Here is a 57,671-nt window from a genome sequence, read left to right as displayed (position 1 = left end):
AGCTGCGAAACGTAGCATGTCGGTGGTAAAAGTGAGCCATCTCGTGGGAGAGCACAAAAGCCAGAGCCGTTCCGGCATCGCTGACTCCTTTTTTGTCAATGGCTGCGCAGAGGTCGAAGAGCGCTTCATCCATAATCAGGCGACTCCGGTAAAGACTATAATCAGGCTGCCTGAGCCAGGCTTCGATCATCTGTAAGTGAGCAATATGCCGATTATTTGCTCTTTTTGGATAAACGACCAGTTTAGGTAACCCGAGTACATCAAATCCATAGGCGGCTCCTATACGCTCAAGGACCTGATTGGCGAACGCCTCCTTCTCGTGGAAAGTTAGCGTCTGTGCCTGAAGTGGTTGCCCTAACCAAGTCCCCAGAAGTAGAATGACCAGTAAACGCATCGCTTGTTAGTGATAGTAAGGTGTTGGGTTTTTATTGACCTACTAAGACAAATGCACCCCAATAATAGGGGTTGGGGTGCTGTTTGCGTAGGTTTAACTGAGCTTTGTGCAGAGCCTGCGATTTTGATGCACCAGTCAGCCAATAGCGATAAAAATCAGTCATCAGCTGCTGGGTCAACTGGTCGTTTACCCGCCAGAGGCTTACCAGTACCGACCGGGCGCCAGCCAGCAGAAAAGCCCGCTGAAGGCCATTGATGCCTTCTCCTTCGCTATACGCACCGACGCCTGATTCACAGGCACTGAGTACGACCAACTCCGTATCGTGTAGGTTTAGCAGACTAGCTTCATATCCGGTCAATATACCATCTGTCTGGTTTTTTAGCCGGACCGTATCGGCAGCGCCAGCCAGGACCAGGCCGCAGGTCAGCAACTGATTCGATGCCAGCTGAGTTGATGGATCCCGGAGATAGCCATGTGTAGCTACGTGGAGGAGTCGGGGTGATTTCATTTGCTGAAAAGCTGACTCAGAAGCGGCTTCATCGGTTCGTAACCGTGGTTGAAGGTTAAAGGAGGTAAAGAGCCCGCTGAGTTGCTGAACCTCTACTTTGGAGTAGGGTAATTCCTCGAATGTCAGGCCGTTGCGCGTAGTAACCTGCCTCCTTTGTCTGGTTGGCTGTCCTGGTTTCTTTGCTGCTGAATGGACAAGAGAATAGGCTGGATGGCCAACCAGCTCAGCAGTCCGGTTCGATGACCGGCTCGGTGGCTCGAGTATATCCTGTGTGGAATTCAGCACCACAATGTCCATGTCGTCGGTAAGGTAGCGGCCAGTGACTGGGTTTTGTATGGTTGGCAGGCTCAGTTGCTGGTATTGGCCATCTAAGGCGATATAGAGTCGCTTAACGGGCCCAAGGGCTGTGGCAATAGGTTGCCAGAACTGGGTAAAGCGCTTTTTCTGGTTAGTGCGCGAAAAGATAACGCTGGTGTAATAGGTCGGTTCCCGTGAGGCAGCCAGCTTTTCGCCTGTAAAGTCGTTTGTCTGGTCGTCGGGCGTGACAAGCTGGATCACTTTTGGTGTCGCCCATTCGGGTCGGATCAGGAAAGCTGAATAAGCGCCTGAGTCGGCTGTCTGACCATTCCGCGAGAAGGTGGTATACCAGATCAGTTCAACAGCTGCTTCACCTGGCTTCAATCTGTTGCGTATATCCTGCCAGTGGACCGTTTTGAGTGTATTATCCAGCGTTATGGCATCCTTACCCATCAGTCGCTCCAGCGAGTCGGCCGTTTGTTGCAACTGACGGTGTGCAGCAGATTGAGTTGCCATACGCTGGTCTGCCAGCTGCATCCGCACATTCATGAGCTGACGGACAGTGGTCATACTGGAATCAGACTGGTTTCGGGTATGGGTAAAACGGTTGATTGTACGGTTCATCTTGAGCCGAACCCCCTGCTGAAGCAGCTTGTAATCAAACGCCAGACCTATTTCATTTGGCTCTGGATCGGATCGTCGTAGCAGGTGCCAGAAAAGTCCGCTGATCACCGTCGTCTGCAGGTAATTATCGCGTTCAGCGTCACTCATCAGCCATAGGTTCGTGCGAATATCCCTGTCAAACGCTGATACAAGCTGGCTAAAAGATGTATAGGCGTCTGATCGTTGCCCTGCCTGTGCCTGGCAGACAGCCAGCCTGTTGACGAGTGAATAGTTAACCAGCGTAGCACCCATGTTCAGTGAGTCCAGACGGGCTTCTTCTTTCAGGCATCGTACAGCTTCAGTGTAGTTGCCTTTATACTGATAGTAGCGCCCAAGCAGGCTATACAGGAAGGACGGATTTAGCTGTTTATGATCGTTAAGAGTAAGCAGTTGCTGTGCTTTCTGTGCTATCTGATCCAGGTTGCCATCTTGTTTTGCCTCAATGTACGACCGGGTGATCTGCGACAGAAGCAGATCAGATCCGGACAAAGACATCAGTTCGTCGAGTGAATGACGCTGCATGATCGAATCAGCCAGCAGGACAGCTTCCGGATTACGACCCAGTACACGAAGCAATCCAATCTCATTGTTGAGCAGCCGGCAATAGTAGGGGTGTTTTCTGGAGGTGGACTGACGGTTCAGCAGCTTTCGGGCTGTCCGCGTTGCTTCAAGCGCTTTCTCATCGTTTACATCACCCATGATCTGTGCATACATGAAGGCGATGCCTGTCAGAAGCGGATTGTCAGGCATGATCGATTTAGCCGACGTATAGCTTTCGTCTATCTCTTGAATTGCCGTTGTTAAATCACCCGACACGGCGGCAACCTGGGCCAGCACTCCGTGGATAAGTGGGTAGTACTGGCTCTTTTGGTAATTGGGTATCTGCTGGAGCGTTGCCATGCCTTGCCGGACCATAATCAGAGAAGAATCGGGCCGGGTTCCAACGTATAACGATGCCAGTCCAATAAGAGCGTCGACCTGACAATCCATACATACCCTGGCGAGTGTGTCTCTGAGCACCCATCTGTACAGGGATTTGGCTTTGTCAACGTCCTGTTTCCTGATAGCGACTCTGGCTGCTATAAGCCGCGCCTGTAGCTGGTACTGTGGTAGGTGGAGACTATCACTCTTTTGGAGAGATCGCTGTATATAGGTAAGCGCCCGATCGTATTCATACTGAGCGACGTAGTACTGTCCTGCCTTTAGTGCTGTTGTTACCGCCGCTGAGTCAGGCAACCGCCGGGCGAGGAGGCTTACGGCTAGCCAGACTGAGTCAGCCTGTTGAACCGGCTTCTCCAGCAGAGCCGCCTGGAGGCCTTTCCGGTAGGCATTGGTGTAGTCACCGTCTGCCAGAAAACGGGCTGAACTATCGGCTGCTGTTTGCCAGGATGACTGGGCGTATGCAGGCGTCATAATCCAACCTGCCAGAACACAGATGCCCCACAGCGTTTGTCGGAGCGTGGTACCACAATGACAGGAAAGAGACAGCTTAAAATGGCTGACTACCTGCTTGGTTAGCTGATGGTTATGCGGTATTGACATGTGAAGGGTGGATAGAGGGTATGGTTAACTGAAAAATAATTTAACCAATTATTTACTTCCACCAGCTAAACGGGTATTCATTAGTCAGAAGCCTATTCAGAGGGACGAAGTGCAGAGATTGACGGTGATTGTTAGTCGTTCTCACTGAAATGTAGGCAAAAAACAACCGGATACGAAAACGCCTAAACTCATAGGGTAGCGCCTGGTAATACTGGTATCTACGTCCCGGTAAAAAAATAGGTGCACCGTCCATGTGATAGTCGTGCTGCACCCGACAGTATGAATATGGACACAGGTTTGACAACACGGGTCGCTAACTGGACAGGTAGTCTGCCTGCCAGTCAGCTTCCTGCTTTTTCTGGAAAGTAGTGGATCTTGATTTTACTCTGCTCAAGCAATGACGCCTCAATACGTTGATGTCTCTACTGTAAAAAGTCACTCGGCTCGGCTTGCTGATCGGTTGTATGTGCCTGATCACAAGCAGTATGTCTGCGTTTTGCAGTCGGATATAAAGCTGGTTAAGGGAGCCCGTTCATCGGTTGAACTGCGCCTGACGGGTGGGGTCAGACAGGTGGTTTCAACGCATCTAAGTCAGTTCCAGACGTACCTCAACGAGACACTGTTTGTGCAGGTGTCGCGCTCGTATATCGTTAATCTGCTTTACATCGATGCTATCCAGCCCGGCAGCGTCGAGGTCGATGGATTGAAGGTGCCGCTCTCTCCAAAGTACCGGGAAGCCCTGCATCGGCGTCTGACGCTGGTGCGCCTTCGCCGGGAAAGCCAACGGGCCGATTCGCCGTAGCAGTCTGGCGGTTGGGAAGTTAAACCGGCATTACCAGCATGATTCCCATGCGTAGTCTATAAGTTTACTCGTGTTCAAGTTCGTGAAACGCTAGCCCTTGCCTCTCTCTGCATCTGATTTTACCCGTTTCCTGTCTGTCTGCAATGAAAAGAACCGTCTACTTTTTTGTTTACTTCTGTCTGTTTTGTCGCTTGTGCAATGCGCAGGAAGTTCTTAAAAACCAGAATATCATCACGCTGGTGAAGGCTAAAATAGATCGGGGCCTCATTCTGGACAAGATAAAGGCCAGCCCATCGCAGTTTAATATGTCGACCAACGGTCTGGTCGAGCTCCGACAGGCGGTTGTACCTGATGCGATCGTGGATGCTATGCTGCTTGCGTCGTCGCCGTTGCCGACGCTGCGGAATCAGGATATCATCGACATGTATCAGGGTGGCGTTTCCCGGGATGTAATCACCAAAAAAATCCAGTACAGCGAAACCAGTTTCAGCCTCTCGACCGATGACATCGTAGCGCTGAAAACAGCCAGAGTACCCGATCAACTGGTGAAAGTGATGATGATTCCCAAGCGGGCTCAGCAGCAAAGTACAAACCCTAATCTGATTGCTGGTGCGCTGCCCGAGCATCCTGAAACGCTGCCCATCGCAGCCAGAAGCCGTTTTGCTGAGCCGGGTATTTATTATGAAGAGTATAAAACGCCTAAACCGCAATATGTGCAGCTGGAGCCAACTACCACCAACCAGACCAAAACGGGCAGTGTAGGCGAGTCGGTTGCCGGTCAGCTGACTGGCGGTATTACAGGAACATCGCGGCGGGTAGGACTGGCCAATAAATCGGCCAATATGGTGGTGGAAGACAACCGTCCCGTGTTTTATCTGGTGTTTAGCGGTGGTCGAAAAGTCATGAATGAGGTAGCTGAATCGGTGTTCGACGGAGTGGCCAGCCCCAACGATTTTGTGCTTTTACGCACTAAAGTAAGCGGCCGTGGGCGGGAATTCTCTGTTGGCAACCAGTCGGCTTATACCAGCGAAACGGGGTTTGCCGCTGGATCTGTACCCTTTCGGTTCAAAAAGATCAGTGCTCAGCTCTATAAAGTCTATTTCGAGCAGGATGTTGCGGCGGGTGAATACGCCTTCCTATACAACAAAGGCAGCGAGTTTACGTCTTCGCTGAAGATTTACGACTTCTCCTTACGCAATAACACCAAGTAACGTACCTGACCGTCTCAGATCGGTCGCCGCAGTCCGCTTTCCACGTCTATCCAAACCGCAATTTCTTATGAGAAAGTACCTCCTGTTCATACTGGGGCTGGCCTGCTACGCCCCTATGATGGCCCAGCAGCGATGGCGCATCGCCCCGACGCTAGGCGTAAACACGTCTTCTGTTTCGCTGTCCAATGCCTATAAAGCCGATCTGAACAGTGGTACGGCTAAAACAGATATTGGCCTGGCCTTCAAATGGCAGATCGGAGCCTTTGCAGAGTATCCGTTTACGGAACGTTTAGCTTTCCGCACGGGTCTATTTTACACGCCAAAAGGCTTCAACTTAACCGTAAAAAGCACTCAGGCAAACGTTCCTACAATCACCGGTAGCCAAAAGAGTTATTATCTGGAAATCCCGCTACTGGTCAATGTGGCCGTTGGGCAAAAGGGTTTTCGGATTGTAGGCGGGCCGGTGTTCGGACTGGCGCTAGGTGGTACGTCCACGATAGATCCAGTCAGGTATCTGGGCAATACTATTTTCGAAGGTCAGACTGCCAGTCTCACTGTTGGCAGCAGCATCACGGACGATCTGTTGCCTACCGACACGGGAATCATCATAGGCCTGGTACGAGAGCGTGACCGCCTCGGTTTACCGATTGAGCTGGGCGTATACAGTCAGATTGGTTTATCCAATTATAACCCCAGTCTCACCCGGCAGCCTTCCCACTCCGTGCGCAATACTTTATTTGGCCTTAAGGCTTCATATTTCTTCGAAGTAGGTCGCTGACAGGATTTTCCGTCGGCACCTGCTTTTTGATTCTATCCACACCCTTTTTATGAAAACAAGTTCTATTCTCCGCTACTGGATAGCCGGTTGGCTGGCCCTGTTGCTCATAGCGAGCCAATTGTCCTGCGGTAAGAAAACCGCCGTCGCCCCCAGTACGGACCAGCTTAAAAAAGTTTGGTCAGCGCAAAGCGTGAAGGAAAACAGTGCTACTGTGTATACGAAAGGTGGGGCAGCTAACAGCCGCAACTACACCGCGTTCCGCCTCGACCTGAGCAATCCGCCCGCTGTCAGCTTCAGCGACTGGGACGGCGTGACGGCCACCGGCCAGTACGAAGTTACCGGCGGCACGCGGCTGGTCCTGAAAAACCTGACGCTGCCACCAAGCAGTACGAATGGAACCATCGAATTCACCATCAATTCGGTGAACGACACCCAGCTCGACCTGACCCGGATCACGGTCAGCCCAAAAACGGGGAACAGCACCAATCAGTACGTATTGACCAATCCATAAAACCACATCGATACCATGAAAAGCACTTTCTACTTCTTAGGTCTATTGCTACTACTCAGCACCGGGTCTGTGTCGGCCACTGTCTTCCGGGTTAACAATGGGTTGACCCAGAATACCTCTCTAGGTTTGTTTAATCAGATTCAGACGGCTCTTGATGATTTTAAGTTCAAAAATGGGGATACATTGATGGTAGAAAGTTCAGCCATTGATTATCGCTACTTTACTTGCAATAAACGGGTAGTCATTATTGGCCCTGGCTATTTTCTGGGTGATAATATAGGAGTGAACAGCGTGGCAGCCAGTGCCAGACTAGACTTCACCACGTCTACGTTCTCGCCAGGATCTGAGGGGTCCTATTTCATCGGCATGGAATTGAATGTCCCGCTGTCTATCGGCGCAAGTAACGTTTATATTCTCCGGTGTAAAGGCGGTTTTAATTTCAGCTACTCCAGCGCCACGCCTACGTCTAACTGCAAACTGATCGATTCATACTGTACCGAGATTGGTGGCTCGGCTACGTACAATTCCAATATTTCCGTTACAAACTGTATAATAGGCAGGGATAACCTGGGCTCAAGTTATCTGAGCTATGACAATAATATTCTGGTTGGCAAAGACTACACCTGGCAAATTACCGCCGGAACGTTCAGGAATAATATTCTGATTGAACGTGATGCAAAAGTCGATATCAGATCGCCGAACTTTCAGAACAACCTTGCTCAGAATCAGCAGTTTGGTACCAGTAATGGCAACATTACCTACGACCCCGCCAATCTCTTTGTAGGAGGTACCAGCAGCGATGGCAAATACCGGATTAAGTCAACTTCACCCTACATCACGGCGGGGTATGGCGGCACTCAACCGGGTATTTTTGGTGGGTCGGAGCCCTATATGCTGTCGGGAGTGCCGCCGATCCCGATCATCTATGAACTGAATGTACCCGGCACTGGTTCAGCCGCAGCGGGCCTGCAGATCAACGTGAAAATAAGGGGAGCGAACTAAGATGAAAACGCTGCTTCTCTCCCTGGTGCTGGCCGGCCTTAGCCTGAACCTGCACGCCCAGATCCGTCAGCTCGAATATGGCTGGGATACCGACAAAGGCCATGGCCTCAATACCGTCGTACCTGTATCGGGTGCCGGAACGGTGGCTGACCTGAACCTGACGGTGCCGATGACGGGCCTGACCAACGGCTACCATTTGCTGTTTGTCCGCACCCGTGACGCCAACACTCGCTGGAGCCATACCTACCTGCGCCTGGTGAACGTGCTGGCAGGGGCTGTGCCGGCCAAAATCGTCCGGCTCGACTATTTCTACGCCCGGTCAGGAACAGTGATAGGCCAGTACAGCTATCAGCTGCCCACCCCGGCTACGTCGGTTCAAGTAGCCGTACCGGGTGATATCTCCCAGCTCGTGGTAGGGCAGACCTATACGGTGAGCCTGTGGGCCACTGACGAAAATGGAACCCGAAGCGAGGTGTATTCGCAGACGTTCACCTACCGGAGTGTTGACTGCAAAGGATTGGCGGTGGCCATTAGTGGGGCCGATAAATTCTGTAAGGGTGGTAACACCGTCCTGGCGGCAGGGGTAACGGGAGGCAACCTGCCGGTGACCCTAAGCTGGACACGGGCAGGGACGGAGCTGGCCAAAACGACCAGTCTAACGGCCGCACAGGGGGGGACGTATTCTGTGAAGGCTACCGACGCGCAGGGGTGCGTTGCCACGGCCTCGCTGGCCGTGACCGAAAACACCAGCCTGCCCACCCTCAGCCTGAGTGGTGCCACCAGCTTCTGCACCGGTCAGTCGACCACACTGACGGCTACAGCCACGGGTGGCACCGGGCCTTATGTGTATAGCTGGAAACAGGGCACGACCGCCGTGGGTACGTCGGCCGGTACGTTGCCGGTCAATACGGGCGGGGCCTATACCGTGACGGTAACCGATGCCAGCGGCTGTGCCAGCGCTTCGGCCACGACGACGGTGACCCAGCGGCCCGCCCCCAGCGCTACCATCACAGCGTCGGCACCGGGCATCATCGGTGGAACCAGTGTGACCCTTACGGCTAACGGAGGTTCAGGGCTGACCTACCAGTGGACGCGTGACGGGCAGCCTGTCAGCGGCGCTATGCAGGTGACCTACACCACGCAGCAGCCGGGTTCGTATGCCGTCGTTGTCGCGCAGGATGGTTGCTCAACCACGGCTCAGCCTACTGTCATCGGCCTGATCACGGCGACGGAAGAACCCCTGACCGGGCCTGACTTTTCGCTGTCGGCTTCGCCTAATCCGACGCCTGGCGCGGTCCAGGTACGTATCGTCACCCAGCCAGGCCGCACCGTGCCGGTTACGCTGACAGTGCGAGACCTGACCGGGCGGGCTGTCTGGCAACAGACGGTCAGCGTATCGGGGCAGCATACGGAACACCTCGACCTGGGCCAGCACCCTGCCGCGCTGTACCTGCTCAGTGCCACCTCCGATGCCCAGAAAAGCAGCCTTCGGCTGGTACGTCAGTAAACGTTAGTCCACAAACCAGTTTAACCAATCCAGTGATGAACACATCAACTGCGCCTGCCGTGCTGCAGGTCAACGGAAAAACGATCCGTTTTATGGCCAATACCGGCCTGGTCGACAAAGTATCGAAACGGGTAGAAACCAAATTCAACGCCTCGGCATCGGGCGGAGGCACGCAGCAGTATGGGCGCACGGTCGTGTCGACGCCGACGACCCTGAACGTAAGCAGTACGAACACGACCGTGACGGAGCTGTGGATGAGGGATGGCGACAAAGAATTGGACCACACCCTGAGCAGCGATCTGAGTGTGCGGGAGAACCAGAAGGTGAGCATCCTGATGGTGTCGGGTGAGCACGGCGAAAACAGGCAATATGTGGGCGTTCTTAACTACAACACGGGCACCTGGCAAACGCTGAATACCCTGGACCATATGGTACGAAGCCTGGTGATGCCACCCCTGGGGACGATCATCTATTTTCTGCTGTGTGCCGGTGCCGTCCTGCTGTGTGCGGTGCACTGGCTGGTTACCCTGCTGGCCTTCGGGGGGATTATCTATCTGGCGACAACCCGCAGCACGAAGATGAAAGAAGCCAGAGAGGAGGTCAACCGTCAGGTGGCCGAGATGAAACAGTGGCTCATAGACACGAACGGCGTATAACCCTATCCGTTCAAGGGCGGCAAGTGCTCCTCCTGCTTCGCTGGCTGGCTACGTATGGCTGAGGAGGCGCAACTGATGATGCGTCGGTGCAGAGCCGTCCTGCTGACAGACGCTAGATAAACCAGATGGTATACGCCACATGAAAGCTTCTATGCCCCTGATACATGTCACCCGGATCCTACTGCTCCTTTTTGTTGGGCAGCTACCGGCAAACGTGTATGCGCAAGACTCCGATGAATCCATTCCTTTACGAACCTCGTTTGGTATCAGCGGAAACATCGGCGTTCGTCTGTCGGCGCCTGAGCCGGTGGTCCACAATACCGGCCGGGTAGTTATTGCCTATAAAGGTAAGCCGGAACGTAGTGGCTGGTGTGGCTGCACGTACTATGCGTTAAACGATCAGGGAACGATAGAAGAGGTAAAGTTTGACGAGTACAACGCCGATGTGCAGCTCCGGTATGGGCTGTTCAGGCGAAACGGCAACGGTTGGCTCATCAACGGAGGCTATCACTTCAGCCGCTACAGCTATTCGTATAAGAATATTCCCTTTATGTTCAAAGGATATAGGCTGGAATCCAGAAACAGTGATCTGGAGTCGCACGGTATACTGCTTGGCCTGGCCAAATACTGGAATCCTGGTTTGTTTGTCCGCCTGAATGGGCTCTATCATACCGGCTATACGACAGGTGCGTTTAACAAACCGGTTGACAGTGCGTATAAGTTGAATTTTACGGAGAATGGCACCGGATTTCTCGTTACCGCCGCTGATCAGGCCAGCAGCCGTTTTTCGATTGTTCCGGAGGTTGGGCTGACGTCGAAAAAGTATCCCATGGAGTTTTCCATTGCGGTTGAACTACCCGTGAGTCGATACGCCATGACGGAACAATACGCTTACTATACAAATCAGCGGTTAACGGGTGTGGCCACGGCGTCTTATTCAACCATGAACGTCGTGCTCAACCTAAGGCTGGTTGGCTTTACGCTGTTTGAAACGCGTCATCGGGGCCGTCCTGTCCGGCAGCGTGCCAAACCAGCGCAGCGCGCTACGGATCCCGCTTCACCCAGGACATATTCAGATCCTTCCTATCCTCAGCCTCTACCCACGCCAACAAATCCCCAACCATCAGCCCACCAGCACGAGCCAGCTACCCAGGTCCCCTACAGTGGCCGGAGTCGGTTTGACAACGTCGCCGTGCGCAAACCAATTCGGCTGCAGGTCAACTTCGACCAGTCGGCCGATGAGCTGCTGGCAGATTCCTTCGCCGACCTCGATGCGCTGGCGCAGTGGTTGAACGCAAACCCAACTGCGGAAATACGACTCGAAGGGCATACGGACCTGATCGGCGAAGCCAAAGAAAACCTGGAGCTGTCGCGTCGGCGGGTGGTAGCCGTCAAAGACTATCTGTCGCGGAAAGGGATTGCTTCTTACCGGGTCGAAGCGGCCTGGTTCGGGGCGTCACGGCCACTGAGCCGAAACTGCCCGCCACCTGCCTACTGCCCGGAGAACCGACGCGTGGAGATGGTCATCCGGAAACGATAAACTGCCCTACCCGTGAGGCACATACCTTGATTCGTTTATGAAAATTCTTGTGAGCACGCTGCTCTTTTTCCTGCTTTGTGGAAACCGTACCAACGCTCAGAACCAGCACCTGGTCACGGTAGCCGAGTTGAAGGAGCTGGTTCAGTGCCCTGATCAGAACTGCTTTCTGGCGCTGGTCAACCCCTGGGGGTTCAAGTACAAAAGCAACAAGAAAGGAAAGCTGAACAAACAGGAGGGGACGCACTACCGCTATGTACGGCCGTATCCGAATCCACTCTTCGCCGAGGCAACGGCGAGCTACTGGATCATGGTCGACAATACCCGGCAGGTGGTGTTCTCGTCGGACAATAAAGACTGGATCGCCAGCCTGGACAACGCCATCAGGGCGGGCGGCTTCGTCTCGGTGGAGTCGAAAAGTACGCTGACGACGACGGAGGAGCAGTATCAGTTCAACGAGAACGGGCGTGTCTGGCAGCTGCACCGGAGTAAGCTGGATCTCATGGCTGACTCCGGCACGACCACGCTGACGATCCGCTATGACGGTACACCTGTAAACGCATCGTCTGTTCCCGGTACCGGCATCCAGTCGGCCGGCCAGACGGTTCCTCCCCGCAGTGCGGGATCTGCCGTTCCGCGCCTGGGTGGCGATTGGGACAGGAACTATCCCCAGCAGAACGCAGGGGAGCTGCTCAACGCCGAGCGGTCGTACGCCGCGGACTATGATCGGAAACATGGAAAAACGGGTCAGACGTTTTTCCGGGTCGAGAAAGTCAGCCTTCAGGCCACGGTCACCAATCAGTACCGGCCGCTGACGGATGATCGGTGGGCCAGGAGCTTTGACCTGCCCATTCGCAGGACGGGTTTTGACGCCGTTGCCAACGATCGTGTCCGGCTCTTCCGGCAGGAGGCACTGTTTGAGGTGGCGGGTGAACGGATCTGGATGCCCGTTCAGGAAGTGCTGCTGCAGACTTTACCCAAAGAAACGAAGCCCGGCCAGCTGGTTACCCTGTATGCGCTGCTGGTCAGTTATCATGACTTCGGTGGTACGCTACACCTGTCGTTTCTGGTGAATGAGTTTGCTGCGGCTGCAGCGGCTCAGGTGGTAGCGGAAGAGTCCCCTTACGCTCACTTAATCAAAGAAAGCCCATCAATCACCAATTCAACGGGCAGTCGTCTACCTGGTACCACCGACTGTGGGTTCAATTGGAAACCCTGGAGTAGTGTATCAGCCGTGGAGAAAGGGCAGATGAAGCGCGTGATGGTCTCCAAGTATGAAGAGCCGAACATGAGTTTACTGCAGTACATCACGGATGAGCTGACGAAAGGCCATAAAATTCAGCTGGCCCGTCACAACTTCTTTCGGGACGCCGAGTCCGGCTATGTGGTGTATATTGAGTACAAGGTACCCGAGAACGGGAACAAGGGACGGGTTGAGGTCTATGAAAACCTGGGTGGCTCCAGGCTCTGGCCCGCCGCCACTGTGAAGAATCGGCTGTGCGACGTCCGCCCGGTTGATATTCAAAAGCCTGTCAGACACCCGGGCGTTACGGGCGACGACGGGCAGACCCTGGAGTTTCTGGGAAATACATTCTTTGCAATGGAATATGCCGAGTTTCTTAAAAAGACCGGGCAGACCAACCCGGCCAGATCAGCAGCGGTAAAACCGGCCCCAGTTTCGTCGGGTATTGGAAAGACTGCTGGCGGTGACACCCTGGAAGAGTTGAGCCTACTGTTGCTGAAAGCGCTGAAAACAAACGACAAAGCGCTCTGGATGCGCTGCATGCATCCAGATGACAGCGTGGAAGATGACGCCCGCTCAGCGCTGCGGTTTGATCAGTATAGAGAGTGCCTCGATCAAAATGGCGTGACGGAGTGGTCATCCGTCAGCTATAGCCGAATGACGCACCTGGCGCGGCCCAATGGCGGAGACAAAGTGGACCTTACGGTGATTCGCTCCCGGGTGACGATCGAGTTTACCTACAGGAACGGCGAGTTTGTAGGCGGCTTGAGCTTTGGCTCTTTTTCGAAGTACAACGGCAGATGGCTTGTCTGGGCAGCAGGATTTGGTGGGGATAACTGTACTGTACACCGAAATTTTGGACGATAGGTTTTCACAGCTGATTGATGACCTAATGCGATGCGCTACCTTCCGGCACTTCCCGGGCTGCTTCCTTATCTGGTAGTTGGTCTGATCGGTACGTCTGAGGCGACCGTCAGGCTGAAGTCGCGGTCAGTGCTGGCGGGGCAGGGGTCGCTGCTGGCCACGTCGATGAGCTGTTTCGTAGGGAGGTTGAAGCGGCACAGGCTGAAGAAATCGAGAGCGGTAATAGCCAGTTCACTCTCTTTACGGCGGAATTCACTGACAGCCCGTTCGTATTCATAACTGACCTGCAGATGATCTTGTGGGGATAGCTGCTGTTTGTTGAACGCCTCGTCATTGATCCGCTGGATGGCGAGCAGTTTGGCCAGCAGCCTGCGCTCCCGGTCAAGCTGCTCTGACCGGACTACCAGTTTCCGGTACTCTGTGCTGATCCGGGCCAGCGTTTCTGTGTACTCGACCTGGTAGCGGGCATCGAGTGCCTCCAGCCTGGCTGCCAGGGTCAGTTTATCACGGTCGATCTGGGCGATGACACCGGTGTTGAGGCTAATAGAGGGGCTACGAAATGACCAGCCTGGGCTTGGGAGGTAATACCACCATTTTTTCCGGGTGGTGATGGTGAATTCCTTTCGATCGGCCTTCCATTTCTGGACCATAAACGTGCGGTAGGAAGCCTCGTAGGTGCCGAGCGAATCAAGCGTAATCGATTGGGCCTGTAGAGTTGCACTTAGTGGCATAATGGCAAGGGCTACGGTCACGATGACTTTTAGCCAGCGGGGGATAGGGGAGGTAGACAATCTAGCCATTCTGAGTAGACGCATAATCGGAGAAAGTTAACGAGTGAGAAATTGTATAATATGAAGTCAAGGCGGGGTTAGTATTCTGCAAATGCGCTTGGAATTGTACAGTCAACTGGGGAAAGTCGAGCGGGGCCGTATGTAAGTAATCAGTCTGGCTAATCCTCGCTATCGACGTAATATTCGCCGCTGGCTTTATGCGCTGGCAGTGAGGCTTGCAGGCGCTTATACATTTCCTGAATGTCCCAGGTTTCGAGTGGTTTTGTTTGGTATTGCTCGGCCATTGCCTGGGCTATGGTTTCAGAAACTGGATTGATTGCATAAATCGCTGATGGGTTTACCATTCTGGAATAGGCGGGTTGTCGGGTAGTTGCTGGAACGTCGATACGGATGAAGTTGCCAGCGAGCACGTGTTCAGAGATTTTCCCGGCCATTTTCTGATGGCCGAAAAGTTCGATGATGGCCCATAGTTCAACGGGCTGAGATTGGTTCTGCATGGTGGAGTTTTTTGGTGGTGAATTGTTATTTGGCCTGCTGATCACGGTGCGATCGTAGCTTGATTAGCAGATCAATAAACCAGTTGGGCGGGTACGTACCGATTTCCTTGTTTCTGTTTGTCCTGCTGCGTAGATCGAGCAGTTTGTCAACGGTAGGCAGGTGTCTGTTTGCGCGGAAAAATTCGATAGTAGCCGTGTTGAACAGTTCGGGCGGGATCAGCATGGTTATAGTGAAATTTTGAAGTGCCTGGCTGCGGCTTCCATTGCTTCGACATACTTGTTCCGGGTCGTCTGGCTTATTTCTCCGGAAGTCAGCTCTCGGTAACGAATGCGGCATTTGGTCCACGAAAGCTTAGTAGCATTGTCTAACCCGAGTACACGTTGCCAGTCAGGAATAGCGAACTTAGTTACTGGTTTGTGTGCTGGCTTCTTCGCCTTTGGTTGGCTGGGTTTGGCTACGGGAGCTGGCGTGTTTGTCAGCTTTTTTCCGATCAGCTTGAAGTTAATCGGGATCGGCTTCTTGTTATGGACGCGCGGTTCTCCGTAGCTGAAGTACTTGGGATCGTCGGCGTATTTTGGGTTTCCTCCGAGTCGGGCGGCTGTAAATCGCATGTCTGGAAATAGCGACTCGAATAAACTAGTTACGTCCTCTATCTCGTGGGGATCTTCAGAGCAGATACGAATCTTTACCATGCTGTTTGTTGGTTAAGGTAGAATGCTGTAGGCTGCCTGCGAATCATCAGTCAATGGTGGTGTGGAGTCGTTTTGTATATAGAATTGACTACCTGCATGTTGATCGCCGTTAGTTTGAACATGCGAGTATGAATCGTCTGGATTTTTGCGCCATTGCCGGCCCTTGTTGATCTCCAGTTTCTTGGCGAACGCTTCGGTTATCTGGTCGACAGAAATACCGTGACGGCCTGCACTGTCAAACAGGCACATAAGCGCGTCGGCGTATTCAGTTGTAGGATCGTTGCCTTTCAAAATGTCAGCTTCGATTTCCTTGATCTCGCTTTCCAGCTTGCGGAGTGAGCTGATGGCCGTTGCTTCGGTGAATGTTTCGCGGCTCCAGGCGAAACGTTCTGCTTCGAGTTCGGTAATGCTTTTGGCTACTGGCACAAGCTTATAGCCATGTTTCCAGAGCGAATAGCAGAAATCACGCTTATCCGATTCCAGCGAGATGTACCCAAGTTTATCAAAGCAAGTGTGTAATGATTGCAGGAATTCGGAGGTAGCCAAGTTCATGTAATGGCTATCCATCGCTACAAATTGTGGGTCTGCGTTGGGGTGATACTTGTTCATGGTGGTAAATGAGTGAGCCCCTTCGGTTAGTGAGCGTCGGGGGCTGGTGAGTTGATTATGCTTTTACAGGTTTCTTGCCGTTCTTCCTCATAGGCTGGCCGTTGATTACTGCGGCTGTAGTTGCTTCCGGCTTCATCGTCGAATCACCTGGCTCCGTAGTCGTTCCTGGCTGCTGCGGATCTACATACATGGAGTCTAATTCGGCCGGGTCAAACGTTTCGGTTTCCTGCAGGGTAGATGCTTCTGGCTGCTCGGTACCGTTGGTCAGTACGTCGCTGTCGGTTTCGTCTACGTCGGCCGACTCGTCGTCAAAAGCAATGTTGTGTTTCAGGTTGTCGGCGGCAAAGAATGGAGTGAACAGACCGGCGTTCCAATCCTGTTCAACTTCTTCTCTTGTTGTGTAGTCGTACTCCAAGCCGCAACTGTATTTCTGGCCGTGGATATCGTTCAGACTGATAAATAGTATCGCTCCTGAGTCAGTGATAACCTCGGCTATATTCTCGCCATCGGTTGAAATTGTCAGTACGATAAAACGTTGTGAATCGGGTGTTTCTGACAGATCGCCAACCGCCCACTCTTGCGGTTCAAATTCGCTGTCTTTTGCGTTAGCCTCGAAGGCATCAACGAAAGACTGATAATTAGTACTGCCTAACTCGGCAAGATCGTTAGCGGTGAATGGTGTTGATGCATCATTTGGCGTGGCCGGCTCCTCACCAAACATCGACATTTGGCGTTTTGCGGCCTCATTGCGTTTTTCCTGCTTACTGGTAGGATGCCGAAGCGGTACAACCTCGTTTCCTTCACGGTCGTAATATTCGGTATTGCCTGACATTTCGTTAACGACCGCGTGAACCTCAACGCCTTCAAGGAATGTACCGGCTTCCAGGTGAATTCGTAGATCATCTTCACGATCTACAAGGCTTGATATTTCGGCCTTGAATTCAGCGGCCTTTGTTTTGGCTTCTGCCTTTTTTGTTTCGATAGCAGTCATTGTAGAAAGCAGGTTGATTACCTGTTCGCTACGTTCTTCTTCTGTTGCTAGGCGCGTGTATTTGCGCATCTCGAATTTGATTGAATCGCTCATGGTAGTAAGTGGTGGTGAATTGGTGAGAATTATTTCTGTGAAAAGTGGTTGCAGGATGAATTGAGCGTGCAAAAGCTGTAGCCATTTTCCTGCGTGCTGCGGTCGGTGGTTCCTATAAAATCAGCTACAGCTTTGCTAATTGCGCCATCATCGAGTAAGGCTAGTGTCAGCGCCTCATCACCTAGACATGTAGGCGCTTCATCGAATGTGTACTTGGTGCATTGCTGACAATTGCGTCTGTGCCAGGTGTCGAACTCACTTCCGTTGCTGAACGGGTGGTACTTCACATCGTCGTTGGTCTGCATGAGATTAGGATTTCTTATAGGGTGAAACTTCCACACCTTCATGCCTCAACAGCTTATACAGGGACCCTTTTGAAATGGATAGTTGCTTGGCGATATCGTCGACAGAAACTGTCTTAGCATTATAGAGCGCAACGGCTGACTTGGCTTTCTGTAACAGTTCTGGTGTGATGCCTGGGCGGCGACCTCCTGTGATACCTCTAGCTCGGGAGGCTGCCAGTCCAGCGTTGGTACGTTCGCGCAACATATCGCGCTCAAATTCGGCGAAGCTGCCAAAGATGTTGAAGATTAGATTACCGGTTGCCGTGCTGGTATCGATCGACTCTTTCAGGGAGCGGAACTCAACACCCTTACTTTTTAGGAGATTGACCGTTTCGATCAGATGTTTCAGTGATCTACCCAAGCGGTCGAGTTTCCAGACAGTAACGGTATCACCTTCGCGTACCTGGTCGAGAAGTTTATTGAGTTCGGGCCGGTCGGTCTTAGCACCCGAAACCTTCTCTTTGAAAATCTTCTCACACCCTGCGGCTTTAAGCGCGTCGAGTTGTAAGCTTAGATTTTGATCTTCTGTGCTGACCCTTGCATAGGCAAAGTGCATTTGTTCGCGTTACCCGTTGTGTGTCGTGATAACTGTACAAAGGTAGTAGAACGGCAATAGATTACGTAATTAATTACGTATATCGGCGTTTATCGTGCTTAATAAATTTTGTTCCCAAAATCTTCTTATACGACCGTTTGAATGAACATTATAGTTTTCCATATATTGTTATCAGTTTACACGTTAGGCTACTATCCTCATCATCATTTAATTTCTATGTTCACGACTACAAAGTTGACAGGTTTTCAATCCGTGAGAACCCAGTCAGAATTCAGAGACAAGGTATGGTTAATTACATTAACTAGCCCGGCTAATGGTTACGACTTTAAAAAAGTAAGGCTACACAAAGCACAGCTCATGCTGTGGGGTATCAATATTACCCATACCTCGATAGTCACGTAGCGAAATCTCCCATTTAAATACAGTTATCCCTAAAAATATTCAGCTCGACTCAGACAACTTCATGAGCCGTAATTGACCATTATTTGCATTTTTTAGCAAATACTAGAATAAGCGTAGATTATATTTCCTTTGTCTATTCATTTTTACCAAGTGAATAGACAAAGCAATTTCCTTTTATAGGTACCTGTTCTTTTTAAACTTTCTCCTAATCCTAAACTTTGCTATGGCACACCTTTCAGCTTGGAATGTAGATGCGAATGACATCACACTTGGCGACTTAGACAATGTTGATCTTGATTCTTTCATCGTTAAAACAGATGAGATAAATGAGTTCTTAAGTCACAATGGTAAGTCTAATAAAAATTTCATTGTAGGTCCAAAAGGACTTGGAAAAACATTATTACTTAAAGTAAAAAGTTCACAATTAAGAGAAGGAAAAAACGGAAAAGGATTTGCATTTATTCCTAAAAAAACATTATGCGAGAGGGTTAGTAGACCAGGTGTAACTTTTTCTATAGAAGACCTTAACAAGTTTTTGACTAAAGACATCTGGATTAAAGTTTGGGAAGTCTGTTTATACACACTGATATTACGCAGGTTTGAAATTGCTTTACCTAGTGAAATATCTGCTATAATTGGAAATGCAACTGAGCTATCTGAAATCTTTGCAAATCTTTTATTAGACAGAAAATCTATTGAAAAAATATATCCACTTATAAATTCAAATTTAAAACCCAAAGTTCGCGATTTGGAAGAATATGCAGAAGGCGTTAACCAAGTTGCAATATTTATAGATAATATAGATGAAGCTTTTGATGATCAAATTGGAATTGATGAACAAATTTGGGTTAACGCTCAAATATCAATTTTAACAGCCGTTAAAAATATATGTAGTAACAACCCACATATAAAAATATACGTTTCTATCAGGAGCGAAGCGTATTACAAAAATCAGGACCCAACACGACTTCAATTGGATTCAAGAACTATCTTTTTAAAATACAATAAAACCCAATTAAGGAAAATTTTCTATAGAAACGTTGCAATGCTTCCTAAGGAAACCCTAGATAAAATTTCAAGCAACGATCCAATTACAATGCTAGTTGGCTTTAATACTATAGATCATCCATTTGTGATTGATGTGAACGGTAATCCAGTGCAAGAAAATCTTTTTGATTATATTTATCGCCACACTTTTGGAAGACCCAGAGAAATAATCATAATGGGAGAAGCTATAACAAAATTAGAAAATAAAACTCCAGATACAGTTAGGCGAGTAGTAAATGACATAAGCTATGACCTCTTCAATCAATTAAGAAGGGAAATTATTCCTTATTTCAATGAGATAGAATTTGTTGAATTTTGCAAACTAATCAAAAAAAATGTATTTACAAATTCTACAGAAAATAAAGTTTCAAAAGAAATTCAGAAAAAATTTAATTTTGAAGACTTTTGCTCAAAATTATATAGCCTAGGAATATTAGGATACGTAGACAGTAACGATGGTAAACTTGTACAGAAATTTTTACCAGTTGGGCAATATACTCTGGTTAACGAAAAAATTCCTGATGTTGAATCCTTCGTTACACATCCAGCGACATATGGTGTTTTAAATAGAGTTCATGGCAACCTCAGAGCATTTATGGATAGGAATAATATAGTTGGCTATGATTATCCTTTTCATATTAGGACTGACAATAGAACTTTAAATCATATGCATGTAGGCTTAGATAGAGATAGTCTTACTATTATGATTCCAGAACTTTACAAAACTAAATCATTAGCAATTGTTCTTGAACCATCACAAGAGTGGAACGAGTTACAAACAGTGAATAAATTTATTTTGACTTTTAACCAACGTGATGAACTTGGCTTTTCAATTTATCGTGATAATTTATTGAGCAGTCAAAAAGATGCCCTTATCTATGATTGGATACACAATCAACAGCATGTTATTATATACTCAAACAACAGAAAAGTGATAAATGACATTTTCAATAACGCCCACACTATAAGCTTTTGTATACCAAATGAAAATATTCTTAAAATAATAAACCATAGTAATGATAGCAATAAGATATGCTATTATTGCCAGAAAGTTGTTAACCCATCAGATTTTATTAAAATTAAACATACCTTAAAAAAGTTCAATCCAAACTACAATTTAGAAAAAGTTTTGATAGATAGATTTTTCTATAGTCGAAACTCAATCATTAAAGACAATGCTTTAAAATATAATTTACAGGCAGAGGAATATGGGCAGCTTATTTGTTCTGATCGTGAAGATTCAATAATGAAGCCTTCCCAAATAGTGATCAGGACCAAATCTCCTTATGAGTTAAGATTTTTTGAACTTAGAAATCAGCTACTATCTGAAGGGTTATACCAGTTTTATAAATATCTAAAGCAAAACACTTCAATTACGAAGTATAATGAGCAAGGAGAATTATTTGATTTGTTTATTAGTATTCAGATCAATAGAATATTTAATGAAATAGAATTGAATCGTATTAGATCTATTTACCAAGTAGATTCAAAAACTGAACTTTACGATAAACTAAAAAAATACTCAATCAATGTGTTGAATCGAATAGATGAGTTGTCCAAGAATTATTCAACAACTGGCACTACAGCAATAGTGGACATATTAAAAGAAAAAAGAATATTTCCTAGTGACAATGACTATTACAGTTTTATTGAAAAAAATCATTCTCGGTATTTGAATTCTGAGTTATTACAGCAACTTATGAATCATTTACAAATAAAGCCAAAACCTGAATTTGCGACCGTATTCATTTCATACAGCTTCATCGACGCCAAATTTGCCGAAAAAATTGCAGACAGATTAGGAATATTTGGCATAAAAAGATTTTTGTTTGGACAAGACGATCCGCATCGTCTGCTTAAAAAGATCATGTCTGAAGAAATAGACAAGCATGACAAAGTCTTATTCATATGTTCTGAGAATTCTTTAAAAAGTGTAGGATGTAGGTTTGAACTGAGCAAATGTAGACTAAAATACATGAGTAGTTGGAACCACATTCTTGTCCCAATTAGAATAGACAATTTTATTTTTCAAATAAACAAATACGATCTTCCTAAAAACGAACAAGAAGAAATATGGGCAAATATCGAACATATAAAAGATAGTAATGTGGTCGATTACGAAAGCTATCTGCATACAAGTGTCAACTCTTTATTTGACTCAAAGCTTTTAAAGTTAATCAAAGATTCATTTTTAAAGTAGATGCGACAGCATTTAATCGACTTTCTACAAAGTAATTCTTTCCTCATCAAATAACATACATTGTTTGTAAAGTTAAATATTCATGATCTCTCTAAAAATTTATGCTCTGCTTTAGTATACCCGTGAAGTTGCCGGATGCATGAGCAACCCACTCGCAACGGTTGGCCGGTACGCGAAAGATGCACCTAGCCCGGTGGGTGCAATTGGCCATGTAGGTGATTTACCTCCAACGATAGAAGGTCGAAACGTTGACAGAGGAGGCGCAGCTCGAGGCACTCAAACTCAATCATGAGTACAATATGGTCCGTTTTCTTCACCAATAAATGGGGTGTACTAACCCCCCTTACAATCCCCCGAAAATTGCGTATATTTATAGGGCACGATAGGTTAAACCCCGCACCCATGATTTACGCGTATATTCGAGTATCCACCGACCGGCAAACGGCCGAAAACCAGAAGTACGAAATCCTGAAGAAAGTCGCGGCTGACCGGGTACACGTGGACCAGTGGTTGGAAGAAACCGTCAGCGGAACCAAGTCGGCCGATGCCCGAAAGTTAGGTCCATTGCTGGCGTCGATGAAGGCATGTGATATTTTGTACGTGACGGAGTTGTCACGCCTTGGCCGGTCACTGATGGAAATCATGGCCATCCTTCATCAATGCATGGAAAAGGACGCCCGGGTCTACGCCATCAAAGAAGGCTACGAACTCGGGAATAACATCAATAGCAAGGTCCTGGCCTTTGCCTTTGGGCTGTCGGCTGAAATCGAACGGCAACTGATAAGCCAGCGGACACGGGAAGCCCTGGAACGAAAGAAGGCGGAAGGGATGAAGCTTGGACGGCCAGAAGGAAGCCAGAATAAAGAAGTGAAGCTGACAGGAAAGGAAGATACTATTCGGGAATTGCTGAAGTCAAAAGTGTCTCATTCAGCTATTGCCCGTATATTAGGCGTAGATCGCCAAACAGTATCTAGTTTCGTTAAAACGAGGCAAATAATCTGAGAGTTTTTCTATGATAGACTTTATTGTGCTATTCTTAACACTGATAGGTGTTATTTTTGCTGCTCCCCCGTTCTTTTCTTGGATAAACCAAAATTATCCAACTATGTATCTCATAATAGATAGTAGTATAAATCTATTAGAAGATGTTTCTAAGAATTCTGACAGGTTGAGAATTACTTATGATGACATGCCTGTGAATGAGCATTTTTTTTTGTTAAAGGCTTTTATATATTATGATGGAAAAGATGATTTAACAAAGAGAATTATCGTCAAGTATCCGAGTGTCCTACTGGCGAAAGATACTGTTATACATAACTGTTTAATTGTCGATAATATATATAACATAGTTGTAACTCCTAATATCAATCAGCATAGTATTGTGTTTGATATGGATTTAATGAAGAGTAAAGAGTTTTTTTCGTTCGAAACTCTTATCGAAGCAAAAGATATAACTAATAGCAATACGTATGAATTGATATCAAGAATTGAAAACGTTAAAAATTATAAGACTCTAGATTTAAAATCGTTAGGAAGCGCGCCAGCTATTGGCAACTTGTTCTTGACTATAATTGCTGCTGCTTTTTCAATAATTGTTTCTTTTATTGCCACCGATAGCACCAATATAATTGGCAACAGTCATTACAAGAAAACCTTGCTATACAAAGGCAGCGTCGTGGTGTTTGGTGATGAATTAGAGGGGAAACAAGACATGGCAGACTCTTCAGTATCGACTATGCTCAATAGGTATGCAGTAAAAACCAATAGTAAGAATTTGCTGAATGATTTTAAAAATCAGAGTGATTTTATAATTAAAGGCTTTTATGCTAACATAGAGGCAGATTCGATAATTTCTGTAGCCAGTGACAATCTATCTGTTTTGCAGTTATCTAATTTAATCGATACTATGAATGGAAAAGTTTACAGCTATAAACTTAAAAATAATTTTTCTGTTGAGTTTACATATTCAGAATTGTGGGAGATAAGAATAATGTTACTATTGGCTTTCGTAATAGGTCTATCATTGATATATGTATTATATGAAATCAAAAAAACTTCTCAAATTAGAGACGCAATAAATACTGTGAGTAAGTTTAAAGGTTCTAAGGTTACTAAAAACAAATCTTAATATTTTACATTAGATTAATTGTCTTTGAAAAGTTTGTCAAATACGTTGATCTTTTCCTTCTTCCGCTTCTCGCTGATATGAATGTACTTCATAGTGGTTTCCAGCTTTGAATGGCCCATGTAATCCTTCAGCGTGACCACGTCCCCGCCTAATTCAATAAACAGCGTTCCAAAGGTATGCCTGGCTGTATGGGTGGTCATCTTGAAGGGAATGTTCAGGTGGCTTCCAATCTTCTTCAGAATCCGGTTGGTATAGGGTTCTGAAAATGTGTCGAACAGTTGCCCTTCCGCTGACGTAATGAAGCTTTGACAAATCGAGTGCAACGGAATCCGGACTACCTTACCAAACCGCCGGGTTTTAAACGGCGTCAGCACCAACCAGCCAGGTTCAGACAAGTTACTATGGTTCATTAGTACGATGTCTGAAATACGAAGGCCAGTGAAGCAACTATACAGGTAGTATTGCAGAACCTTCCGCCAATGCTCGGGCGCTTGGCCTTGGTTATACAGATCAAGTAACGCCACCAGTTCCGCTTCTGTGTGGGCGTGTGGCAACGATTCGGTGAACTTGAATTTGAAGTTCTTGAATGGATTTTCAAAGACGTACTTATCCACCACGGCCCGGTTGATGTATGTCTTAATGTCACGTAAGTTTTTGGCAATCGTTACCGGGTCATTTTCGTGGACGGTCTTACAATAGGCTGTGAAGTTTTCCAGCAACTTACCCGTCAGTTGAGTAAACGGAAGCGGATACGGAAACCGATCTTCAGACGTGGCCGCTGGCGCTGGCTTCTTCTTCAGCTTCTTTTCTACTTCCCGTATCCAGAAGGCGTTGAACTTGTTCAATGACGCCTGGTGGCAATTATAGGTAGCCCGTTCGATCTTCTTCCGCTTCACCCGTTCGGCCGACTCTTTGGCCCAATACCTCAGGAAGCAAAGCCGGTTGTTGAATTCGTAGAAGTCTTTTTCCAGTTGCTGAATGGTCAGCGCCCGTTCCTGAAGTCTGTAGGTTTTGAATATTTCGTTGACCTTGGCGGCTTCTGCGTTGATAATCAATGTGTAATCAACCTGGTCTTTGTCTTTGGGTTGGCGTGGCTTCAGCTTCCCGGCGGCCTTATCAAAGAACGCCGGCGGCCAGGCCAACTTCATCGGAATCCGTATCCATTCCCCATCAATCGAGACATATAAATACAGCGGTGATGTGCCATCTTTTTTGACGAAGTCATCCTTAATAATGACACGCACATTGAAATTATGGGTGAATACCATTCGGAAAGCTTTAGGAAACGTTGGGTGGTATTTTGCAATTCGGAAACGCATTAGGAAACAAAAAACCCCCTAAATAGCGTGTTTAGGGGGTTTTTGGGGTGTTTCGTGGGCCAGGCTGGCCCACAGTACTCAATAGAATCCCCCTATACGCAGTGTATAGGGGGATTCTTGCGTTTACGGCCGGTCCTAATTTTTCCCTAATGCCCGCGTAAGCTATCTGAGCAGCTCATTTTACCCTAATTTGACCCTAGCTGTATTTTGCCATGAAATCATCTATTAAGCTGATAATCAAGGACGATCATATTAAAAAGGACGGCACGTCTGCCCTGTGTCTGGAGGCCCGACTCGACGGGAAAAAAGTGCGGTTTCCGCTTAATATCAGCTGGCCGGCAGACCACTTTGATAAGCCAAAAGGGCAGCTAAAAGCCCGTCAGAAAGGGGATGTGCTCTTCGACGATTATAAACTTATTATTCAGGGGAAAATGGCTGATCTGACGGCCATCTTCACCCACTATCGACTGGCCAAAAAGGAGCTAAGCGTTGAGCAGCTGAAGAAAGAATACTACAGCTGGCATAGCCGGGCTGATTTCTACGCCTATTGGTGGGCTGAACTATCCGATCGGAACCGGCGCGGTAAGATTGAGCACCCTACCTATATGTGTCACAAGGCGAGCTATAATAAAATGAAGCAGTTCAAATCAAGCTGCACGTTTGCCGAACTGACCCCGAAGCTGATGGAAAACTTCCGGGCCTGGATGCGGAAGAAGCTGGGCAACCGGCCCGCCACCAGTGAGAAAACCCTGAAGGATGTACGTACCTACGTCAACCTAGCTATTCAGGACAAGCATATGATCGACAATCCTTTTAAGATCATTAAAGTCCGAAATGTCGAAGTGATCAAAGAGGTATTGACGCTGGATCAGGTAAAGCAGCTAATTGATCTGTATGAGCAGCCCGATCTGGCTTCCTCGTGGTACTGCGTACTCCAGCATTTTCTCTTCAGCTGCTTCACTGGTCTGCGTATCTCTGACATCCAGCGCGTGAAAACGGAACACATTGTCGATGGTGCCCTGGTCTTCAAAGCCCATAAGACCCGCAACGCCAAGCACAAAACCATTTCCATCCCCCTGCATCCAATTGCCCTGCGCTTTGTGACTACCACCGCAGGCCGTCTCTTTGCCACTTATACCGAGCAGTACACCAACCGGGTGCTGCGGAAGATTTCGGAACACCTGGAGTGGACCACTAAAGTCAGCACGCACACCGCCCGGCATACCTTCGGTACCAACTTCATTGAACTAGGTGGGGATGTGGTAACGCTTCAGGGCTACATGGGCCATTCGAAGATTCAGACCACTATGCAGTATGTGCACCTGAGCGAACGAAGGAAAAGGGAACAGATCAACGTGTTTGATTACTTTATTGAACAGGATTCTGACTAATTGACGATAAATGTTTCTTAAATTTAAAATAGACTTTTTTGGGATTGCTAATTTTTAATTTTTTAGTTGTTATAGTTATTCGGAATAGCATCCATATAGTAAACGAAGTCGTAATAATGTAATAAATCAATCTGACCCAGAAGTGTTTATAATGATATAGTACAGAAAAATTATTTCCTAGGTCTGACTTGTAATTTTCTATAAAATAAGCCCTAAGGTTAAACTCGTTACTGTCGAGAATATTATCAGTCATATTTTTGCTTGAATCTAAAATTGAATCTGCACGGTTAATTGCTATTTGGTAAGGCAGGATACTGTCTAGCTTGAATTTGACTTTTCTTTTATAAACACTAGAAACATTTGGTTCTTGGACTTTTTTTAAACTTTGCCAGTCATGAAAATTTTTCGTATACTCTTCTTGGACTTGATCTATATTAATTGGTTTATTATAATAGAAAATACTTTTATTGTACGCTAAATGTTGTTGTTCGTTGTTTAAAAATCCTGGTAATATATTAATCATAATACCAGTACATATAAAAAATGACATCGATAAAATAGATGAAATCATGGAGTTGAGCTGCAATTCCATATCCATTGCGTTCGGATCAATTGTTTCATGATTTGATACACCATCAATTCTAGATTTAAGAACAGCTAAATTTGTATATTTTGGATATGGCGTCGAAACTAAAACTTCAAAATAGAAAAACTCCTCATTTTTCATTAAATCTATAGTAAAAGATATTTCATTATTAATTATCTCTATTACCGGATTTATACCTTCGCTGGATTCAATTACCTCACAGCTGTGGACTTTTGCATTTTTAGGTAGAGATAAAGTAGGATACTTTGTTACCTTACTTTTAGATATATCCTCAGATCCTATATAGCATATAAATAATTTCAGTAAGAAAGTGTTTTCTTTCAATGTTATTGATCGATAAGTTACTTTTAAATCATCTGTCTTAACTGATATGTCTTTTAGCAGATCTATAGATTTGTCAATAAATAAGTAAAGAGTAGGTTTCTTATTCTTTATTGAAGATAGAAATGGCGGAAGACCAAAAAATATAGCAACTATGAGGCCGATGGCAGTAAGCCATGTGTTAATATCCATTTTATGAAAGAAGTAGAATATTTGTTCAAAGTTTATTGATAATGAGTAAAATTGATATTTAGCTTACGATTAGCTGCCATAATGCGGACCAATCAGTTTACGGTATCGCTTCACGGTGGTTTCACTTATTTCCGTCAAGCTAACAATTTCAGCAATTGACAATCCTGCCTGCATCGCTTTCCGAACCTTGCCTAGCTTCACTTGGTCAACACCCGCAGGCCTGCCCATGTGGGTGCCCTTCTCTTTGGCCAGCTCCCGGCCCGCACGGGTACGTTCATTGATTGACTCACGATCGTATTCAGCCAGGGCCGCAAAAATGTCGAGTACCAGTTTCCCAGCCGGGGTACTGCTATCAACACCCAGATCCAGCGCCTGAAACCGAATACCCTTCTGAACGAAATCACGCATCAGTGTGATCAGGTGATCCCGGCTCCGGCCGAGCCTGGTAAAGCGGGCCACCATCACCGTATCGCCAGGCCGGAGTTTAGCCAGCATACGGTCGAGGGCCGGACGGCTGGTGCTTACGCCAGTAATTTTATCCTGAAAAATCTCGTGGCACCCAGCCCGCTCGAGCGCGTCAATCTGGGTGTCTAAGTTTTGATCAGTGGTCGATACGCGGGCATAGCCGAAAACGTGGTTCATAGAGGCCAAAAAGTTAGGGCCACTAAGTTAGTCGATCTAAACTTAGTGGCCCTACTTTTTGGCCGGTGTTTTGGGATGGTATCTAGCCTGGCAACTGTCTATTTGGGTACGTCGGGAAAGTTATACCTTTTTGAACCCTACCTAAAATCTGTACTTCTTCATTAGACAGTCCAATCGCTGAATGAAGCCTATAGCAAACTTCTCAAATCTTAAATTTGCAGCTCTTTTGAAATTACACGCGAGCATCTTTTTAAAGGAGCGTATTACGAGATTAAGTCAACTATTCTTTACCTGCTTAGATCTTGTCAACATGGCTGACTAAACCACTATTCATACCGCAAAGCCCGTACTGGATTCGTACGAGCCAGCCGTATGGCATGGTAGCTCGTCGTTAAGCTAGCAATTAAAAAGGCTGCACCACCAGCCAGCACAAATTCACTAGAGCCAATTAAAATATGGTAGGCAAAATCCTGTAACCATCGCTTCATCGTAAACCAGGCCAATGGACTCGCCAGGAGGATGGACAAGCCAACCAACAAGAGAAATTGCCTTGATAGCAGATAAACTAGGCTATAGGACTGAGCACCCATTACTTTACGAACCCCTACTTCCTTCGTTCTCTGAGCGGTGGAAAAAGAGGACAAGCCGAATAAACCCAGGCAGGCAACAACAATCGTTAGCAGGCTAAAATAGCTGAAGATCGTGACCAGGCGTTGTTCCTGCCGGTATTGCTGGGCAAAGGTTGCATCCAGAAACGTAACATCAAACGCATGATCCGGCAAGATCCGTTTCCACTGGTTTTCGACTAGGTTAAGTCCATCCGTTAGTGCCCCAGTGGATAAACCTACGAGCACTTTTTCGGGTCCTTGCCAGGCATTGTTTTGCAAGACCATCGGCTCGATCGGCTGTTGGGGGGACTGGAAATGGAAATTTTTGACGACCCCGACCACCCGTCCGTGCCACGTTTCGGCTCCAAGGGGCCCTTGACTGATGTCCTTGCCGATGGCTGCTTCTACTTTCCATCCCATCTTCGTCACCAAGGCCTCATTGACTAGCACCTCATTGACTACTTGACCTGTCTCCTTACCCCTCATCCGGGCATCGACAAAATTCCTACCGGCGATGAGGGGAATACCTAATAGAGTCAAGTAGTTTTCGTCTACGTTAATGGAGCGTTGGGGCAATGGTAGCATCTTGCCATCCTTTTCCAGATTGAATGCTGATAGGTTCATTTCCTGGCTAGGCAGGGAATGGGAACCGATTATGGCTACTCCTCGTACATACGCTAAGCCAGCAAGCGCTTCCTTGAGGGAGGCTATAGCTCCGCTGTTGACGGCTTGCTGGGGAATATCCAATATCAGCACCTGTTCCCCTTTAAAGCCCAGATTCTTATGTTGCAGATAGTGTAACTGTTTATAGACGACCAGTGTACCAATGATAATAGTGATCGAAATGGTAAACTGAAGTACGACCAGCAACTGGCCCATTTGTAATCGGGCAGATTTCCCTCCCAGCCGAAGTTTGCCCTTTAAGGCCGTTACGGGCTCAAAAGAAGCCAGGTAAAAGGCGGGATAGCTCCCGGCCAGCACGCCAACGATGACAAAAATAGCGCCCAGCAGGCCAGCCATCGGCCAAGTCATCAGAGAGGAAAGCGAGAAATGCATCTCCGTTATTTCATTATAGACGGGCAGCAGTAGAATCACCAGTAGTATCGAGAGCACGATGGCTAGGCCGGTCAACATCAGGGACTCGCCCAGAAATTGAAGGAGCACCTGGAAGCGAGCGGCTCCGATCGCTTTGCGAACGCCCACTTCCCGGCTTCGCCCGACGGATTGAGCTAAGGAAAGATTGATGTAATTGATCGAGGCAATCAGCAACAGAAACCCAGCGACCAGGGAAAAGATAATTAAGTAGGATCGATTGGCCTTAGGCGTATCAAATAGTTTAGGCTCCCCTACGTGAATATTCCTCAGGTTTTCCAAGACAAAGGCAACGTGGCCACCCCGTTTGGCAAAGTCAGCCTGAATGGGCTCGGCTACCTTGGCCAGCTTCGGGGAAAAGTCGATACCGCTGGCCGCCTGTTTAAATACGACGTAGCTAGTACACCAAGCCTGCTTCTCTAAACTCTCCGCCTTTTGCGCAATCAGTACCTGGAAAGGCATATCCGTATTGGATGGGATGTCTCGTAGTACGCCGGTGATCTGATAGGTGTTCCCCCCTGACTGGAGTAGTTGGCCAACGATTCCTTTTCCCTGGTTCCAGTCGTTACCAAAAAACCTTCGGGCTACCTGTTCCGTCATGACGGCCGATCCGGGACGGGCTAAGGCAGTTTTCGGGTCGCCTGTCAACATGGGATAGGTAAAGGCGGTCAAAAAGGCTGGATCGTACACGGTATATACCTGATCCAGGCTAAGTACGCGTGGCGCTTTATTGGTTGGCTGAGAGACCACCTTAAAGGAAACGTTGCCGGGATTGGCTTGCAGTCGAATGACCGCTTCGACTTCCGGATAGTCTGTCTTTAGCTGTTGGCCAATGAAATTAGGTGCCCAAGCCGTATGGTCTTCTTTTCCATCCACGGTTAATTGGGTCGATAAATGGAAGATGCGGTCGGCCTTGAGGTGATAGTTGTCGTAACTCAACTCATGCTGAACATACACCATAATCAGCACACAACTGGTCACACTGACGACTAATCCCAGCAGATTAATGAATGAAGCCAGTTTCTGGCGCTTTAAACTGCGCCAGGCGCTTATGACATAATTGTTAAGCATGCCACCTGTAAAGCGGCTGAACTTGCCTCTTGGCGTTAGTAAGTTGTTGCCATTCTGAGAAGGGATCATGGTAGAGATCGGTCGTGGTTATAGGAGTAGGAGTATAGATGCTCTTTTCCTATAAAATCCATAACCAGTTCTTTCTTAAATATATAGCAAGAAGACGTTGAACCGCTCAATAGATCACTTAAACTATCAACTCTAGAATCGCCCGTTTTCTATGACGACCTGTTTAGTATGGCCATTTATAATCGTGTAAGTTGTCGACGGTCTCAAATAGCTATCTCATGAATCTGTGTCTCAGCTTAAGAGATTTGTCTGAGTTAGTGAGATCAACGCGCTACCCATCACAATGTCTTAAACACTCATCGCTTTCGGTTTCTGAAATGATCATCTTGAGATTTGGTGATACTTTTCCTTCATTTTGCTACCTATTTGCTACCTGCTTCAAAATCATTTAATAACTAGCTGATAATCAGATCAGCCATTCTGTCCCGTCCGGACTGCAACAAATACTTATACATACTATACTCACTTATTCGTCATCAGTCCCATGGGCCTCTTAATGTCAACAGAGCTGCCAGATTACTTCGCTTTCAGAATCTCCTTCCACTGAGTGGTATATCGCTTTGACATCCATTGCCGTTTATGATGCCAACTTGGATCATATCCTGCGCTGGCAAGGCGGATCTTGTCGCGACCATAGCGATAATTCAGCTTGTCGACTACACGAGCCAACTTGATCTGCCGATCGTCGGGACCCTCGTTAAACAGATTTGCCTGTCGGTGATCTGCCGGGACGAGGCCGGTTAACATCACGCCGACTTTTTGGTACTCGTAGCCAAACCTATATACAGCTTTTAGCGCTGCCTGCGCGTAACTGGCCAGCTCTGCTGTGCTGGCGGTGGGGTGTGGCAACTCAACCGTGCGACTGCCGTAATACTGTTTGGCTGGCAGTCCATTGCCTGGCGTTTTCCGGAATCGATTTGTGTGCAGGAAGACGGTGATGGCGCTGGCGGCGGAGTCCTGTTTTCTAAGCTTCTCGGCAACGCGGCCGACATGGGTTGTCAGCGCCTGGCTGATCAGGTTGAGGTCGGGGATTACCCGGCCAAACGATGGGGCCGTACAAATGGCTTTCTTAGCGGGTGATTTAACTTCCAGCAACTTGCAGGGCAACCCCCGTAATTCGTAGGCAAGCCGTAAGCCGTTTACCGTCATATTGCTCAATAGCCAATCGTCGGACATATCGCGCAGATGGGCGGCGGTTCGGATACCGTTTCGTTTCAGCATGCCAGCATATCGCCAACCTACGCCCCACAGCTCAGCCAGGTCGAAACTATATAGTGCTTCATCGATCTTTTCAGGCTTATTAAGCAGCAGTACACCGTTGTGTTCGGGCTGGCGTTTCGCATACCAGTTGGCTACTTTACACAGTGTTTTAGTGGGGGCGATGCCGATTGATACGGGTATCCGCGTCCACTGGGCGGCTGTTTGACGCACGTCATTAGCGAAAGTAACAAGATCCGGATAGATGGATTCGTAACCAGCCAGGTTCATGAACGCCTCGTCGATGCTGTAGACTTCGACCTCTTCGACGTAGCGGCCCAGAATTGACATGATCCGGGCTGACATATCGCCATATAAGGTGTAGTTGCTGCTGAACACCTTCAGATCATGTGCCTTTCGCAACTCATCTAACTGGAAGAAAGGGGCACCCATTTTGATGCCCAGCGCCTTAGCCTCATTGGAGCGGGCCACCACGCAACCGTCATTATTACTGAGCACAACGATTGGTTTGTTGAGCAAGCTGGGGTTAAAACTTCGTTCACAGCTTGCGTAAAAGTTATTACAGTCGACCAGTGCCAGCATGTCTATATCGTTTTATGGATGACGAACGTAACGATACCGAACACGCGAAAATCATCGTCGGGCTGCACATAGATAGGATCGTAGTTGGGATTTGATGGCTCCAGAATAACGAGGGGATGCGCTTGACGGATGCGCTTGACGGTGTACTCGCCATTGAACCACACTACAGCAATTCGCCCGTCAATCGCTTCTCGGGACGAGTCGACAACCAAGACATCGCCGGGCTCAATGCGGTCCCCTATCATGCTATCGCCAATTACGCGCACGAAGTAGGTGGCTTCCTGATTACTTACACATAGATCGTTCAGATCGCACACGCGCTCCACGTAATTTTCAGCTGGAGATGGAAACCCAGCCTGAATTAGGGAGCCATAAAAGGGTATGCGAAGCCGGGTAGTGGCAACGGATTTTGTAAAGAAATCGACGTCAGTAATTGGAGTAGCGCGCATTTTATAGTTAAATAAAAACATAAACTGCGCTATTATAATATAAGTTTGTTATATAATTAGTATCGACAGGTAAATGCTGACCAAGACCTTTGAAGAGAGTTTTATAAATATCCAATTAATCCGCCGCACACTATAGAGAAACTGGTACTGTATAGCTGATCTTTGGAAAAACTCTCAACCCATGATTATTACTTCGTCCGAACGGGCTTCTGCCGATAAGTTGACAGCCCTGTTTTTAAAACACAAAGCTCATCTGGCCTATGCTAATACCGGAATAGATAACAGCTATTCAGGCTGGGTGAGCGATTTTCGGCTGAGTGATGACGCAGGAAACCGCATACGGCTTGACCTGCGAGATGATCAGGATTTGTTTCTGTTGTTTGTGCTGGCCATTGTTTGGTCGAGAACGGGACCGTGGGAAAACTCTGCCTTTTTCGTTGCTCAGTTGAAAACCTTACAAAAGCATGACCCGCTGTATTGGTCAGCAAAGTCGAACTGCGATAGTGAGTGTGCTCAGCGGCACCTGGCCGCTGCTGAAGCCGTGACACGGCTGACTGGTTATGCATCACGAAAGAAGGTCAGTTACCGGGCTGACATATACAATAGCATTCACATACTGGCTTCTAGGTGGCCACAGATTAGAGCAGTCCTGGAGCAGTCGAATAGCACTGGTGACTTTCATCTTTTCATGGAGTACATGCGGGGCATTGAAGGTTTAGGTGTTGGAAGCAAAAAAATGTTAATTAAGATACCTCTGATCTTAAGAGAGCTACGCTGCCAGGGCATCTATCAAAATATTTTAGGTGAGCATTGCTGTGTTCCCGATGCCAGAGTAGTTGATGCAGCCAAGGAACTACATATCAAATTGCCGATTGCCACTACGTATACAGGTCTCAAAGCCAGTTCAGCTAAGATTTATCAGTTGTTTGGCGATCTATATGACTTGCCATTATTCGCGTATCCTGATCTAGTGAAAGCCGAAGCCAGTACACAGCTATAACGGTGAGGCGCATTCAACGTATGAAAAAGTTAAAACCACTACTCGTATACGGCCTGCTACTTGCCGTTACGATGACCAACTGCAAAAAGCTGCGGTTACGCCAGATAGTAGCTCGACAGTACCTACTCGCGATAACAATCTGGCAATGGGTAATCCATCGAATGCCAATACGTCGGATGCCAACAATTACCTGCTCGATAAGGGTATGTACGTGGTTGGCTACAATGCAGCGAAGGGCATTCCCAACTGGGTAAGTTGGCATTTGTCAGCCGCCTGGAAAGGGGGAGCCTCCCGTTACTCGGGCAACTTTATCCCTGAGGCTACTTTGCCAGCAGGTGCCTATCAGGTACGTCACGCAGACTACACGAATAGCGGCTTTGATCGGGGCCATATGTGTCCCAGCGATGACCGCGACAGTACGGCCGCTGAGAACCGCGTCACGTTTACGCTATCGAACATCGTACCATAAGCGCCAAAGCACAATCAACAGGCGTGGCGACTGCTGGAAGATTACACGCGGTCACTGGTGGCCGATGGTAACGAGTGCTATATAGTTTCTGGAACGTGGGGCATTGGCGGCACAGGCAATAACGGTGCTGCTGATTTATTAGCTGGCGGTAAGCTAACAGTGCCAGCTGCTCTGTGGAAAGTTATTGTCGTGTTACCAGTCGGTAACAATGATCTGCAACGGATGAACGCTCAAACGCGCGTCATTGCTGTTTGGATGCCAAACACGAATGCCGTTGGTGATGATAAGTGGTCGAATTACCGCGTTAGCGTTGATGAGATCGAGCAGCGAACAGGGTACGATTTGCTGTCGAATGTGCCAGCCAGTGTGCAGAACGCAATTGAAGCGGGGGCAGATCGGACGGTTATACAGTATATGTACCTGCTCCCAGTAATGTAGGCTACCATATGATTTCTCATTTATAACAAGTCAGCTAGAATCTGGGAAAGCATTTGACTAGGTACGTGAGACATTAAAAGTGTATCAGTGACGAAGATCCGGTGCCGAACGATCTCGTTCAGCACCGGATCGTAGAACACCTTGACGAAGAACGTATCCATAATATACAAACTTATACGCTGATCCGCTTCATACCGTAAGGCTAGAAACTGACTTTGCTCCCAGACAATTGTCAATTACTAATGGGATTTAAGTGATGTAAATTCATAGAGGGTCATTGGCTAAAGCTGATTGCCGTTAACAGACAATATTCGGCTTCAAACGCTGATAAAGTAGCGATTTAATAGCCCGCTTCTTTACTGTATAATATATCTATTCTCTAATTATGAGTAAGGCATTGTACCATATTTTGTTAGATAAAATTTGTAAATGTATACTAATAATAGCCATAGCTGTAAAGTCTGTACAATAGTCGTTTAGAATAATGCCGATTAATAAATACGCTTGGCTTCAGCGTCGGCAATCACGGCGATGATACTTTCTTTACACAAAAAATTTCTTGTAAACTATTGATTTACATATCATTATCCTATGGTGTCCGTGGAAGCTACAGTTGACTTGAAAGAGCAGTTACGAAACCTATACTCAGACTACCGGGATGCTCTGAATAACAAGAAATATTATGGCTGTAGACTGGTCCAGTTTCGGCAGTGGAGCATGGCGTTAGACCTCATTCTCGCTATTGGCACCTCATCCGCTGTTGGGGGTTGGCTGATCTGGAGAGATAGTGTCGGTCAGTACGTATGGACAGGCCTTACCGGTGTAGCTGCTGTTATCGCTGTATTAAAGCCAATCCTCAAACTTTCCGATCAGATTGAACGGTACAGCAAACTGTACGCAGGTCACAGCACAGTGTTCTATGACCTCGACCGAGTTATAAAAATGGTTCGTGAACACAAGGCTTTCAATACGGAAATGGTGACCATTCGTAACAACGCCATTGACCGACGCAAGGAACTTGACCCCATCGATGATCCTAACCCCTCTAAATCTCTTGAAACTAAGTGCTTCCAAGAAGTGAACGTTCAAATTTCAACAAATATGCTTTGGTTCCCTTAACCCATAACAGTCATGCTTCAAAATCACGAAGAGCAACAGCGAGAAGAGCACCAACGTAGGCAACAAAAGCAACAGCAGGAACAAAAGCAACAACAGGAACAAGAACAGCAGCAGTTACAGCAGCAAGTCGAACAAGATTATGAGTCTTTAAAACCACCAGAACCTTGGCCTGATCCTGATTCTATAAAGGAATAAGAAGTACAGGAGCAATTAATTGGGGGCGGGTTTACTGTAGATGCGGTGTGGTGCCGCCGCCTGGTCAAACTCGGTTAGTGTATAGGCATGATAGTAACTTAGTAATTCGTTGCACTCGATCAGCCCATCTACGAACTGTTGAAGGATACTTGTTATTAACCCGTGAATTAGGCTGTAAAGCGTTTTCACATCCATCTGGTCATCAAGCACGGCAATAGCATTAGATACCTTGCCTGACTTTACATACCTACTCACTGATCAAGAGGGACCGAATTAATTGAATTAACATCAGTATCCATTGTATAGTAAGCGCACTTTAAGTGCACTTACAACTGATTACTGCCAAATCGCAAGCAAATTAAAGCTATATGCCTATTAATCAATTGGTTACCCAATCTGTTGATAAGTTAGTAATACCGGGCCTTGAGCTTTAGGCGGATGCGCCAGCTCAGGGCTAGGAAAACCAGTATCGGTTGATTGTCAGTAATTTATGATTTAGTAGCCTTGCGCCCTTTATTATGTTGGGTGGAGTACACACTAGAATACGGGAAAATACCCTATCATTGATTTTCTCGTCATGTTAGATTTGAACTCAAAAAAGCCTGCGTTCTGAGCGACAAATCGCCCAACTCGACAGACTAGCACTTGGCTTCCATTTCCAGGTTCCGGTTGACAAGGCGAACGTCCCGGTAGTCAGATTTTTTGCTTTAATGTCCGGCGTTCGGACGACATGAGAAGCACCTCGGCGGGGTCAGTTTTTCGAGTTCGGCAGGTGGCTGGCGACAAGCCAAACGCCGCGTTTATACAGGCTTAGTAAATTCATTATAGTAAAGTGAGTTCTAGGGCAAGAAAATCTACGCCCGTATTATAAACCCTAATTTCTATTCTTATGCAAGGTCCTCAAAGACAGTACACAAACGAAATGCACCGGAAATTTGGCTTCTTTGCAATCTTTACTCCGGGTACACCACTCGCTTTAGGAGACATCGGTACATTTGACAAAAACCAATTCAAGCGAATTTCCAGCTTAAAGGAGAAGTTTGGTATTGAGCCAAAAATTCGGCTGGACACAACACGTGAAGACATTGATTATCAAAGTGAGGGAAGTGTCACAATTTCTGCAAAACTGAGTGGGGTAGCCGCTCTACCTGGAAGTGCGTTGCGCGATATTGACGCAGGAATCATTGTGGAATTTAACAAAGAAAACTCTACAGTATTCAGAGCAAAAGGAGTGCTTACTCATTCTATTGAAGACACTATTTCATTAGGAGAGCAGATAGTGCAACTGTTTAAAGACAGTAAGTGGGATAAAAGTTGGACGGTCATTACGGAACTCATTGTTGCTGATTCTGCAACCATACTCATCTCACAAAGCGCAGATAGCAAAATTGAATTGAAAGCTACCGCGCAAGTCGACGCTGCTGACTTTGATATAGCCGATGCTAGCCTCGACTTTAAAGCGGTTTTTCAGCGATCCCTAGAAACAAACATAGTGGCTAAGTCTGGTCTTACTCCGCTGTTCAGAACCATGAAAATAAAGACTCCTATCTTTAGCAAACCTAAATTCAAAACTTTAGGGGTTGATAAACAACTGGATGATAACATAACATCGATTGATTTATTGACTCCCTCCAACGTTGATTCAGACTTTAAAGAGAGCTTGTCATTTGGCTTCTCTGATTTTGACCAAGAGACACTGTTCTAGTAGTTGGACGTACGTTGTTGTCAGCTCCGGTGGCGAGGAACTTGTCAGGCAAAAGTTTTTCGCCACCGAAGGAAGGTTTTAGCCCAGCCACCACCGTGTTCTGGCGAACAAACCCCCGAAAAACTGTTTTAACTATCAGTTGTTTTGAAACTTACAGCACATTCAGTAATATGACTAAAATGAAAGTGATTGCCGCCGGGTTAAATTTACGAAGTGCACCCGTCACCGATCCAGATAACATTATACTTGTTTTGCCCAGAGGGCACGAAGTAGAAACTCTGAACGATGTGGTCAACGCGGGTTTTCGGGAGATTCAGACTATTGTCAATGGCGTCCCTAAAAGAGGTTTTGTATCTGACCGATTTGTCAGAGAAGAGCTGAGCAGGCTGAAGGAACGGCTTGTAGAGGAAGCTCTTAACGAATGGGATCGCTTTGGTCAGGGCATGGGCATGGAGTTCAATCCGCCTTTTTTCCGTCGAATTGGGGAATACTTTCAAGCCTTAGGAATACATGGCATTGACGGGAGAAACAGAGATTCTTTCTGGTCTGCAGCTTTTATCTCGTTCATCACCAGGCAGGCGGGCTATAATGATTTTGTCTTTTCCGAATCGCACGCCCGATACATTCTTGACGCAAAGAGAAAACGAATTAATAACGATCAGAATGCGCCGTTTTGGCTTTTTAAAATTAATGAGCACAGGCCACAAATAGGTGACATGATTTGCCAATGGCGCGAAACACCTAGAACTTTCGACAATTTACCTGACAGTTTTTTTCCAGCTCATTGTGATGTGATTGTTGAGATAGTAGAAGGAATTGCTAAAGCCATCGGTGGAAATGTTGGTCAGAGTGTTAATCGCACCAACTTTTCCTTAGATGACGATGGCTTTATTAGAAAGCAAAAAAATGTTTTCGCTGTAATGCGAAACAATAGGTGAGAAAGTGAACAGGAAATGATGAAGTATTGCTGTGGCAGCAAGCCCCTAGGGCAGGTATTTGATAAGTATATGGCCCTATTACAACAATTAAAACCAGCAACGACAACATAAAAAATTGCAATGATTGAAGGCAGATAGAAAGCATAAACTTAGTCTGTTTGTATCCCGCTCCGCTTGGGTGGCTTCTCGGCGACAGGTAGCAGGCCGCAGAGGTTACGCTTTTTCGTTCGTTCGGCGGGTTCCGGTTGACACGAGAAATGTACCGATTAGGCAGGTTAAGGTTCGCAGGGCAGCATTTGTGCGACAGAGTGCACTTCCCGACATTCAGGGTCTAACAAGGTTCGGTATAAAAGTAGATTGTACGTATTAAGCTTCGCCGACTTGAATAAAAAACGATTAAAATTTAAATTCTGATGAAAAACTTTTTAACTGATGTTTTACCGTTAGTTCTGATCTTAATTGGTGCGGTCATAGGTATAAGATGAAGGACTTGGGACGATCGAAAAAGGGGGTGGCGAAAGATTACTATATATGGAAGAGTGCTTATTATAATTGCTTTACTTTCTTTTATTACTTCCTTACTAGTGATTCGTGACAAGAATAAACAAATTTCTGATCGTGAAAATATAAAAAAGATAGCCAATAGGCAGATTTTAATGGGCTTAAATTTACTACTTAAACCTTTGGAATACGAAAAGATAGAAGGCAAGAGAGATAAATTTTTTAATCGTGTTAGAGATACAAGCTATCTGTCCGTCAAATTCAGAAGGGCTATTATCGATATATTAGGATCTTTTAAACATTCGTACAAAGTTGACTCAATAAACGTTGAACGGGGACGGTTTATATTAGATGACGCTATTATTAAATATAATAGTTATCTTGATGCTGAGACAATAATATATATAAATGCCATAATTTTTGATGACTTTTTTGTGAGCCATTACAGCTTTAAAGATATGGAACTTTTTACAAGTGCCGCTTTGGAAAAATACAAGGATACTACACTTTCATTTGATAAACGGATTAGTTCAATGTTTATGTCGTATGGATTTTACTACAGAACCTCAAAATTGAAAAAAAATGGCAAGTCTATGGGTGATTATGGTGGTATAGTGAGTTTAATATCTAAGTTTGAAGTGTTGGAGAAGCAAATCAGTTTGACAATGTAATATAGAGAGTAATTGTAATTCGCTTTGCTTGGGCTGCGTCTCCGGCGGCAGGCATCTCTCCCCTGAAGGCAAGATTCAGTCCAACGAGATGAGGGGGTTTAAAGATCAAAAGCACGTGCCTTCAATAAATCTATTTTCCATCAGCACTTTGGGGTTATCGTAAGCAGGTGGAATATCATTCGAGCTTGAAATATGCTCAGTTCACATATTCTTCCGTTTCGCTCCTTTAAAGAAGTACCGCCCGAACATTACAATCACCATAATGGCCGAACCGATGAAAGTCAAACCCTGCTCTCCGGCTTCTCGACCGATGTACTTGAATATAATCAGGCCGCCAAAGATGAGTAGCAGGTAGGGCGAAACGTCAATCTCGCGTGTTTGTCTTCCTAAATAGCTGTTGCAAATTTCATCGACTACGTAGGCATCTATTACCGGCTGTCGGCGGATGCGTTCGGCCAGTTCGGTAATCATGCGTGGGTTCCCTTCGCTGGTGTCGTAGATTTTATTCTGCACCCATTCAAGCTGTTTAAGCTGTAGATCGTCGGTCAGACGGTGGAATAGTCGTAGGCTGTTTGGCCGGTCGAGTGGTTTCAACTCTAACTTCTCGAAATCCCAAAGAAACGAACTGCTCGACATTTTCACGGCTCGGCCTGTAGTCAGGATAATGAAATGATCTTTCAGCACTTCGAGTGCACGAACAACGGACGGCGTGATGCTGTCGATCTCACCAATCTTCAGCACGTACTCTTTCTTGTCGGCGGCAATAGCCAGCAACTTACATAGGTTTGGAATCGATTCTTTCGACACCTTCACGCGCAACTGTTCGGGATCGTCGGTGCTGTAGGCCAGTTGTGCCACTGCTTCTTTGCTCCCCAATAGATGAAGAAGGCAGTGAGCCAGCGACTTCTTAAAATCCTTTGTATCATCGATCTCCAGTACCTTCTTTGGGTATGTTACCGAATCCATCAGGAACGTTTTCCCTATACCGATCGGGCCGGTGATGAGCGTGTTAACGCCCTGGCTGATCAGCTGCTCTACCTTCCGCGCCTCTGCATCACGGCCTACCAGATCTGGAATAATGGCCAGTGGCACATTAATCGTGCGTGTAGCTGGAAATAGCTTCAGCCGCAGCAAAGCCCAAAACGAAGGTTTAGGCGCACTGGCTTCGATCAGTTGGCGCAGCTTCTCACGGTCGGCATGCGCGTAGATCATGGTCGTATCTACACGCTCATGGCCCAAGGCGTTCTGAATGTCGGCAATCTCGGCACCCTGAACACGTAGATTCGTAGCGAACGTATGGCGTAGCATGTGCGGGTGAATGTGGGGCAAGTCAGAATGTTTTGCGCAAAGCTCCTTCAGCCACTTATTCACGGCACCGCGTCCAACGGGCTCGGCTCCACCGAACACGTAACCGGTTGTCTTACCCTTCTTACTGACCATATCGGCAAAAGCCAGGTATAGGCGTTCGGACATTGGAATTTTGCGAACGTCGGATTTATCGCGCTTTTTCAGCGAGTCGACCGAAACGACTTTCTTCCGAACGTCGATAGATGACCAGCGTAGTTCACACACTTCAGTAACCCGCAAACCGGCATCACCCATTAGCAGGAATTGAACCCGGTGTGTTGGGTTGGCGATCCTGGAAAGAGCATTCTCGTACTCCTCGATGGTCAGGAATTTGTCTTCGGTGGCTTCCATAGATATATTATGATATCAGGTAGTTAAAAGTAGCTGCGCCCGATCGGCAGTATTAAGTAGTTGAAACTGGCTACGTCTTCCGGAAGGAGTAGATGAAACTGTCTGCATCGTCGAAGCCATTTCTAGCTTCACTGCAGCAGTGTCAAAATCGACTACCTCAGCTGTGATACGGCGTTGATGATGGCGTTACGCTCGGCTACAGGCAGGTTTTTCAGCCTGGCTATCTCACGCCTGATCTTGCGGCGGATGCGCTGACGGTCGGTACGATCAGCACCCAAATAGCGGTAATCATGTAAACGGCCGTCAGGTACGTAGTTCATGTACAGATACTCGGTTGCTGGTCCTCGGCGCGTCATTGCTTGGAACGTCACAAGGTGCCAATCATGAAGTAGCTCGGCATAGATCGGATTCTTGTACGTACTGATCAGCACGTCGACGTTATCAGGCAGGTAGCGTAGGACGTTTAGTAGTTCGCGGTGGTCGTCGTCAGTCATTTCGCACTCATAACGTTCTTTGCCCTCGCTGCGGCTACTGATCGGATAAGGTGGGTCGAGATAAACACAGTACTGTAGATCACCCTGAAACTGGTAAGTAGCTAGAATATCTGTAGCGTCTCTATTCCAAAAATCAATAGTCGAGTTCATGAACTCAAAACCGGTGCTACGCCAATCATCGAAAACGAAGTTGTTCAGATCGTTGAGAATAGTAGTTGTAGCTGGCTTTTTACACCTAAAAACGGTTCCGTTACCGACAAACAATTCCATATAGGTAGCATGTGGCCGAATGTGATTGATGATCGTTTGGGCGGCTCCGCTGGCGCCTTTCCCGCCGTAGTAAGATTCGTATGGACCTGGTAACGTAGCTTGTGCTGTCTGCATTGGATCTGTGTAGTTGGTAGTGGCTGCTGCGGCCGTAATCGGAACCGGCTACGCTGGCCATGGTAGATAGAATTGACTACTAAGGCCTCCGTAGATGAAACTGGCTACTGTGCCGGCAGTGGCTTTGAGGTTGAAACCGTGATCACGTTGGCGCTTATACGGCTGTCGTGAATAAGTAGTCTGCGTAGTAGCTGCTCCTGTAGATCGAAACGGGCCATATCTGGCGCAATGGGTGGTAATGGCGGGTTTTCCTCGTCGCTGGCTATCTGCGTTTCAAGTCTCTTTCTCTCCATGATAATCTGCCCCTTTCGATAATCGCTTGCTGTTCCAAATTCGGCGGCTAGTGCTTGTAAATGCATATGGTGCATTGTGGCCTGATGCAAGGCTCGTCGGTAGGTTTGCATTTCCTGCGCGTAGCGCCTTCGTGTGGCCTCACGTTCAATGGTAAGTAGTTCGATTTTGGCAAGGGCTTCGCTGTCGTCATGTTGCGGCTGTGAAAGCAGTAGGTTTTTACGGTGCTGTAGGTCGATGACTTTTCCGACTTTCAGCAGTGGACCATCGAAATAGGTAATGTCGTCGAGGCTCTGAATCTGGATAGTCAGGCAGTGGTGAGCGAGTAGCCGGTTTAGGCTGTCGAGTGGAACGTTCGTCAGCGTGTGGGTATGTTCACTGGCCGTGATGCCTGAATGCGAGAAGCTAATCAGTCTTGTCTCCGTCGACTTCGGCAACTCGAAACCTGCGGCTGTAAGCACTACGTTTGTTGTGCCGGCAGATCGGTAGAAATAGCCTGAATGTGTTTGCTTTTGCTGGTCGCTCCAAGTGACTTGTAGCAGATCGCGGCTGCGCTTCGATTCCCGGTCAACGTGTTCCCATGTGGCGAACGCTTCGTTGTAGGTGGTCCAAAATCCTTTGGCCATTAAAGGCTGACAGAACGAACCTATCAGGATGAAAATAGCCAGCACAACTAGCTCGCCTCTGTGATCGGTGCTGCTCAATCTCATTCCCGGATTCGCAGGTAATACAAATGGCCTGCGGCTAAATGGATACAATAGCGGAACACCTGACCGTGTACACATGTCGAACAGCAGATGAGAACCAAAGGCATAGAAGCAACAGACAAAGTAACCGTGCGGTAACAACCAGATCAGGCAACAGAAAAGCGCATAGCAAAAGATACTGTGCGTAATTGTCCGATGACCATAACGCGATTGCAGGTACGTTGCTAGAGGATAGAAAACCTTGCCTATCGTACTGGAAACATGGTCAACATCGGGCAACAGCGCACAAAAAACCGTCGCTCCAATGAGCGACGGTTGAGCAAATACATTCACGTCGTGGAAGCTGGCGAAGATGCCGCTAAAGACAATACCACCCGCTACGTGGTTGTAGCCCTGCATAGCATTAGAGTTGAAAGCAGGTGGTACCCTTGTTGCCTGTGGTCAACTGCGTATGCCAAGTGACATTACCCTGCTCGTCAGTGATCTGCATGACGGCCAACTGATCAGGGTCCAGATACAGGACCATAGCGGCTTTCAGATTGTAGTTGCTAACGACTGCTCCCTCTTTGATAAATTTTACCTGAACATCGAGATCATCAGCTGCCAATTCTGGCTCTGCTGGCTCTCCGTCATCATCGTAGCCAGGGTTTGTGATACTGTAGACAGCATCTTTCGGGTTAGCGTCGGCCGGAAAATACCAGACCGAGACAGACAGGTTCTGCGGATTTTTCCCGCATAGTGTGGCCGTAAGTTCGTAGTCGCCCTGAATGCTATCGTTTACGGGCATGAACTCGGTTCTATTCCAGCCGGTAGGTTCTGGTTCAGGGTCGGCAGTGGTGTGATGGCATGCAGAAACAGCGATAGTAAAGAAGGTGAAAAGAAAGAACGGGCCAGTGATGGCAGCGAAAAAGATGGCTACTGATTTCATGAGTGTAGAAAGTGAACTGGTGAATTGATTAAAGCATGATGGTTTGGTATACCTTCCCGGGTGCAATCGTGACCGTTCCGGTCTTGACTGGATAGGTATTGGTATCGGAATCGCCAAGCAGATTAGCACCGTAACAGCTGGTTGTGTACGTACCGACGGGCATGAACCAAAACAACGAGCGTGTGCCGGTTCCTGTGGCGACATCGGCGTAGAGCCAGAACAGGCTGGAAGCACCGTCTTTGGTTAAGGTCAGAAAAGCCTGGGTTTTCAGCGAAATAGCTGCCTTTTTCTTGGTGGCTTTCAGGCTGCCGAAAACGAATTTTAGCTTGCCATAATTCTGGTAGTAACCGGCAAAAAGCGAATTATTGACGTTATTCTGGTTGAATACGTAGAGTCCGTCTGAGCCCGCTGCAACATTGACGATCTGGAACGTTTCGCTATCATCCAGCTGAAGCATATACCAGCCTGCCGACATTGACTTGCGCGTATAGCTTCTATTATTGGCGGGGTGTACAATGGTGTACTTAGGCTTACTGAAACGCGTAGCGGCTCCTGGTTCTGGCTGCGTATTGGCATAATACCATAGTGTTATTTTCTGCCATTGTTGGGTAATGATCTCTCCCTCATTGCTGAGGTACTGAAACGTCATTTTTCCTCTGTCGGCGGCAGCCACACGTGAAAACGGGTCATAACCCTCAAGTGGCTGAAAGTCATCTTCGTCGGATAAATATTGGGGTTGACTTGGCCTTCGTGCTTCTGGTGGCAATCGGGTTTCGATTGTTTGGCAGGATGTGCCAATAAAAAGCAGACCGAACAGGCCGCAAAGCTTACGTAGTATATGCATAGTGCTCCGTCTGTGGATTGCAGACAACACAAAATTGCAAAATAAATTATACTATAACATAATTAATTACGCAAAACAAATCAAACAAAAAAGCCCATCTGCACAGCTGACGGGCTTTCTGATTCTAAATCAAATATTGAAAAGCGAAGATAAAGCCAATGCTAGTCGGGTAATAGTCTTCAGCAATCTGCCAGTTCAACCAATGGAAAACAGCAAACCGATCGGTATATTTAATTAGCTGGCATTCCCTTTCATCATGTCATCAACGCTGATTAACAGAATCAATTGATTGAGGTAAGTCTTGCTGTAACTAGCCCCATTAACGATATATATCACCACCAATTGAAGCGTTAGCAGGGGGCGTAGGGTGATTCGAATACAAGACAGATTCGCGATAATCGCCTGTCCAGGTCTGCTTCTCACCGGTTAGATCGGTAAATTGAAATCTAACCTGCTTGGGATCTACACTACCAACCCAGGTAGGCACCTCCCAATAATCAAGCCCAGTCTTACGACCCGCAAAAACCATCTTAAAGGCGTCGGTGCGCTGTCCGTTAGAACCCTCTACCCAGCATAGCATCGTTGTACTTTGGTCGACATCCTGAATTGGATAGCGCCAGTACATCCACATGTAGGTCTTACTATTATAGCTTGGGACGATACCACCAAAAACCATCGGTTTCTTCTCGTATGACTCATTAGGGTCAAACGGATATTCGCTCTCATTTTGATTTTTGACCAAAAATCGAGGACAGACTAATCGCCACGGAGTATCACTTAAGAAATTCAGCTGACTAGCACGGTGCAGTGCTTTGCTAAATGTTTCGATACTTCCTTTTGCTTTATTGGGTTGATAAACAGGATTAGCACTTGTTACTCCTTGGCCCAGAACAACTTCATACTCCCCCCAACAGCGTAACACATCGCGCAATAAGTAGTGAGCAATGACGTCGCCTTCCACAAAGTCAGGATTTAACGGGCGTCTGTTCAACTCTGTTGTATTATAAGGCTGCCCTGTCAGCGGGTTAATGTGGTTGCCAAACTGATCGGGCTCCGGTAGTTGAAAGTCGTGTTTGAATTCAGCGTCAAGTCGAAACCACTGCTCCAGTTTTAAATTTTCCCAACCCGGCTGTCTGTCCGTTGATAAGCAGAGATGTTTACCACCAGCTCTAAAGAACTGATCCGTCAGCGCCTGCTGCACCCGTTCATACGAGTAATAAATGAAATTATCGGCTTCCCTGTTGTTGTACTGGCCAAGCCCCAGCAGTGTGGTGTTCTGTCCATATACTGTCGTATTACGTGCATCATCGCGCAAGACAAATAAGTCTTTAGTATTACCGGTGACGTTAACAGGGGGTGTACGCCTGATTGGCTGCCCCTGAGCATCTTTCTTGAAAAACGACTGATCATCCCACGTGTTCCTCATATACTCAGCAGAGCCTGCCGCGAACTTATTGTTCTTGGCATACTGAGCGAAAGGTGTGTTAGACCCCATAGGTGCCGTTATTGATCCTCCTCCGTAAGCACTACCTATTCTACTGTACGAGTAATACAATGGAATACCCGGGGTATCAGCAGTGTAATTATCACCTATTTGCGCTTGACTAAGGCTCCTTAGATAGACCTGAGTGAGGTTACTTTGGTCATAGGGTAACTGCCAAGGAATAACGGGGGCATTGTCGGCAACTGCAGCCTCCTTTATTCCCTGCATAACGTAGCCAAGCATGTTTATCAACTGGGCCTCCTGTGAGTTATTGGAACGGGTAGAAGTTGTCAGGTCTTCGAAATCCAGATCAAATCCGAACGCCCCATTGCCGTCACTCCAGTCAATCTGTTTTTTGGCATCCCAAATCAAGCGGCCTAGTATCTTGGCTGCTGGCTCATAATCAATAAAGTAGCGCAAGCCTTCATTACTATATTCCTGAAGCCACACCTTACTTGGGTCTGTATCCGGCAACGTGGCCGCTTTAGCATTAGCCAAATCCCGGTAATCCTTCCCACCAATGTTATAAACCCCCCTTGAGCCTGATATCGATGTTCGATTAGGTACGCTTTCAGCGACCGCGTTGAACCCCCGGGAGAAAACGGCATTACGGTCGTTTGCGTCCGAAAAGTTTGGTCCAGAGTACACGACAATTTTGCTAGCATGTACATTGAAAGGGGGGAGTCGGCGCAGTAGTAGGGTATTCTGAGCTACTTGCGGCTCTAATGGATAATAATTACCTAAGGGTCGAGGTGCCTGCCGCGGGAAGTCTACCAGCGTTGCAGCTGGCGTAGAAGAAAACGGGGTGCCATTGTAATCAGACCCCGGCAGGGAGACCTGATAGCTGTAGTTACCAACCACTGCACCGGCAGCCGGTCTAGCAACGACGGGTAGGGTTGCGCTATTGATCGCTGCATCAAAGGCCGCATTGCCCTGGTCAGTAAGCGGATAGATGCCCAGGTCGCGCTTCACCGATTTATAGTCGGTTGTGCCCCCCGTTGTTTTACTCACAGGCTTATAGCGTGTTTGAGCCAGTGATGAACTAAAACTAATCAACTGAAGTGCCAGTACTAGCACCCCCGATATATATAGTGATATTGAATGCGTTTTCATCGGAAGAGTTGAGAGATTGTTAGTATTCATTGAGGATATATTCGGGCCCGTCAATCACGTAGTTTTGACTGGCCATTCCGTTTTGACTAATCGTCAGGATCTGGTATACTCCGCCTCTTGTTACGGTCAGACTAGCGTTGCGAACATTAGTCCCCCCATTGTTGGCAATAGTGAGCGTAAAACTTCCGTTACCACTGCCTGAGGCAGACGACAACGTTATCCAACTTGGCTGTCCACTGATACTCCAGGCGCCATTGCTACTGACATTAACGAGCTGGGTACCGCCTGCCTGACTGTAGTTAGCCAGGTTGCTTGGCGTGATCGTCAGCTGATCACTTAGAGGATTCAGGTCCAGGCCGGCATAATTAATACCTGTACCCGTCACAGCTCCATGCCATAGCGTACTTGTGTTCCCATCAAAGGCATTCGGATAGCCAGTGTTGGCAAAATCGTTATTTGCCGCTCCATTAGAGCCGAATGGCGTTCCTGTCAGCTTTGTACTGCCATTGTAGAATTCCAGCTCGAGTAATTCGCCATAACAATCACTGGCAGCTACATAGCGTACATAACGCCAGGTTATTGCCGTTGACAAAGCGTATTCCTGCCATCCCAGTACGGGCCTTGGTAAGGTTGCAATCGTCGTCCAAGTTGTATTGTCGTTAGAGACTTGTACAGTCGACTGGGAACACCGATCCTGACAAACCGAACAGTTATCGCTCCGGAAGTAATAGCGTACTTTTGTCAAGTTCCCCCCGGATGTTACCGTCGTGGTAGTTGGGCAACCAACAGTGGTAAAGCTGAAACGCCGATAAGGCGCGTTCCAGTCACCGTCATTTGTGTCCGTATTTAGTCCGTACAGTTGCAGAACGTTAACACTACCAGCCCCGGCATGATCCCAGGTATTCTGGTTAGGACCACCGTAGACCCGGAAGCTATTATTGGTACTGCCAGCCAGACTCCACCGATACCGCTCAATACCCGCACCCGTTACGTCATCACCCAGTAATAGCGACTGGCCACTCTGTAGTGAATTAACATACATCACCTTGTTGGTGCCATTTTGACTAATAAACTTATAGCTGTTATTAGCCCCTTCTGCTTTCCAGATTTGGTTTACCTGGCCGGCAACGGGTAACTGGAATTCTACCGTGTTTCCTGCCATCCCTTGTAGTGTATTGGATGAGCCACCAATCATACTCTTGATCACGTAACAGTTCCCAGACACTACGCCATCTCCCGAGTTACCAAGCTGATCGATCGATATTGGTTGGGTGATCCCACCACCAGTCACACTCACACTACCTGTACGGGCGGCCCCTGGGTTAGCTTGCACTGTTACGATAAACGAGCCACTGTTACTGCCACTTGCTGGGCTCACCGTCAGCCAGGAGGCACTACTACTTACACTCCAGTTGACATTGCTGTTCACTGAAATAGATTGGGTAGTACCGCCAGCCACCACGTTGGTCAGACTACCGGGGTTAACGGTCAGGAAAGCTACTGTAGTAGTCGTAGTAGGGCAGCTTACCGACTGAAAATAGAACTGATCCCAGTTCTGGGTTTGAGCCAGTGAGTAAGTCGTTACGTTTCCCCAAATCTGGAGGCTAGGTAATGAACCGGCATTCTCTTGATCCCAGGGCATGTTCTCTGACCGAACCCGATAGCTTGTGCCACCGACTAGTTCTTTGACCCAGCGGTATTTGGTGCTCGTCGCGTTGTCGGGTCCTAACCGAATGGGCTGATTATCGCTATATGCGTCCACATACATGTACTTGTTGGCGCCATCGGCACTGCTAATGCGTAGCTTCCCATCCGTCATGGTCTCGAACTGCCAAACTTGATTAGCTAGCCCTGAAGCCTGGGCTACATGGTTAACCGTGTTGGATGTTGTGGCCTGCAGGTATTGTCCCGACTGTTTGTTGGTGATGACGTAGCAGTTGATTGCAGTCGATGGCTCACTACCACTGCCAGCTGTGCACTCCAGATCATAGCCCACGTAGTTGGTTGAACCAGGCGAGTTGGTATGCCACATGGTGTTTGTGTTTCCATCGAAGGCATTCTGCGGACCATAATCGGCTGTCTGATTATTAAATGCTGCCGTATTGCTGTTGACCTGTGTGCCGGTTAAGAGCTGAGTACCGGCATAGAACTCCAGTTCCTTAATCTCCCCGTAGCTGTTAGGGCCAGCCTGCCACCGCAAGTACCGATACGCCGTTGTGTTGGTGAGGTTGATTTCCTGCCATCCCCCCCCCGATGGAGCAGTCGTGATGGTAGCCAGCGTGGTCCAGGTCTGGTTGTCGGTAGAGCCCAACACCGATGAGCCCGGGAGTCGCTCCAGCCAGCCATCGTAGCGGGCGAAATAACGTACCTTGGTCACTGCCGGGCAGGCGCCAACCAGGTTATTCGTGCCGACGGGTTTCTGCAGGGCTCCCCCAGTTGAGCCAGCCGCTGCCAGCCGGGCATTTGGACTGCTTATGCCTTGTAGGCATAGGGAGCTTTTCTCTACGAAAAGACTCGAGTTGTCTGCCTGCCCGCCGCCACGTAGCAGCCGAAAGCACATCGATGGAGCGGTTGCTTCGAAATAACCCCGCATTGTGTACGACACGGATGGCTTGCCTTTCAGGGATAGCTTTTCGCCAATCAGGTCCTGGTAGGTCCCTCCCGTTACCACAAAGCCAGCCGGGGGAAGCACCTTGAGCCGAAACGAAGACGCATCTTCCAGAAAGAACATCAGCGAAGAGGGAATATCCATCAGCTCGGCGCTGATTGTCAACTCAATTGGCTCATTTACACTAACGATCGATTTGCTGCTGGTTAGCGTAAATCGAATTGGATCATTTGTGGCCTGAGCCGGGCGTGTTCGAGGTAAACCGAGACGGGCCTTACTTACTTTACTGGGTTCAGTAACTGGCTTTGGCCGGTCAAACCCCTTGATCGGTTTAACCTTATCGGGCGAATCACTACCTAATGCTTGCGTACTAAGGGCACTACACAGGCACAGCCAGAGGAGCATTAGACCGTAACCTAATTGTCTCACTGGCAGCGGGTAAACCTTGTTTTTCATAACCTTACATTGTTTAGGATCCACTAATCTGTGTGATCAGCGGATGAAATGTATAGTTAAGTCACCAAAACACATCATCCCGTTTAATAACCCCTTGTAAATATTCAATATGATCACTTACAGGTTTATCATTTTAAATATTATACCTCCAAAAATTCATATTTTAGCAAACCTCATTTAGCAATTTAATATACAAATTTCTCAACTCAAGTTATGATTACGGTAGACACAGTCTATGGTAATGACCAATTCAGCCATCTTAAATAATGGGGAACGTAACACATAATGTGCGCTTTCCTTCTTAATCATTTTTAGTAAAATCTAGGGTACAAAGGATTTTTACCAACTACACTCTATTGACTCAGGCATCGCTTTCTTTTCCGCTATCACATTGTTTAACATGATAGGCGTCGATCAACGATTTCAACCTGTTTTGCCTAAAACCTTCAGCCATATCTTCGTGAAATATAGTCGAGTGGCGAACGCAGCGGCCAACTTCCCTGGAGTGCTTACTTTGTGCACTGGCCTGTTCACAATACATGCACTGCGTCAGGGCGTCGCGGGCTGGGTCGTAACGATCGGTTTCACGGAGTTCTGCCATCAGATAGTACTTCTTTGTGGTTCAGAGAATTAGCCCGAAACTCTAACAGGAGCGGGCAAGTAGTTAAATTCATCTACGTCGGCCGCGTTGGTCGGTCTTCAACATCCAACCGGCAACGATTATCAGGAAGAACAGAAGCGCCGTTTTCCAGAAAAACGGGTCAGAATGATAAAGCATCGCAGTTCCAGGTTGACGGTATAAACGGCTTGCCAATCAGTTCACGGTGCTTCCATTCACGCAAGAGTCGGCGGTATTTTTTGCGCCCTGATTCAATGAATGAGCCATTGGTGTGATACTCCACCATCCACACGTTGAAGGGCTTCGATTTCTGAATGGCGATAAAAACGAACTTCTTGCCTCCTATTGAATCCAGATAAAAAGCGGCCTGCCTGTCGTATTCGTAGGTTTCGCAGGACTTTAGAAAATCGGCATAGGTCCTACAGGAAGTAGATTTGATATCGATGATCAACCGTCCCTTATAAATCAGATCAAGCTTACTTTTCAGTGCCAGGCCGGTAATCGGGTCTTGCCAAAGTCGTATGGTTTCTTTCTTTGAGAATCGTAGCGCCCATGAAAGAAACGGGTCAGCTCTGGCTACGCTGGCCAGCTTTTGCAATAGTACAAGGTCTACGTTTTCGGGCAGATCCTGAATCGTATGCGGCTCCAAAATCAACTCATGCAATGATGAGCCAAACGCAAACGCTTTAACAGGTCTCTCTTTCACTTCGCCTTTCACATCGGCGAGTAGCTCTGACAGGTCGGAGTTTGAGATTCTAGGCAACGAACGGTAATCCATATACGCAACTCGTTTTAGTGGCCCGATGCAGTTTGCATCGGGCCATTATGATGATTGATTAAATACCTCCGCAATTGGCGCAACTCGGCCATTCATCGACATGTTGAACAGCTTCCCCGACATAGCCGCAATAGCCACAAGGCACCAACTGTGCTGGCTCTGGCGTTGGCTTATTCAGCTTGCCGGCTGAGTGCTTTCTGATTGAGTCGGTTCTGATGATGTGCTGGTTTCCGGCGCTATCGTATCCGTCTATGACGTAAGCGCGCCGACACGAAGTAAGGCCATGACTTGTCCGGTACTTCCTGCGGTCAGTGGTAGTGATTCTGTAAGGGAGTGGCATCGGTTACCAGCTTGTTACGAACACTTCCGGTTCTACGTGAACATCGCCAAGGAACTTGATCAGCGGTCTGATTTGGTCGGCACGTATTGTGACACTGACGGTTTCACCTTCAGCTGTATAATTACAAATCAGTCCGTTTCCCGCAAATATGTTATCAGAGCCAACAAACTGAAATTTAGGTGGCTGAGGATCGTGTAAAAGGCCATCATCATCAAGCCACAAATCATTTATACTGTTAAGCGGCACTCTGGTTACAGAATGGCAATTGATAACCCTGTACATTGCTGTTAAGCCTGGCTGCAAGTCGATGTCTGTTACAGTCTGTGCTGTAACGTCTATAAGAATCGCTTTCATAATTCGGTGGGTTTACCCGTTACGGTTGATATATCAGGGCGTTTTGCTTTAAGCTGTTCACGCTGGCAGTAGTAGCAAAATTCATAATTAGAGTCATCACCCATTGAATGCCAGTCATGTAAGCATTCGCGGCTACCCTCGCCCCAATACCCGTAACCGCCCGTTGTAGCACCGCATACAAGGCAAGTTTCCCCATAATTATCTCCTTGTCGAATAGGATGTGTACACATTGTTGAAGGTAGTTTTGGCCCGAACCTGTAGCTGCTCGGGCCTGTGAGCAATTAATCAACGGCTGGCAACTCGGCAATGTGACTGTTACTGTTGAGGCCGAATACGCGGCTAATAATGTGCTGAGGTACGTTGTAGCCTTGGGAAACCGAACCTATGCGCGTGTCGTTAATCGTTTCCTCGCGGTAAATATTGTACTTCCCAGCATACTCAGCCAGATCGGCGGTGCGTTTCGGATCAGCCATAGCATAGCTGAAATTTGCGATGTAATACACACCCTTCGGGGTGATCTTCGTGTTCTCCTTCTTCTCGGGTGTAATGGTTAGAATCACGTCGGCCAATGTCAGATCATCGTAGAAAAGCGGTACAGAAACCTGCTTGAGCGCGTTAACGCTGTTACCGTGAAAGAGCACCGCGCAAAGCCGGTTTTTCTCATCCAGGTAGAACATTTCTACCCACGATTTTTGGCCCATGTTCAAGATATTGGCATCGAAGAACTCCCAGGCTAACGGCTGAAAGCTAAGCGTAGAACCAAGCGGCTCTTTGCCGTTTACATTGAACTCGCCTTTCTTGGCATCGAAGCGGATTTGCCTTGGTGAACCGGTCAGGTACTTAACGTTAGAAACTTGCTGACCTTCGGCATCAGCGGTGAATACTGGTAGTAATTCCATGTGTGAATGTGATTGGATAAGTGGATTAGCCCGATCGTACCGCGTCGGGCCTTCGCGGTACTGATTAATAATTGCTATCGTCGTAGTCTCGTGGGTTGATTACTTCGCTTACCCATTTCCAGATCAAGCAAGCCACGTACAGCGTGAAAAACCATGCTGAATGAATGGCAAGTACCAAGGCCACTTTACCGAGCGTGTTTGCGGCGTTGTATATATCGTGGGCTAACTGCATACTGGTAGGGTTTATGCCCCGCCGATTGTGGCGGGGCATGTGGGCTGTTATGCTCTGCGGATGGTAATTACACCCTCCTGTACGGTGATACTTGCCAGATCGCCGGGAATGAACCCTGCGGCGGCGAACCATTCGCCGGTAAGGTCAAGGCTTGGCAGCACCTTGGTTTTACGGTAACCTGTTGGCCCTGACACTTTGTAGCGGGCCTGAACTTTCTTGGTGCGTATCATCAGTCGCGGAATGCTTTTGAGGGTGAGCCCAGCAAATACGGTGAGCTTGATAGAGAATACTGGTAGGTCTGATACTGGTAGATATTCATACCTGAAACCTTGCCGCCAGCGGCTAATTTGAACGCTTCCGACCATGTGGCGGGGGTGGTTTCGCGCAACTCTCGCGCTACGCGAAACCGATCTGCTTTGCTACGCATACAGCAGGTACTTTGCTTGCTCCTGCGCTTCATATTCATCAATAGCAGCGCTGTAAAAAGCCTCCTGATCGATTAGGCTCAATTCTGCAAGCGCGGCCTCTTTAATGGCGTCGTAGTCTGCTTTTTCGCAACGGGTACATACGGGCAACAGGCTGTAATCTGCCTGGCCGATAGTGGCGGCCCCTGGGCGGCACGAAGCTTTAATAATCTCCTGCGTATCGAGATTATACGCGAAGGCCACAAACTGGCCAGATTGGTAGTATGAGAAACCTTTCATGTTTATTTGATTTAGATATTCGCCTCATTGGCTTATGTAAAAATACATAACTAATTACGTGTAACAAAAACAAAAACAAAATAAATACCTTGATAATGCATAATAAATTAAGTATAGTAGATAACTAAAATGAACTGACGCCACCTAGATATGAAGACCGCACTATTAGCCAGCCGCAACCTAACCAGCCAGGAGCACTATAAGCAGATACTGGCTGCACTGGCCACCCTAGGAACCACTACCCTACTACACGGAGCCGAAGGGGCAGGAAAACAACACGCCGAACGTTGGGCCGCAGAAACCGGAAACCGGCAAACCGGGTACGCGCCAAACTGGAAAGAGCACGGCAAAGCTGCCGGGCCTATACGGGGCAAGATGCTGGTGGCCAGTGCTGACAATGTGGTTGCCCTCTGGGATGGCAAAAGCAAAGGCACCGAAAACGAACTGAAAGAAGCCAGGCGGCAGGGCAAGCGGGTAACGCTGCTACTGGTGTAGCTGGCACTGACTACGGCCGCAGCAGCCAGAAAAAGCAAACCCGGCGCGATGGCGCCGGGGCCGAAGGCCCAGCAAAAGGCGGCGAGGGCGCGAAGCCAGGCGCGAAAGGCCGGGGCGGCGGCTAACGGGCCAGAACGCGACACGGCAACGCAGCAACACTTGAAAAACTTTTACTTTTCCGGGGGGCGCGGGGGAAGACACCCCCGCACTACATATACATCCTTTTGCGGGGACCGCGCGCCGGGCCAACACAGGGAGGTTACCTGATGGCAGGCCCGGCGCAATGGTAGAGGCGGCGACTCTGCAGATACATCGCGTAGGCAGGAGGAAGCTTGCGACCGACAGCAAAAAGCGAAGCCATAAAACACTTCCGTTATTACTGACAGAATGATTAGTATACAACCGTCCAATAAATGTTACCCCTCCGCCTACTATAAGTTTACTTATACACTATAATTTAACCTTAAAGTATCTGCTTTATCCTCTCGAATTGTCTGCAAAAGGTCAATCTCCTTTAATCAGGAGTATCTAAAATCAGTAAATAAATGAGAGACAAGTTTCTTTTCGTTCCCGCCAGAGGGGTCGTCTTACTTGCGGCTGCAGATAGGCAGGCTAGTATCTCTGCTGTGTTTACCGCTAATAAGCGAAGCCGTAAACTTCTCGAAACCAATGCAAATGAGCAGCTACAGGCTGATTTGATCGCTATCGCGAACGCTCCAGCCGCTATTGCTGCTCCGGATACCAGACCAGCTACCCATGCAGCCCTTCATAGATACGAAGTGGCATCTTTGTCCAGAGGGGTCTTCTCTAAACTAAAATCTTCGCTCAAAACACGGTGGAATCGACTCGAATTTGTTGATGTTCCGCCCAACAACACAGAGATAGAGATTTGGGAAACATTCGGTGGGATCAGAATAAAATTAGGCGCGATCCACCTGGGCCAATCACGTTTCGTGCGGATATATCCACAGCCACCAGGAGTTGTAAATGACGTCTATCGGCGCCGGACAGATACAGGTGCAAATGCTCGGCATTACATCGAATTGCCTTCGCTTAATGCAGCAACTAACGTCTTTGTGCGGCGCTATGTGATTCGTGGACTGAGCGGGAAGAACTCTATCGAACTTAATGGAAATATAGCCCTAACGGCAGCGCATACCACGCCAGGTGCAGTAGTTGATGAGGTGCATGCGATAAGCAATGTAGGAGTATCAAACAGAAGGCATAACCTTGTAGCTGGTTCCTTAATGACAGAAAAGCAGCATATCATTAGTCATGCGCGGGGCTGGCAAAAACGCTATCTCTCTACAGGGGTTGGGAATAAACTACCCCTTTCTACGCGGGGCACTCCCTTTTTGTCTTTGTTTGGTAATGTGGTTGTCGATCTGGCAATGATTCCTGCGGATACGATCTTCGACATACATTCTCCCGATTCTGTACTAAGAAATTTACAATTAGACCCCACCAATGTGCTCACGCAGGGAGATGGCTATCCGGCCAACGATTACAACGCAGAAGAATACCTTGCCCTACGAGATGTCTTGCGTACCCGCGAGTTGCTGATTAAAAATTCCATTCCTGTAACTGCCCTTGTTTTTAACCAAATTCTGCCCACAATTTTAGCGATTGGATTCGATTCGAATAAACATTCCAGTGCATTAACAACCCTCTTACGTAGTGGCCGTCAGTTACCTTTCCCTAGGCCTGTGAACATCGAAAATACCCTTAATTATAGAGGATTTAACAATAAGAGGTGGTTTTTTGGGAGTTACGCTTCCCCA

51 protein-coding genes and 1 pseudogene (2 of these 52 only partly in view) are annotated in these 57,671 nt (G+C 47.5%); 22 read left to right on the top strand and 30 right to left on the bottom strand.

What is annotated here, in order from left to right:
• Positions 1–394: the start of a M48 family metalloprotease gene (locus tag J2I46_RS20135; RefSeq protein WP_207330854.1), read on the bottom strand. It extends 1,091 nt beyond the left edge of the window; the window shows 394 of its 1,485 coding nt (coding positions 1–394); its start codon is at positions 392–394; its stop codon lies beyond the left edge, outside the window.
• A gap of 31 nt (positions 395–425) precedes the next feature.
• Positions 426–3,404, bottom strand: coding sequence for a CHAT domain-containing protein (locus J2I46_RS20130; protein WP_207330853.1), 2,979 nt, complete (start codon positions 3,402–3,404; stop codon positions 426–428).
• A gap of 397 nt (positions 3,405–3,801) precedes the next feature.
• Between J2I46_RS20130 and J2I46_RS20125 the strand changes: the two genes are divergently transcribed.
• From J2I46_RS20125 to J2I46_RS20085, 9 genes are all read left to right on the top strand, one after another.
• Entirely contained in the window at positions 3,802–4,206 is a 405-nt protein-coding gene (locus J2I46_RS20125; protein ID WP_207330852.1) for a LytTR family transcriptional regulator DNA-binding domain-containing protein, read from the top strand.
• Between the two features lie 143 nt (positions 4,207–4,349).
• On the top strand, positions 4,350–5,417 hold the full coding sequence (locus J2I46_RS20120; RefSeq protein WP_207330851.1) for a hypothetical protein: 1,068 nt from the start codon (positions 4,350–4,352) through the stop codon (positions 5,415–5,417).
• A gap of 67 nt (positions 5,418–5,484) precedes the next feature.
• Positions 5,485–6,195, top strand: coding sequence for a porin family protein (locus J2I46_RS20115; RefSeq protein WP_207330850.1), 711 nt, complete (start codon positions 5,485–5,487; stop codon positions 6,193–6,195).
• Between the two features lie 49 nt (positions 6,196–6,244).
• Positions 6,245–6,706, top strand: coding sequence for a hypothetical protein (locus J2I46_RS20110; protein WP_207330849.1), 462 nt, complete (start codon positions 6,245–6,247; stop codon positions 6,704–6,706).
• Between the two features lie 15 nt (positions 6,707–6,721).
• Positions 6,722–7,708 carry a hypothetical protein gene (locus tag J2I46_RS20105; RefSeq protein WP_207330848.1) on the top strand — a complete coding sequence of 329 codons (987 nt, stop codon included), beginning with the start codon at positions 6,722–6,724 and terminating at the stop codon, positions 7,706–7,708.
• A 1-nt stretch (position 7,709) separates the two neighbouring features.
• Positions 7,710–9,215 carry a T9SS type A sorting domain-containing protein gene (locus J2I46_RS20100; RefSeq protein WP_207330847.1) on the top strand — a complete coding sequence of 502 codons (1,506 nt, stop codon included), beginning with the start codon at positions 7,710–7,712 and terminating at the stop codon, positions 9,213–9,215.
• A 35-nt stretch (positions 9,216–9,250) separates the two neighbouring features.
• Positions 9,251–9,871, top strand: a complete 621-nt coding sequence (locus J2I46_RS20095; RefSeq protein ID WP_207330846.1) for a hypothetical protein — start codon at positions 9,251–9,253, stop codon at positions 9,869–9,871.
• A gap of 139 nt (positions 9,872–10,010) precedes the next feature.
• Complete coding sequence (locus J2I46_RS20090) at positions 10,011–11,411, top strand: OmpA family protein (protein WP_207330845.1); 1,401 nt, start codon at positions 10,011–10,013, stop codon at positions 11,409–11,411.
• Between the two features lie 37 nt (positions 11,412–11,448).
• On the top strand, positions 11,449–13,518 hold the full coding sequence (locus J2I46_RS20085; RefSeq protein ID WP_207330844.1) for a hypothetical protein: 2,070 nt from the start codon (positions 11,449–11,451) through the stop codon (positions 13,516–13,518).
• 65 nt (positions 13,519–13,583) lie between these two features.
• Here the strand turns inward: J2I46_RS20085 and J2I46_RS20080 are convergent, their stop codons facing one another.
• The 8 genes from J2I46_RS20080 to J2I46_RS20045 form a co-directional block, all read right to left on the bottom strand.
• Complete coding sequence (locus tag J2I46_RS20080; RefSeq protein ID WP_207330843.1) at positions 13,584–14,330, bottom strand: hypothetical protein; 747 nt, start codon at positions 14,328–14,330, stop codon at positions 13,584–13,586.
• A 134-nt stretch (positions 14,331–14,464) separates the two neighbouring features.
• Positions 14,465–14,803, bottom strand: coding sequence for a hypothetical protein (locus J2I46_RS20075; protein ID WP_207330842.1), 339 nt, complete (start codon positions 14,801–14,803; stop codon positions 14,465–14,467).
• A gap of 25 nt (positions 14,804–14,828) precedes the next feature.
• On the bottom strand, positions 14,829–15,026 hold the full coding sequence (locus tag J2I46_RS20070; RefSeq protein WP_207330841.1) for a hypothetical protein: 198 nt from the start codon (positions 15,024–15,026) through the stop codon (positions 14,829–14,831).
• 2 nt (positions 15,027–15,028) lie between these two features.
• Positions 15,029–15,496, bottom strand: a complete 468-nt coding sequence (locus J2I46_RS20065; protein ID WP_207330840.1) for a hypothetical protein — start codon at positions 15,494–15,496, stop codon at positions 15,029–15,031.
• Between the two features lie 12 nt (positions 15,497–15,508).
• The gene (locus J2I46_RS20060) at positions 15,509–16,105 is read right to left on the bottom strand and encodes a dATP/dGTP pyrophosphohydrolase domain-containing protein (RefSeq protein ID WP_207330839.1); all 597 of its coding nucleotides are present in this window, start codon (positions 16,103–16,105) and stop codon (positions 15,509–15,511) included.
• 55 nt (positions 16,106–16,160) lie between these two features.
• The gene (locus J2I46_RS20055) at positions 16,161–17,189 is read right to left on the bottom strand and encodes a hypothetical protein (protein WP_207330838.1); all 1,029 of its coding nucleotides are present in this window, start codon (positions 17,187–17,189) and stop codon (positions 16,161–16,163) included.
• 29 nt (positions 17,190–17,218) lie between these two features.
• Positions 17,219–17,494 (bottom strand): hypothetical protein, encoded by a 276-nt coding sequence (locus tag J2I46_RS20050; RefSeq protein WP_207330837.1) that lies wholly within the window; start codon positions 17,492–17,494, stop codon positions 17,219–17,221.
• 4 nt (positions 17,495–17,498) lie between these two features.
• Complete coding sequence (locus J2I46_RS20045) at positions 17,499–18,089, bottom strand: recombinase family protein (protein WP_207330836.1); 591 nt, start codon at positions 18,087–18,089, stop codon at positions 17,499–17,501.
• A gap of 625 nt (positions 18,090–18,714) precedes the next feature.
• Here J2I46_RS20045 and J2I46_RS20040 point away from each other — a divergent pair.
• The 3 genes from J2I46_RS20040 (at position 18,715) to J2I46_RS20030 (ending at position 23,866) form a co-directional block, all read left to right on the top strand.
• Entirely contained in the window at positions 18,715–21,738 is a 3,024-nt protein-coding gene (locus J2I46_RS20040; protein WP_207330835.1) for a toll/interleukin-1 receptor domain-containing protein, read from the top strand.
• A gap of 402 nt (positions 21,739–22,140) precedes the next feature.
• Complete coding sequence (locus J2I46_RS20035) at positions 22,141–22,740, top strand: master DNA invertase Mpi family serine-type recombinase (RefSeq protein ID WP_207330834.1); 600 nt, start codon at positions 22,141–22,143, stop codon at positions 22,738–22,740.
• Between the two features lie 103 nt (positions 22,741–22,843).
• Positions 22,844–23,866, top strand: coding sequence for a hypothetical protein (locus tag J2I46_RS20030; RefSeq protein ID WP_207330833.1), 1,023 nt, complete (start codon positions 22,844–22,846; stop codon positions 23,864–23,866).
• Positions 23,867–23,880: 14 nt separating this feature from the next.
• On the opposite strand, the gene J2I46_RS20025 is transcribed toward J2I46_RS20030, so the two are convergent.
• Positions 23,881–25,185: a site-specific integrase gene (locus tag J2I46_RS20025; RefSeq protein ID WP_207330832.1), complete on the bottom strand. Its 1,305-nt coding sequence runs from the start codon at positions 25,183–25,185 to the stop codon at positions 23,881–23,883.
• Between the two features lie 212 nt (positions 25,186–25,397).
• On the opposite strand from J2I46_RS20025, the gene J2I46_RS20020 reads away from it, so the two are divergent.
• Positions 25,398–26,576 (top strand): site-specific integrase, encoded by a 1,179-nt coding sequence (locus tag J2I46_RS20020; protein ID WP_207330831.1) that lies wholly within the window; start codon positions 25,398–25,400, stop codon positions 26,574–26,576.
• Here J2I46_RS20020 and J2I46_RS20015 read toward each other — a convergent pair.
• From J2I46_RS20015 to J2I46_RS19995, 5 genes are all read right to left on the bottom strand, one after another.
• Complete coding sequence (locus tag J2I46_RS20015) at positions 26,554–27,696, bottom strand: hypothetical protein (protein ID WP_207330830.1); 1,143 nt, start codon at positions 27,694–27,696, stop codon at positions 26,554–26,556. The genes J2I46_RS20020 and J2I46_RS20015 overlap by 23 nt on opposite strands.
• A gap of 69 nt (positions 27,697–27,765) precedes the next feature.
• Positions 27,766–28,338 carry a recombinase family protein gene (locus J2I46_RS20010; protein ID WP_207330829.1) on the bottom strand — a complete coding sequence of 191 codons (573 nt, stop codon included), beginning with the start codon at positions 28,336–28,338 and terminating at the stop codon, positions 27,766–27,768.
• A gap of 326 nt (positions 28,339–28,664) precedes the next feature.
• Complete coding sequence (locus tag J2I46_RS20005) at positions 28,665–31,178, bottom strand: ABC transporter permease (protein WP_207330828.1); 2,514 nt, start codon at positions 31,176–31,178, stop codon at positions 28,665–28,667.
• Positions 31,179–31,694: 516 nt separating this feature from the next.
• Positions 31,695–32,978, bottom strand: coding sequence for a Y-family DNA polymerase (locus J2I46_RS20000; protein WP_207330827.1), 1,284 nt, complete (start codon positions 32,976–32,978; stop codon positions 31,695–31,697).
• A gap of 2 nt (positions 32,979–32,980) precedes the next feature.
• Positions 32,981–33,427 carry a LexA family protein gene (locus J2I46_RS19995; protein ID WP_207330826.1) on the bottom strand — a complete coding sequence of 149 codons (447 nt, stop codon included), beginning with the start codon at positions 33,425–33,427 and terminating at the stop codon, positions 32,981–32,983.
• A 181-nt stretch (positions 33,428–33,608) separates the two neighbouring features.
• Here J2I46_RS19995 and J2I46_RS19990 point away from each other — a divergent pair, with 181 nt between their 5' ends.
• The 7 genes and pseudogenes from J2I46_RS19990 (at position 33,609) to J2I46_RS19960 (ending at position 40,463) form a co-directional block, all read left to right on the top strand.
• Positions 33,609–34,427 carry a hypothetical protein gene (locus tag J2I46_RS19990; RefSeq protein WP_207330825.1) on the top strand — a complete coding sequence of 273 codons (819 nt, stop codon included), beginning with the start codon at positions 33,609–33,611 and terminating at the stop codon, positions 34,425–34,427.
• A gap of 145 nt (positions 34,428–34,572) precedes the next feature.
• Positions 34,573–35,334: pseudogene (locus J2I46_RS19985) on the top strand (DNA/RNA non-specific endonuclease).
• Positions 35,335–35,934: 600 nt separating this feature from the next.
• The gene (locus J2I46_RS19980) at positions 35,935–36,453 is read left to right on the top strand and encodes a hypothetical protein (protein WP_207330824.1); all 519 of its coding nucleotides are present in this window, start codon (positions 35,935–35,937) and stop codon (positions 36,451–36,453) included.
• Positions 36,454–36,465: 12 nt separating this feature from the next.
• On the top strand, positions 36,466–36,648 hold the full coding sequence (locus J2I46_RS19975; RefSeq protein ID WP_207330823.1) for a hypothetical protein: 183 nt from the start codon (positions 36,466–36,468) through the stop codon (positions 36,646–36,648).
• 889 nt (positions 36,649–37,537) lie between these two features.
• Positions 37,538–38,353: a hypothetical protein gene (locus J2I46_RS19970; protein ID WP_207330822.1), complete on the top strand. Its 816-nt coding sequence runs from the start codon at positions 37,538–37,540 to the stop codon at positions 38,351–38,353.
• A gap of 179 nt (positions 38,354–38,532) precedes the next feature.
• Positions 38,533–39,291 (top strand): SH3 domain-containing C40 family peptidase, encoded by a 759-nt coding sequence (locus J2I46_RS19965; protein WP_207330821.1) that lies wholly within the window; start codon positions 38,533–38,535, stop codon positions 39,289–39,291.
• Positions 39,292–39,875: 584 nt separating this feature from the next.
• A complete protein-coding gene (locus J2I46_RS19960; protein WP_207330820.1) occupies positions 39,876–40,463 on the top strand; it encodes a hypothetical protein in 588 nt (195 codons plus the stop codon).
• A 201-nt stretch (positions 40,464–40,664) separates the two neighbouring features.
• On the opposite strand, the gene J2I46_RS19955 is transcribed toward J2I46_RS19960, so the two are convergent.
• The 14 genes from J2I46_RS19955 to J2I46_RS19890 form a co-directional block, all read right to left on the bottom strand.
• On the bottom strand, positions 40,665–42,161 hold the full coding sequence (locus J2I46_RS19955; RefSeq protein WP_207330819.1) for a tyrosine-type recombinase/integrase: 1,497 nt from the start codon (positions 42,159–42,161) through the stop codon (positions 40,665–40,667).
• A 152-nt stretch (positions 42,162–42,313) separates the two neighbouring features.
• The gene (locus J2I46_RS19950) at positions 42,314–43,039 is read right to left on the bottom strand and encodes a DNA adenine methylase (RefSeq protein WP_207330818.1); all 726 of its coding nucleotides are present in this window, start codon (positions 43,037–43,039) and stop codon (positions 42,314–42,316) included.
• A 104-nt stretch (positions 43,040–43,143) separates the two neighbouring features.
• The gene (locus tag J2I46_RS19945) at positions 43,144–44,436 is read right to left on the bottom strand and encodes a metal-dependent hydrolase (protein WP_207330817.1); all 1,293 of its coding nucleotides are present in this window, start codon (positions 44,434–44,436) and stop codon (positions 43,144–43,146) included.
• Positions 44,437–44,440: 4 nt separating this feature from the next.
• A complete protein-coding gene (locus tag J2I46_RS19940) occupies positions 44,441–44,965 on the bottom strand; it encodes a hypothetical protein (RefSeq protein WP_207330816.1) in 525 nt (174 codons plus the stop codon).
• Positions 44,966–44,993: 28 nt separating this feature from the next.
• Positions 44,994–45,809 carry a hypothetical protein gene (locus J2I46_RS19935; RefSeq protein ID WP_207330815.1) on the bottom strand — a complete coding sequence of 272 codons (816 nt, stop codon included), beginning with the start codon at positions 45,807–45,809 and terminating at the stop codon, positions 44,994–44,996.
• 319 nt (positions 45,810–46,128) lie between these two features.
• The gene (locus J2I46_RS19930) at positions 46,129–48,405 is read right to left on the bottom strand and encodes a hypothetical protein (protein WP_207330814.1); all 2,277 of its coding nucleotides are present in this window, start codon (positions 48,403–48,405) and stop codon (positions 46,129–46,131) included.
• A gap of 19 nt (positions 48,406–48,424) precedes the next feature.
• A complete protein-coding gene (locus tag J2I46_RS19925; RefSeq protein WP_207330813.1) occupies positions 48,425–51,418 on the bottom strand; it encodes a BACON domain-containing protein in 2,994 nt (997 codons plus the stop codon).
• Positions 51,419–52,230: 812 nt separating this feature from the next.
• Positions 52,231–52,866 carry a PD-(D/E)XK nuclease-like domain-containing protein gene (locus J2I46_RS19920; RefSeq protein ID WP_207330812.1) on the bottom strand — a complete coding sequence of 212 codons (636 nt, stop codon included), beginning with the start codon at positions 52,864–52,866 and terminating at the stop codon, positions 52,231–52,233.
• Between the two features lie 343 nt (positions 52,867–53,209).
• The gene (locus tag J2I46_RS19915) at positions 53,210–53,560 is read right to left on the bottom strand and encodes a DUF3846 domain-containing protein (protein ID WP_207330811.1); all 351 of its coding nucleotides are present in this window, start codon (positions 53,558–53,560) and stop codon (positions 53,210–53,212) included.
• A 281-nt stretch (positions 53,561–53,841) separates the two neighbouring features.
• Positions 53,842–54,459, bottom strand: a complete 618-nt coding sequence (locus tag J2I46_RS19910) for a hypothetical protein (protein WP_207330810.1) — start codon at positions 54,457–54,459, stop codon at positions 53,842–53,844.
• A gap of 64 nt (positions 54,460–54,523) precedes the next feature.
• Entirely contained in the window at positions 54,524–54,691 is a 168-nt protein-coding gene (locus tag J2I46_RS19905; RefSeq protein WP_207330809.1) for a hypothetical protein, read from the bottom strand.
• 47 nt (positions 54,692–54,738) lie between these two features.
• On the bottom strand, positions 54,739–54,921 hold the full coding sequence (locus J2I46_RS19900) for a SymE family type I addiction module toxin (protein WP_207330808.1): 183 nt from the start codon (positions 54,919–54,921) through the stop codon (positions 54,739–54,741).
• Positions 54,921–55,118 carry a hypothetical protein gene (locus tag J2I46_RS19895; protein ID WP_207330807.1) on the bottom strand — a complete coding sequence of 66 codons (198 nt, stop codon included), beginning with the start codon at positions 55,116–55,118 and terminating at the stop codon, positions 54,921–54,923. The genes J2I46_RS19900 and J2I46_RS19895 overlap by 1 nt, the downstream gene beginning before the upstream one ends.
• The gene (locus J2I46_RS19890) at positions 55,111–55,395 is read right to left on the bottom strand and encodes a hypothetical protein (RefSeq protein WP_207330806.1); all 285 of its coding nucleotides are present in this window, start codon (positions 55,393–55,395) and stop codon (positions 55,111–55,113) included. Before J2I46_RS19890 ends, J2I46_RS19895 begins: the two co-directional genes overlap by 8 nt.
• 150 nt (positions 55,396–55,545) lie before the next feature.
• Between J2I46_RS19890 and J2I46_RS19885 the strand changes: the two genes are divergently transcribed.
• Together J2I46_RS19885 and J2I46_RS19880 are read left to right on the top strand one after the other, a co-directional pair.
• A complete protein-coding gene (locus tag J2I46_RS19885) occupies positions 55,546–55,890 on the top strand; it encodes a hypothetical protein (protein ID WP_207330805.1) in 345 nt (114 codons plus the stop codon).
• 545 nt (positions 55,891–56,435) lie between these two features.
• Positions 56,436–57,671: the 5' portion of a hypothetical protein gene (locus J2I46_RS19880; RefSeq protein WP_207330804.1), read on the top strand. 114 nt of this gene lie beyond the right edge of the window; 1,236 of the gene's 1,350 nt are visible here — the first part of the coding sequence; its start codon is at positions 56,436–56,438; the stop codon falls past the right edge of the window.

This window comes from Fibrella forsythiae, from assembly GCF_017353175.1.
Lineage (GTDB): Bacteria > Bacteroidota > Bacteroidia > Cytophagales > Spirosomataceae > Fibrella > Fibrella forsythiae.
This window is presented reverse-complemented; position numbering and strand designations above follow the sequence as displayed.

What these genes read in the sequence shown, in the direction of transcription:
- J2I46_RS20025 (WP_207330832.1), bottom strand. Translation starts at nt 25,185, where the DNA reads ATGCGTTTCCGAATTGCAAAATACCACCCAACGTTTCCTAAAGCTTTC.
- J2I46_RS19975 (WP_207330823.1), top strand. Translation starts at nt 36,466, where the DNA reads ATGCTTCAAAATCACGAAGAGCAACAGCGAGAAGAGCACCAACGTAGG.
- J2I46_RS20020 (WP_207330831.1), top strand. Translation starts at nt 25,398, where the DNA reads ATGAAATCATCTATTAAGCTGATAATCAAGGACGATCATATTAAAAAG.
- J2I46_RS20090 (WP_207330845.1), top strand. Translation starts at nt 10,011, where the DNA reads ATGAAAGCTTCTATGCCCCTGATACATGTCACCCGGATCCTACTGCTC.
- J2I46_RS20080 (WP_207330843.1), bottom strand. Translation starts at nt 14,330, where the DNA reads ATGCGTCTACTCAGAATGGCTAGATTGTCTACCTCCCCTATCCCCCGC.
- J2I46_RS19940 (WP_207330816.1), bottom strand. Translation starts at nt 44,965, where the DNA reads ATGAAATCAGTAGCCATCTTTTTCGCTGCCATCACTGGCCCGTTCTTT.
- J2I46_RS20130 (WP_207330853.1), bottom strand. Translation starts at nt 3,404, where the DNA reads ATGTCAATACCGCATAACCATCAGCTAACCAAGCAGGTAGTCAGCCAT.
- J2I46_RS20000 (WP_207330827.1), bottom strand. Translation starts at nt 32,978, where the DNA reads ATGCTGGCACTGGTCGACTGTAATAACTTTTACGCAAGCTGTGAACGA.
- J2I46_RS19930 (WP_207330814.1), bottom strand. Translation starts at nt 48,405, where the DNA reads ATGAAAACGCATTCAATATCACTATATATATCGGGGGTGCTAGTACTG.
- J2I46_RS19955 (WP_207330819.1), bottom strand. Translation starts at nt 42,161, where the DNA reads ATGGAAGCCACCGAAGACAAATTCCTGACCATCGAGGAGTACGAGAAT.
- J2I46_RS20030 (WP_207330833.1), top strand. Translation starts at nt 22,844, where the DNA reads ATGTATCTCATAATAGATAGTAGTATAAATCTATTAGAAGATGTTTCT.
- J2I46_RS19945 (WP_207330817.1), bottom strand. Translation starts at nt 44,436, where the DNA reads ATGCAGGGCTACAACCACGTAGCGGGTGGTATTGTCTTTAGCGGCATC.
- J2I46_RS19900 (WP_207330808.1), bottom strand. Translation starts at nt 54,921, where the DNA reads ATGATACGCACCAAGAAAGTTCAGGCCCGCTACAAAGTGTCAGGGCCA.
- J2I46_RS20065 (WP_207330840.1), bottom strand. Translation starts at nt 15,496, where the DNA reads ATGGTAAAGATTCGTATCTGCTCTGAAGATCCCCACGAGATAGAGGAC.
- J2I46_RS19935 (WP_207330815.1), bottom strand. Translation starts at nt 45,809, where the DNA reads ATGCATATACTACGTAAGCTTTGCGGCCTGTTCGGTCTGCTTTTTATT.
- J2I46_RS20055 (WP_207330838.1), bottom strand. Translation starts at nt 17,189, where the DNA reads ATGAGCGATTCAATCAAATTCGAGATGCGCAAATACACGCGCCTAGCA.
- J2I46_RS20120 (WP_207330851.1), top strand. Translation starts at nt 4,350, where the DNA reads ATGAAAAGAACCGTCTACTTTTTTGTTTACTTCTGTCTGTTTTGTCGC.
- J2I46_RS19910 (WP_207330810.1), bottom strand. Translation starts at nt 54,459, where the DNA reads ATGGAATTACTACCAGTATTCACCGCTGATGCCGAAGGTCAGCAAGTT.
- J2I46_RS20045 (WP_207330836.1), bottom strand. Translation starts at nt 18,089, where the DNA reads ATGCACTTTGCCTATGCAAGGGTCAGCACAGAAGATCAAAATCTAAGC.
- J2I46_RS20050 (WP_207330837.1), bottom strand. Translation starts at nt 17,494, where the DNA reads ATGCAGACCAACGACGATGTGAAGTACCACCCGTTCAGCAACGGAAGT.
- J2I46_RS20095 (WP_207330846.1), top strand. Translation starts at nt 9,251, where the DNA reads ATGAACACATCAACTGCGCCTGCCGTGCTGCAGGTCAACGGAAAAACG.
- J2I46_RS20110 (WP_207330849.1), top strand. Translation starts at nt 6,245, where the DNA reads ATGAAAACAAGTTCTATTCTCCGCTACTGGATAGCCGGTTGGCTGGCC.
- J2I46_RS20040 (WP_207330835.1), top strand. Translation starts at nt 18,715, where the DNA reads ATGGCACACCTTTCAGCTTGGAATGTAGATGCGAATGACATCACACTT.
- J2I46_RS19905 (WP_207330809.1), bottom strand. Translation starts at nt 54,691, where the DNA reads ATGCAGTTAGCCCACGATATATACAACGCCGCAAACACGCTCGGTAAA.
- J2I46_RS20060 (WP_207330839.1), bottom strand. Translation starts at nt 16,105, where the DNA reads ATGAACAAGTATCACCCCAACGCAGACCCACAATTTGTAGCGATGGAT.
- J2I46_RS19920 (WP_207330812.1), bottom strand. Translation starts at nt 52,866, where the DNA reads ATGGATTACCGTTCGTTGCCTAGAATCTCAAACTCCGACCTGTCAGAG.
- J2I46_RS19890 (WP_207330806.1), bottom strand. Translation starts at nt 55,395, where the DNA reads ATGAAAGGTTTCTCATACTACCAATCTGGCCAGTTTGTGGCCTTCGCG.
- J2I46_RS20105 (WP_207330848.1), top strand. Translation starts at nt 6,722, where the DNA reads ATGAAAAGCACTTTCTACTTCTTAGGTCTATTGCTACTACTCAGCACC.
- J2I46_RS19915 (WP_207330811.1), bottom strand. Translation starts at nt 53,560, where the DNA reads ATGAAAGCGATTCTTATAGACGTTACAGCACAGACTGTAACAGACATC.
- J2I46_RS20005 (WP_207330828.1), bottom strand. Translation starts at nt 31,178, where the DNA reads ATGATCCCTTCTCAGAATGGCAACAACTTACTAACGCCAAGAGGCAAG.
- J2I46_RS19990 (WP_207330825.1), top strand. Translation starts at nt 33,609, where the DNA reads ATGATTATTACTTCGTCCGAACGGGCTTCTGCCGATAAGTTGACAGCC.
- J2I46_RS20075 (WP_207330842.1), bottom strand. Translation starts at nt 14,803, where the DNA reads ATGCAGAACCAATCTCAGCCCGTTGAACTATGGGCCATCATCGAACTT.
- J2I46_RS19965 (WP_207330821.1), top strand. Translation starts at nt 38,533, where the DNA reads ATGAAAGTGATTGCCGCCGGGTTAAATTTACGAAGTGCACCCGTCACC.
- J2I46_RS20125 (WP_207330852.1), top strand. Translation starts at nt 3,802, where the DNA reads ATGACGCCTCAATACGTTGATGTCTCTACTGTAAAAAGTCACTCGGCT.
- J2I46_RS20115 (WP_207330850.1), top strand. Translation starts at nt 5,485, where the DNA reads ATGAGAAAGTACCTCCTGTTCATACTGGGGCTGGCCTGCTACGCCCCT.
- J2I46_RS19950 (WP_207330818.1), bottom strand. Translation starts at nt 43,039, where the DNA reads ATGCAGACAGCACAAGCTACGTTACCAGGTCCATACGAATCTTACTAC.
- J2I46_RS19895 (WP_207330807.1), bottom strand. Translation starts at nt 55,118, where the DNA reads ATGCGTAGCAAAGCAGATCGGTTTCGCGTAGCGCGAGAGTTGCGCGAA.
- J2I46_RS19885 (WP_207330805.1), top strand. Translation starts at nt 55,546, where the DNA reads ATGAAGACCGCACTATTAGCCAGCCGCAACCTAACCAGCCAGGAGCAC.
- J2I46_RS20015 (WP_207330830.1), bottom strand. Translation starts at nt 27,696, where the DNA reads ATGGATATTAACACATGGCTTACTGCCATCGGCCTCATAGTTGCTATA.
- J2I46_RS20100 (WP_207330847.1), top strand. Translation starts at nt 7,710, where the DNA reads ATGAAAACGCTGCTTCTCTCCCTGGTGCTGGCCGGCCTTAGCCTGAAC.
- J2I46_RS20070 (WP_207330841.1), bottom strand. Translation starts at nt 15,026, where the DNA reads ATGCTGATCCCGCCCGAACTGTTCAACACGGCTACTATCGAATTTTTC.
- J2I46_RS19995 (WP_207330826.1), bottom strand. Translation starts at nt 33,427, where the DNA reads ATGCGCGCTACTCCAATTACTGACGTCGATTTCTTTACAAAATCCGTT.
- J2I46_RS20010 (WP_207330829.1), bottom strand. Translation starts at nt 28,338, where the DNA reads ATGAACCACGTTTTCGGCTATGCCCGCGTATCGACCACTGATCAAAAC.
- J2I46_RS20085 (WP_207330844.1), top strand. Translation starts at nt 11,449, where the DNA reads ATGAAAATTCTTGTGAGCACGCTGCTCTTTTTCCTGCTTTGTGGAAAC.
- J2I46_RS20035 (WP_207330834.1), top strand. Translation starts at nt 22,141, where the DNA reads ATGATTTACGCGTATATTCGAGTATCCACCGACCGGCAAACGGCCGAA.
- J2I46_RS19970 (WP_207330822.1), top strand. Translation starts at nt 37,538, where the DNA reads ATGCAAGGTCCTCAAAGACAGTACACAAACGAAATGCACCGGAAATTT.
- J2I46_RS19925 (WP_207330813.1), bottom strand. Translation starts at nt 51,418, where the DNA reads ATGCTCCTCTGGCTGTGCCTGTGTAGTGCCCTTAGTACGCAAGCATTA.